This window comes from Clostridium sp. AM58-1XD, from assembly GCF_003464085.1.
Lineage (GTDB): Bacteria > Bacillota > Clostridia > Lachnospirales > Lachnospiraceae > Lachnoclostridium_A.
The window spans coordinates 1-57,671 of record NZ_QSDR01000007.1 but is presented as its reverse complement, the minus strand read 5'-3'; the positions used below and the strand labels follow the sequence as shown (position 1 = coordinate 57,671).

47 protein-coding genes, 4 pseudogenes and 1 riboswitch (1 of these 52 running past the window's edge) are annotated in these 57,671 nt (G+C 45.1%); of the genes and pseudogenes, 5 read left to right on the top strand and 46 right to left on the bottom strand.

What is annotated here, in order from left to right; genetic code table 11:
* From DXA13_RS05690 to DXA13_RS05605, 18 genes and pseudogenes are all read right to left on the bottom strand, one after another.
* A protein-coding gene (locus tag DXA13_RS05690) for an oligopeptide/dipeptide ABC transporter ATP-binding protein (RefSeq protein WP_118242347.1) crosses the window boundary here: on the bottom strand, window positions 1-878 show its 5' portion. The gene continues 94 nt to the left of window position 1, outside the view; only the first 878 of its 972 coding nucleotides appear in the window; it begins with the start codon at window positions 876-878; the stop codon falls past the left edge of the window.
* Window positions 875-1,867, bottom strand: a complete 993-nt coding sequence (locus DXA13_RS05685) for an ABC transporter ATP-binding protein (protein ID WP_118242345.1) — start codon at window positions 1,865-1,867, stop codon at window positions 875-877. The genes DXA13_RS05690 and DXA13_RS05685 overlap by 4 nt, the downstream gene beginning before the upstream one ends.
* A gap of 13 nt (window positions 1,868-1,880) precedes the next feature.
* Entirely contained in the window at window positions 1,881-2,786 is a 906-nt protein-coding gene (locus DXA13_RS05680; protein ID WP_243008994.1) for an ABC transporter permease, read from the bottom strand.
* 13 nt (window positions 2,787-2,799) lie between these two features.
* Window positions 2,800-3,750, bottom strand: coding sequence for an ABC transporter permease (locus tag DXA13_RS05675; RefSeq protein ID WP_118242343.1), 951 nt, complete (start codon window positions 3,748-3,750; stop codon window positions 2,800-2,802).
* A gap of 53 nt (window positions 3,751-3,803) precedes the next feature.
* Entirely contained in the window at window positions 3,804-5,312 is a 1,509-nt protein-coding gene (locus DXA13_RS05670) for an ABC transporter substrate-binding protein (protein WP_118242340.1), read from the bottom strand.
* 152 nt (window positions 5,313-5,464) lie between these two features.
* Window positions 5,465-6,226 carry a (S)-ureidoglycine aminohydrolase gene (allE, locus tag DXA13_RS05665; protein ID WP_118242338.1) on the bottom strand — a complete coding sequence of 254 codons (762 nt, stop codon included), beginning with the start codon at window positions 6,224-6,226 and terminating at the stop codon, window positions 5,465-5,467.
* 303 nt (window positions 6,227-6,529) lie between these two features.
* Window positions 6,530-7,668 (bottom strand): annotated as a pseudogene (gene nagA / locus DXA13_RS05660) (N-acetylglucosamine-6-phosphate deacetylase).
* 95 nt (window positions 7,669-7,763) lie between these two features.
* The gene (locus DXA13_RS05655) at window positions 7,764-9,491 is read right to left on the bottom strand and encodes a DEAD/DEAH box helicase (RefSeq protein ID WP_118242336.1); all 1,728 of its coding nucleotides are present in this window, start codon (window positions 9,489-9,491) and stop codon (window positions 7,764-7,766) included.
* Between the two features lie 190 nt (window positions 9,492-9,681).
* Entirely contained in the window at window positions 9,682-10,086 is a 405-nt protein-coding gene (locus DXA13_RS05650) for a zinc ribbon domain-containing protein (protein WP_118242333.1), read from the bottom strand.
* Window positions 10,087-10,425: 339 nt separating this feature from the next.
* Window positions 10,426-11,116 (bottom strand): annotated as a pseudogene (locus DXA13_RS05645) (response regulator transcription factor).
* Window positions 11,109-12,608 (bottom strand): HAMP domain-containing sensor histidine kinase, encoded by a 1,500-nt coding sequence (locus DXA13_RS05640; RefSeq protein WP_118242331.1) that lies wholly within the window; start codon window positions 12,606-12,608, stop codon window positions 11,109-11,111. Before DXA13_RS05640 ends, DXA13_RS05645 begins: the two are co-directional and overlap by 8 nt.
* 569 nt (window positions 12,609-13,177) lie before the next feature.
* Window positions 13,178-13,831, bottom strand: coding sequence for a fructose-6-phosphate aldolase (gene fsa / locus DXA13_RS05635; RefSeq protein ID WP_118242329.1), 654 nt, complete (start codon window positions 13,829-13,831; stop codon window positions 13,178-13,180).
* Window positions 13,832-13,973: 142 nt separating this feature from the next.
* On the bottom strand, window positions 13,974-15,167 hold the full coding sequence (metK, locus tag DXA13_RS05630; RefSeq protein WP_118242531.1) for a methionine adenosyltransferase: 1,194 nt from the start codon (window positions 15,165-15,167) through the stop codon (window positions 13,974-13,976).
* Window positions 15,168-15,425: 258 nt separating this feature from the next.
* Window positions 15,426-15,569, bottom strand: a riboswitch (SAM riboswitch).
* 158 nt (window positions 15,570-15,727) lie between these two features.
* A complete protein-coding gene (locus DXA13_RS05625; RefSeq protein ID WP_118242327.1) occupies window positions 15,728-17,020 on the bottom strand; it encodes a UDP-N-acetylglucosamine 1-carboxyvinyltransferase in 1,293 nt (430 codons plus the stop codon).
* A 122-nt stretch (window positions 17,021-17,142) separates the two neighbouring features.
* Window positions 17,143-19,617, bottom strand: coding sequence for a hypothetical protein (locus DXA13_RS05620; protein ID WP_118242325.1), 2,475 nt, complete (start codon window positions 19,615-19,617; stop codon window positions 17,143-17,145).
* Between the two features lie 228 nt (window positions 19,618-19,845).
* Window positions 19,846-21,474 (bottom strand): ATP-binding cassette domain-containing protein, encoded by a 1,629-nt coding sequence (locus tag DXA13_RS05615; RefSeq protein WP_118242323.1) that lies wholly within the window; start codon window positions 21,472-21,474, stop codon window positions 19,846-19,848.
* Between the two features lie 91 nt (window positions 21,475-21,565).
* The gene (locus DXA13_RS05610; RefSeq protein ID WP_278287030.1) at window positions 21,566-22,357 is read right to left on the bottom strand and encodes an NPCBM/NEW2 domain-containing protein; all 792 of its coding nucleotides are present in this window, start codon (window positions 22,355-22,357) and stop codon (window positions 21,566-21,568) included.
* Window positions 22,358-22,371: 14 nt separating this feature from the next.
* The gene (locus DXA13_RS05605) at window positions 22,372-22,803 is read right to left on the bottom strand and encodes a hypothetical protein (protein ID WP_118242318.1); all 432 of its coding nucleotides are present in this window, start codon (window positions 22,801-22,803) and stop codon (window positions 22,372-22,374) included.
* Window positions 22,804-22,956: 153 nt separating this feature from the next.
* Here DXA13_RS05605 and DXA13_RS05600 point away from each other — a divergent pair, with 153 nt between their 5' ends.
* Window positions 22,957-23,982, top strand: a complete 1,026-nt coding sequence (locus DXA13_RS05600) for a zinc-ribbon domain-containing protein (RefSeq protein ID WP_118242316.1) — start codon at window positions 22,957-22,959, stop codon at window positions 23,980-23,982.
* Between the two features lie 55 nt (window positions 23,983-24,037).
* Window positions 24,038-26,251 carry a YARHG domain-containing protein gene (locus DXA13_RS05595; protein ID WP_118242314.1) on the top strand — a complete coding sequence of 738 codons (2,214 nt, stop codon included), beginning with the start codon at window positions 24,038-24,040 and terminating at the stop codon, window positions 26,249-26,251.
* A gap of 118 nt (window positions 26,252-26,369) precedes the next feature.
* On the opposite strand, the gene DXA13_RS05590 is transcribed toward DXA13_RS05595, so the two are convergent.
* The 28 genes and pseudogenes from DXA13_RS05590 to DXA13_RS05455 form a co-directional block, all read right to left on the bottom strand.
* Window positions 26,370-26,747, bottom strand: a complete 378-nt coding sequence (locus DXA13_RS05590; protein WP_118242312.1) for a RidA family protein — start codon at window positions 26,745-26,747, stop codon at window positions 26,370-26,372.
* Window positions 26,747-28,351 (bottom strand): D-aminoacylase, encoded by a 1,605-nt coding sequence (locus DXA13_RS05585; RefSeq protein WP_118242310.1) that lies wholly within the window; start codon window positions 28,349-28,351, stop codon window positions 26,747-26,749. Before DXA13_RS05585 ends, DXA13_RS05590 begins: the two co-directional genes overlap by 1 nt.
* A 97-nt stretch (window positions 28,352-28,448) precedes the next feature.
* Window positions 28,449-29,930, bottom strand: a complete 1,482-nt coding sequence (locus DXA13_RS05580) for a sodium:solute symporter family protein (protein WP_118242308.1) — start codon at window positions 29,928-29,930, stop codon at window positions 28,449-28,451.
* A 29-nt stretch (window positions 29,931-29,959) separates the two neighbouring features.
* Window positions 29,960-31,144 (bottom strand): YgeY family selenium metabolism-linked hydrolase, encoded by a 1,185-nt coding sequence (locus DXA13_RS05575; RefSeq protein ID WP_118242529.1) that lies wholly within the window; start codon window positions 31,142-31,144, stop codon window positions 29,960-29,962.
* A gap of 41 nt (window positions 31,145-31,185) precedes the next feature.
* Window positions 31,186-32,388: a diaminopropionate ammonia-lyase gene (gene dpaL / locus DXA13_RS05570; protein ID WP_118242306.1), complete on the bottom strand. Its 1,203-nt coding sequence runs from the start codon at window positions 32,386-32,388 to the stop codon at window positions 31,186-31,188.
* A gap of 321 nt (window positions 32,389-32,709) precedes the next feature.
* Complete coding sequence (locus DXA13_RS05565; protein ID WP_243008993.1) at window positions 32,710-33,894, bottom strand: sigma 54-interacting transcriptional regulator; 1,185 nt, start codon at window positions 33,892-33,894, stop codon at window positions 32,710-32,712.
* A gap of 26 nt (window positions 33,895-33,920) precedes the next feature.
* On the bottom strand, window positions 33,921-34,493 hold the full coding sequence (locus DXA13_RS21555; protein ID WP_243008992.1) for a GAF domain-containing protein: 573 nt from the start codon (window positions 34,491-34,493) through the stop codon (window positions 33,921-33,923).
* A 328-nt stretch (window positions 34,494-34,821) separates the two neighbouring features.
* Window positions 34,822-35,181, bottom strand: coding sequence for a hypothetical protein (locus DXA13_RS05560; protein ID WP_118242303.1), 360 nt, complete (start codon window positions 35,179-35,181; stop codon window positions 34,822-34,824).
* 313 nt (window positions 35,182-35,494) lie between these two features.
* A complete protein-coding gene (locus DXA13_RS05550; protein ID WP_118242299.1) occupies window positions 35,495-36,274 on the bottom strand; it encodes an amino acid ABC transporter ATP-binding protein in 780 nt (259 codons plus the stop codon).
* 11 nt (window positions 36,275-36,285) lie between these two features.
* Window positions 36,286-36,921 carry an amino acid ABC transporter permease gene (locus DXA13_RS05545; RefSeq protein WP_118242527.1) on the bottom strand — a complete coding sequence of 212 codons (636 nt, stop codon included), beginning with the start codon at window positions 36,919-36,921 and terminating at the stop codon, window positions 36,286-36,288.
* A 66-nt stretch (window positions 36,922-36,987) separates the two neighbouring features.
* Window positions 36,988-37,890, bottom strand: coding sequence for an amino acid ABC transporter substrate-binding protein (locus DXA13_RS05540; protein ID WP_118242298.1), 903 nt, complete (start codon window positions 37,888-37,890; stop codon window positions 36,988-36,990).
* 94 nt (window positions 37,891-37,984) lie between these two features.
* Window positions 37,985-38,686, bottom strand: coding sequence for a YjjG family noncanonical pyrimidine nucleotidase (locus DXA13_RS05535; RefSeq protein ID WP_347559718.1), 702 nt, complete (start codon window positions 38,684-38,686; stop codon window positions 37,985-37,987).
* Window positions 38,687-38,721: 35 nt separating this feature from the next.
* Window positions 38,722-40,005, bottom strand: coding sequence for a dihydroorotase (locus tag DXA13_RS05530; protein WP_118242297.1), 1,284 nt, complete (start codon window positions 40,003-40,005; stop codon window positions 38,722-38,724).
* Entirely contained in the window at window positions 40,002-40,718 is a 717-nt protein-coding gene (locus DXA13_RS05525) for an MBL fold metallo-hydrolase (RefSeq protein ID WP_118242296.1), read from the bottom strand. Before DXA13_RS05525 ends, DXA13_RS05530 begins: the two co-directional genes overlap by 4 nt.
* Before the next feature lie 100 nt (window positions 40,719-40,818).
* Complete coding sequence (locus tag DXA13_RS05520; protein WP_118242295.1) at window positions 40,819-41,229, bottom strand: zinc ribbon domain-containing protein; 411 nt, start codon at window positions 41,227-41,229, stop codon at window positions 40,819-40,821.
* A gap of 33 nt (window positions 41,230-41,262) precedes the next feature.
* Window positions 41,263-42,819 (bottom strand): AAA family ATPase, encoded by a 1,557-nt coding sequence (locus DXA13_RS05515; protein ID WP_118242294.1) that lies wholly within the window; start codon window positions 42,817-42,819, stop codon window positions 41,263-41,265.
* 45 nt (window positions 42,820-42,864) lie between these two features.
* Window positions 42,865-44,253, bottom strand: coding sequence for a VWA-like domain-containing protein (locus tag DXA13_RS05510; RefSeq protein WP_118242293.1), 1,389 nt, complete (start codon window positions 44,251-44,253; stop codon window positions 42,865-42,867).
* Between the two features lie 31 nt (window positions 44,254-44,284).
* Window positions 44,285-44,887: a hypothetical protein gene (locus tag DXA13_RS05505; RefSeq protein ID WP_147347991.1), complete on the bottom strand. Its 603-nt coding sequence runs from the start codon at window positions 44,885-44,887 to the stop codon at window positions 44,285-44,287.
* Complete coding sequence (locus DXA13_RS05500; protein ID WP_118242291.1) at window positions 44,884-45,288, bottom strand: hypothetical protein; 405 nt, start codon at window positions 45,286-45,288, stop codon at window positions 44,884-44,886. The genes DXA13_RS05505 and DXA13_RS05500 overlap by 4 nt, the downstream gene beginning before the upstream one ends.
* A 220-nt stretch (window positions 45,289-45,508) precedes the next feature.
* On the bottom strand, window positions 45,509-46,096 hold the full coding sequence (locus DXA13_RS05495) for a thiamine phosphate synthase (protein WP_118242290.1): 588 nt from the start codon (window positions 46,094-46,096) through the stop codon (window positions 45,509-45,511).
* A 21-nt stretch (window positions 46,097-46,117) separates the two neighbouring features.
* Entirely contained in the window at window positions 46,118-46,882 is a 765-nt protein-coding gene (locus DXA13_RS05490) for a thiazole synthase (RefSeq protein WP_118242289.1), read from the bottom strand.
* A 173-nt stretch (window positions 46,883-47,055) separates the two neighbouring features.
* Window positions 47,056-47,700: a sulfur carrier protein ThiS adenylyltransferase ThiF gene (gene thiF / locus DXA13_RS05485; RefSeq protein WP_118242288.1), complete on the bottom strand. Its 645-nt coding sequence runs from the start codon at window positions 47,698-47,700 to the stop codon at window positions 47,056-47,058.
* Window positions 47,701-47,706: 6 nt separating this feature from the next.
* Window positions 47,707-47,904, bottom strand: coding sequence for a sulfur carrier protein ThiS (thiS, locus tag DXA13_RS05480; RefSeq protein WP_118242287.1), 198 nt, complete (start codon window positions 47,902-47,904; stop codon window positions 47,707-47,709).
* Between the two features lie 299 nt (window positions 47,905-48,203).
* Window positions 48,204-48,773, bottom strand: a complete 570-nt coding sequence (locus DXA13_RS05475; protein ID WP_118242286.1) for a nitroreductase family protein — start codon at window positions 48,771-48,773, stop codon at window positions 48,204-48,206.
* A 161-nt stretch (window positions 48,774-48,934) separates the two neighbouring features.
* Window positions 48,935-49,669 (bottom strand): Sir2 family NAD-dependent protein deacetylase, encoded by a 735-nt coding sequence (locus DXA13_RS05470; protein ID WP_118242285.1) that lies wholly within the window; start codon window positions 49,667-49,669, stop codon window positions 48,935-48,937.
* Between the two features lie 232 nt (window positions 49,670-49,901).
* Window positions 49,902-50,186 carry a septation regulator SpoVG gene (gene spoVG, locus DXA13_RS05465; RefSeq protein ID WP_118242284.1) on the bottom strand — a complete coding sequence of 95 codons (285 nt, stop codon included), beginning with the start codon at window positions 50,184-50,186 and terminating at the stop codon, window positions 49,902-49,904.
* Between the two features lie 81 nt (window positions 50,187-50,267).
* Window positions 50,268-51,389: a glucose-1-phosphate adenylyltransferase subunit GlgD gene (gene glgD, locus DXA13_RS05460; protein WP_118242283.1), complete on the bottom strand. Its 1,122-nt coding sequence runs from the start codon at window positions 51,387-51,389 to the stop codon at window positions 50,268-50,270.
* A pseudogene (locus tag DXA13_RS05455) lies at window positions 51,386-52,659 on the bottom strand (glucose-1-phosphate adenylyltransferase). The gene glgD and the pseudogene DXA13_RS05455 overlap by 4 nt, the downstream one beginning before the upstream one ends.
* A 332-nt stretch (window positions 52,660-52,991) precedes the next feature.
* On the opposite strand from DXA13_RS05455, the pseudogene asnS reads away from it, so the two are divergent.
* The 3 genes and pseudogenes from asnS to DXA13_RS05440 all read left to right on the top strand — a co-directional run bounded on the left by asnS (window position 52,992) and on the right by DXA13_RS05440 (window position 57,410).
* Window positions 52,992-54,382, top strand: a pseudogene (gene asnS, locus DXA13_RS05450) (asparagine--tRNA ligase).
* Window positions 54,383-54,470: 88 nt separating this feature from the next.
* Window positions 54,471-55,541 carry a DNA repair exonuclease gene (locus DXA13_RS05445; protein ID WP_118242282.1) on the top strand — a complete coding sequence of 357 codons (1,071 nt, stop codon included), beginning with the start codon at window positions 54,471-54,473 and terminating at the stop codon, window positions 55,539-55,541.
* Between the two features lie 3 nt (window positions 55,542-55,544).
* The gene (locus DXA13_RS05440; protein ID WP_118242281.1) at window positions 55,545-57,410 is read left to right on the top strand and encodes an AAA family ATPase; all 1,866 of its coding nucleotides are present in this window, start codon (window positions 55,545-55,547) and stop codon (window positions 57,408-57,410) included.
* Window positions 57,411-57,671: the final 261 nt, after the last annotated feature.

Sequence of the window (57,671 nt, the reverse complement as noted above, 5' to 3'; positions counted from 1 at the left end):
CTGGTATGAAATACACAGCCGGTTGGCGGATGAATTGGGGATGGGATTTCTCCCGATATTCCGGCGGCAACAGTTTTTCTGCTGCCGATCGACGGAACGGCTGACAAAAGCGCTTTGGTATACGGGTGCATTGGATTAGAGAACAGTTCGTCTGTATCAGCTTCTTCCATCAAATGGCCCAGATACATAACTCCTACCCGGTCTGAAATATAGCGCACTACGCTCATATTATGTGATATGAACAAATACGTCAAAGACGTTTGCTGCTGAAGATCATTTAAAAGATTGATAATCTGAGCCTGAATAGAAACATCCAGTGCAGAAACCGGTTCATCACATATAATCAGCGAAGGATTGACAAGAAGTGCCCGGGCAATACCGATCCGCTGCCTCTGCCCACCGGAAAATTCATGAGGATACCGATAATAGTGCCCGGGCATAAGACCTACTTTTTCTAATATCTTCAGACACAGTTCCATTCTGGCAGAACGGTCTTTCATACCGTGGATTTTAAGAACCTCTTCTAAAATATCTCCTATACTCTTCCTGGGATTCAGAGATGTATATGGATCCTGAAAAATCATCTGCATCTTTACTCTGTATGGTCTGAGTTCAATTTCCGATAAGCAGCTTATATCTTTTCCTTCCAGAAAAATCTCGCCTTCGGTGATTGGAAACAGGCGAAGAAGGCTGCGCCCCAGCGTGGACTTTCCGCATCCCGATTCTCCCACAAGTCCATATGTTTCCCCCTTTTTGAGGGCCAGTGATACATCATCAACTGCTTTTACAGCGCCGATCTGCTTCCCAAGGGCATCTCTGATAGGAAAGTATTTTTTAATATGTTTTGCCTCCAGGACTTTCATGTTTTTTTCGCTCATTTTAAACTCCCCTTTCCGGCAGGAAACCAGCATCTGACTTTCTGCATTTCACTGACAGCTTCCAGCTTCGGCATCTCCATCCGGCATTTTTCAGAAGTCCTGGGACATCTTGGAGCAAAACGGCAGCCGGCTGGAATCTGATTCAGCAGCGGAACTGTCCCTTTAATTGTATTCAGCCGTTTGTTTTTGTCGCCCTCCATTACAGGAACCGATTCCATCAGACTTACCGTATATGGATGGCAGGGGTTCTGAAACAGCGCCTCCGTCTCACCTTCTTCAACGATTTGGCCCAGATACATCACAAGGACCCTCTGGCACGTCTCAAAAACAACTGCCAAATCATGAGTGATTAGGAGGATTCCCATATCCATTTCTCTATTCAGACGTTTCATTAGCTCTAGAATCTGGGCCTGTATGGTCACGTCAAGAGCAGTCGTAGGTTCATCTGCAATCAAAACCTGCGGTCTGCAGGCAAGAGCTGCAGCAATCATAACCCGCTGGCGCATGCCTCCGGATAGCTCGTGGGGATACTGGTAAAACCGTTTTTCCGGCGTGGGAATACCAACCGCTTTCAGCAATTCCATTCCCTGATTCTTTGCCTCTCTTCTGCCTGTTTTTCTATGGATACGGATTGCTTCTGTAATCTGACTTCCTACTTTTATCAGTGGGTTCAGAGAACTGAGCGCGTCCTGAAAAACCATTGATATTTTTTCTCCTCTTATTTTCTTCATCTCTCTATATGGTACACGAAGCAGATTTTTTCCTTCCAACCAAACTTCTCCGCTGTAACATGCTGTTCGTTTCTCGTCATAAAGCCGCATAACCGATTGTACTGTTACACTCTTTCCGCACCCCGACTCTCCTACAATTCCCAGGATCTCTCCTCTGTGTAAATAAAAATCCACGCCGTCTACCGCCTTATACCTGCCTCGTTCGGTCTGAAATTCAGTGGAAAGATTCTTTACCTCCAATATGATGTCTTTCTGCATATCTTCTCTCCTGTCAGCTATTTTGCGGATCCAAGAAATCTCTCAGTCCATCGCCAAGTAAATTTAATCCAAGAACGGTTGCCGCTATAAACAGGCTGGGATATACGACAAGCCACCATGCCTGAAACATAACCGTTTTTCCTTCGTAAACAATATTTCCCCAGCTTGGTTCCGGAATCGGAACTCCTACTCCAAGAAAGCTAAGGGAAGCTTCTGTTACAATAGCTGTCGCAAATATAAACGATACTTGAATAATGACGGATGAAAGGATATTAGGCGCAATATTCAGCCATAAGATACGATTTGCTCCCGCTCCGGAAGCTTCTAATGCTTCGACATATGTCTGCTCTTTCGCCGTCAGAACTGCAGCCCTTGCAATTCGTGCAACATCAGGCGCATATACAATACTTACACTGATAATCACATTTCCTACTCCTGATCCCATAATAGCCAGAAGAGCAATCGCCAGTAGGATGGATGGAATCGCCTTGAGACTATCGCAAATTCTCATTACAATATGATCAATTGCCTTATAATAGCCTGCATATAATCCCATTACCATACCTGCCGCCATTGTAATAACAGCAACGGCCGCACCTACGCCTAACGATACTCTTGCGCCATATACCAGGCGGCACAGCAGATCGCGGCCAACAGAATCCGTTCCCAATCTATGGAACTCAGACGGTCCCTGCAGCCGGTCGGCCACTTCCATCACATGAGGTCCTTCCGGAAACAGAAATGGTGCAAAAACGGCCATAAAAATAATTGCAGCAGTCAATATGCCGCCAATTAGTATTCTTTGGTTCCTCACGAGCCTCCGCCGTCTTAAAGTTCTGTGCTCTCTAAACAGCTCAGCCTTTTGCTGCTTCATGCCGTTCATATCAGCCTTTCTTCTTTCCTGCTCTATTTTTTTCATTGCCGCATCCCCCTCATCTGCTGTCCAGCCGAATTCTGGGATCCACTGCTGCATATAGGATGTCCAGCCCCAGCATCAGAAACATGTTGATCAGCGCAATCACAAGTACAACCGCCTGAATAACCATATAGTCTCTTCGTTCTATAGAAGTAACAACCAGCTGCCCGATACCGGGAATGTTAAAAATAGCTTCGGATACTACGGCTCCTGCCAGCAGCGTCACCGCAGTCTGTCCAATCACTGTAATAATGGGCAGCAATGCATTTTTCAAAGCATGTCTTACCATAATTGCAGCCTCCCCAACCCCTTTCGCCCTGGCCATTTTTATATAATCACTATTGAGTACTTCCAGGACAGAAGACCGCGTCATTCTCATGATCAGACCCATATGTATAAATCCCAGGGCCAGAGCCGGCAGAGTCAGATATCTGATATGTATGCCAAGGCCTTCTTTCAAGGCTTTATACCCGGCGATTGGAAATAAATGCACATGGAACGCGAAAAGGAGTATTAGCAAAAGAGCTACAACAAAATTGGGGACGCTGATTCCGCAGAGGGAAACCATAGTGACGGCGTGATCCAGAATTCCGCCTCTGTACCTTGCTGCCAGGATTCCAAATGGAATGCCGATTCCTGCCGCGATCAAAAGAGCATAAATCGTGAGAGATATGGTAGGTTTCATATGATTAACAATAATTACAGTCATCGGCTGGTCAATATACACGGATTCTCCCAGATTTCCTTTGAAAATACCGGTTACCCATTCCAGGTACTGGATCGGCAGCGGTTTGTTTAATCCCATTTTTTCCTGCAAGGCAGTGACCTCTTCTTCTACCGCTCTGTCTCCGAGGATTACTCTGGCAGGATCCCCGGGCGTCAGATGAATGATAGAAAAAATAATTACCGAGGTAATAATAAAGACCGGTATCATTATGATCATTCGCTTTAATATATATTTTTTCATTTTTTCCCTCCTGATTCTCCATCCTCTGATGCCCGGTGCAGTCTGATCTTCCCTTATTTTTCAATTTTTGCATTTCCTAAATACGGCCCATTAAAATACACCATATCTTTTACTTTGGAAGTTGAAACACTGTAATTAAAAAATTCTCCGTATTTTATAACCGGCAGGGCCTCTGACCAGCAATACTCCTGCAGTTCGTCCCATACGCTCTTTGCTTCCTCTACAGAAAGGGAAGCATTAATCTGTCTGTTTAATTCCTGTACTTTCACTTCTGTCGTCCATCCCGGCCATGAAGGATTCAGATAAATCTGCATGCTGGGCACACATACCGGTATCGGTGTCGCCAAAAATGCGTCATAGATTGAAGAATCGTTCCTCTGATTCAAAAAGGTTGCCGCCTCTACGCTTTTCAGTTCCACATTCATGCCAATCTGTTCTAATTCTGATTTTATAACAACAGCCATTGCTGTAAAAAAGCTGTTGTCGCTGTTTACCAGGATTCGGAAAGTCTCACCATTATAGCCGGCTTCCTTCAGATATTCCTTTGCCTTCTCTTTATCCGCCGCATTATAATATCCGCTTCCTGCTTTACTGTACCAATTTGCCTGTTCTTGGCTCATGTAACTGGACTCCATACGGTAAAAGTCTTCAGAAGTCCATGCCGCCTGCATCACGTGGCCCGGTTCCACTGCATATAAGACTGCCTTTCGAATCAGCGGATTCGTGGACAAGCCCTCTTTTTTATTAAACACCGTCATCGCCGATCCGGCATTTTCCTTGTAAATTGTTATATCCTGATTTCCATCAAACATCGAATAGTTGTCGGATGGGAGCTGAAATCCAAAGTCATACTCACCTGTCAGGACTCCTGTCCCTCTTGTAATATTGTCCGGAACGAAATCGAAGTACACATCTTTTATATACGCATGCTTATATCCCCACCAGCCGCTCGCTTCCTCCGGGCTGCCATATGGCTGATATTCTTCATTTTTTGTCAGCTTGATATACTGGCCGTCTGCCCATTCCTCAAACCTGTATGGACCTGTTCCAATATATTCCGTGATGAATCCCGTCGTCCCATCGACTCCATCAATAACGGCCTCAGGCATAATTGCTGAACACTGGCTCTGTGCCGCAATCAATTCATTTAAAAATAAAGCCGGTCTTTCCAGGACGATCTTTACCGTATAATCATCAATCTTTTCAAATCTGGAATCCCCCACCATTTCTCTCACACTGCCATACGCAGAAATCCAGCGGTTCATGGAGGCCGTTACATCATCTGCTTTCATTTCCTTCCCATTGTGAAACATAACTCCCTTACGCAGATGATAGACATATTCTGTGCAGTCCTCATTCACCTCACAGCTTTCTGCCAGTTCCGGCTTGGGAATATAATCTTCCGTCATTGTCATTAGTGACTCCCATATCATGCCGTAACCAATAATTCTGGCCAGCTGGTCACTCTGATAATGCACATCCATCGAGCCCGGCACAGCCGCCATTGCCACATGAATGACATCTGCGTACTCTATGCCATCCTCTTCCTGAACGCCATCCACTGCCTCTGTTTTGCCGGCCCTTTCTCCTGTCCCTTCCGTTCCGGATTTTTTCCGAACCTTTGGAGCATCCCGTCATCAGCATCACGGTGCAAAGTCCCATCGCCAACAATCTGTTCCATCCCTTTTTCATAAAAATACTTCTCCTTCCTTTGTTATAAAATAACATCCCGATTACAGTCTTTTGAGAACAAATAAGAAAATTCTCCTGCGCCAATCCCATAAGCCGCCTGTGGAACGTATGGACCCATCCATATAAAATCTCCCTTTTCCACAGGGCTCCATACGGTATCCAGTAAGTACATTCCTTGTCCTTGAAGCACAAACGCTCCATGCTCCTGATCATGAGTTTCTACAAATCCATGGCATCCTCCTTTCTTAAATAGTAAAATGTGAAAGCTGATATCGAAGGCTTGATCGAAGGGAAGAAGTTCTCTGCTCAGAAGATGGTTCATTCCGTCACAGGACTTCCATTCTACTTTTTCTGTGTCCCCCCAAAATACCCACGGTTTCCTATCATGGAGTGGAATATACTTTTTCTTATACAGAAAAATTTCACTATGAATACACTGATTATCAAACTGCAGACCCTCTCCCGGCGGCACATATACATAAGCCCCCTTTCCCATGATTCGCCTTTTTCCGCTCACTTGCACAGATATGGTTCCTTCATTTACGTATAAAAAATATTCTATACTTTCATTTTCTCCTAAATTTCTAACCGTTCTTCCACATGGTCCTGCTTCAATAATATAAGAAGCAAAATCCGCTCCAAGTTTTGGTGAAGCTAATATTGTAGCCTTACAGCCCTCCAATGCAGGGAGAATGTTTTCAACGCGCCCCTCTTTTGGTATTACAGCATAATATCCACGGACTATTCTCGCTCTGGATGACAACAAGTTCGATCTATCTGCCATATGCACCTCCTATGTAATTGATTTTATTATTTAATTCATTTAATTATTAAAATCAATTATATATTATAATCATATAAATGTCAATGTATCAAGCAGTTTTGTAATTGATACCGGCAAGAAAAAGGTCTTTCCTGGAAAGTAAGAAAGAATCCTGCCCGGAGGGCTTTTTAGTTACATAGGATAGTTCGGAGAACCTTCCTATGTAATAAAAAAGTCCTTAAACCGACTTTCCAGTCAGCTTAAAGACTTTTATGATTTTTTTATATTCGATTTTACCTTTTTAGGCGCCAGTTCATGGATCTATTACAACATCGCCTTGCCACAGCAGTATGTTTGCAAGACTTGATAATCGTCGTCCAAAACTACGATATCCGCATCGTATCCCGCATTTAAACAGCCTTTTCTGTCTGATACGCCAAGACAGCGGGCCGGATTTATCGTGCAGGAATTCAAAGCTGCATCGAATGGAACGAGGGCGTCTTCTACAAGAATCTTCAATCCTCTGTTCATATACAGGGTGCTTCCGGCAATCGTTTCTGTTCCCTTCAGACGGGCCAGTCCGTCCTCACCAATCTCTATAGGGTGTCCGCCCAATTCATATTCCCCTCCTGGAGGACAATGTTTTGCTCTCAGGGAATCCGTTACCATTATGCTGTAATCTCTCCCCTTGGCCTGGAAAAAGTTATTCAGAGCAGCCAGATGGGAATGACAGCCGTCACAGATCACTTCTCCAAACATATCGCGGACACGGAATGCCGTTCCGACGAGTCCCGGTTTTCTGTGATGATACGGAGTCATTCCGTTGTATACATGAGTCATCGAAGTCGCACCGTTGGCGATTCCCATGAGCGCTTCCTCGTATGTTGCCGCCGAATGTCCCATGCTGACAACAACTCCTGTAGCCTTGCAATATCTCGTAAGCGCAAACTCCTCATCCCGCTCAGGTGCCAGCGTAATGTACTTAATCATGCCCTTTGCGGCTTCCTGATACATCTTAAACTGCTCGACCGTAGCCTTCGCAATTGCTTCCGGAGCTGCGCGCCCTTATAGTCCATATCAAGATATGGCCCTTCAAAGTGAATTCCAAGAATTTCTGCGCCTTCGTATCCTTCTTCTGCTACCGCAGCTACATTTGCAACTGCCTTAGAGAGCACGTCCGGCATCTGGGTAACGGTTGTAGGAAGAATTGATGTAACCCCTTCCTCCGGTATCCGTCTCATCCATTCCTTAAGTCCCTGTGGTTCACCGTCGTTTGTATCATATCCATAAGCGCCGTGGGTATGGACATCGATAAATCCCGGTACGATTCTCTTGTCTCCATAGTCCGCGTCCGCTTCTTTCTTACCGTACTCATAAACTCTCTGGATTTTTCCATCATTCACTTCCAGCTGGGCCGGTATGAACTGTCCTGCAATCCAGACTTTCCTGCTCTGTATAACCATAATGGGCCTCCTTCTGTTGGAATAGCCGTCTAAACGCTCAGGCTTTTCCTATACCTTAAGTATAACCAGTTGGAGACCCATTTACAAGACTTGTTTTACTTTGTGCCGTTTGCCATTTCCATACGGACGTTCTTTCCGCGGATTTTCGCGTGCTTCATTGCTCTTAAAACTTCATCCGCACAATCCTCAGGAACGTCGACAAACGTATAGTTGTCAAACATATCGATGCTGCCGATGAGACTTCCCGGCATTCCTGATTCCCCGGCAACCGCTCCCAGAATATCTCCAGGACGGATGTTCTGGCTCTTTCCAATATTTACAAACAGGCGGACCATTCCTTCTTCACGGCTGTCACGGCCCCCGCGTCCGCCCTTATTTCCTCGTCCTCTTAATCCGTCGCCCCAGTCGTCGCCGGAACGGCCTCCACGCCTGCCGTCGCGTCCCTTGCCGCCGTTCTTGCGGCCTCTTCCGAAGTCGTCAAGATCATCCAGGGAACGTGCCATAGTAACGTTATCGATAACATCTTCTTCTGCTTCGCCCATAGCCATTTTCAGGAGGGCGGCAGCCAGATCCATCGATGTATAGTCTTCTTCCAGCAGCTTCTTTTCAATGATATTAATCATTCCGCTTAAATCATTATCATTGATGACCTCAGTCACCTCGTCCATTACCTTCTCCACGCGGATGGCTGTAATATCATCCAGCGATGGGATCGGCTGCGGAACGATCTTGGTCTTGCAGTAGCGCTGAATATCACGGAGCTTATAGACCTCCTTGCCCACTACAAGGCTGAGGGCTTTGCCTTCTCTTCCGGCACGGCCCGTACGTCCAATACGGTGTACATAGTATTCGTCATCCTGAGGAATATCGTAATTAAAAACGGCCTCTACGTCATCGACGTCAATTCCTCTTGCTGCTACATCCGTTGCGACCAGGATTTCTGTCTTTCCATTACGAAAGCTGTTCATAACCCTGTCACGCTGCATCTGTTTTAAATCTCCGTGCAGTCCTTCTGCAAAATATCCTCTTCCCTGAAGAGCCTCTACCAGCTCATCTACCTGCTTCTTCGTATTGCAGAATACGACAGAGAGCTTCGGTGCGTACATATCGAGAAGACGGCACATGACTTCTACCTTGTTCTTTGGTTTTACTTCATAATAATACTGTGTCACCTTCGGCACAGTCAGTTCCTTTTTCACCACCCTGACAATCTGTGGTTCCTTCTGGAACTTTTTCGCGATTTCAGCAATTGCCTGGGGCATAGTAGCTGAAAACATAACTGTCTGCCTCTCTTCTGGAAGCTGGCTCAGTATCGTTTCCATATCCTCCAGGAAACCCATATTCAGCATTTCATCTGCCTCATCCAGAACAACCGTATGAACGTGATCCAGCTTAATTGTATGCCTTCTCATATGATCCATCACACGTCCTGGTGTACCAATGATCACCTGTGCGCCGTCCTTTAAAGACCTGATCTGCTTTCCGATTTCCTGTCCTCCATAAACCGGAAGAACTTTTATTCCATGCATATATTTTGCAAGCCGGCGAATCTCCTCTGCTACCTGTATTGCCAACTCTCTCGTAGGGCAAAGGGCGATTGCCTGCAGTTTTTTACTTTTGGGATCAACTTTCTGAAGAAGAGGAATTCCGAAGGCAGCTGTTTTTCCCGTTCCTGTCTGCGCCTGTCCGATGATATCTTTTCCTTCCATCTGAACTGGTATTGCCTTTGCCTGAATAGGGGAAGCTTCCTCAAAACCCATGTCTCCTACTGCTTTTAAAATCTTTTCATTTAAATCTAATTCATCAAATCTGATTGTTTCCATTTACTGTCCTTTCTTACTCTCTTAGGCGTCCGTATTCGGACGTTGCAAACCATAAAACTCTCTTTAAAACATGCTTTAAAACAAGAAAAAACGAGAGGATAACAGGCACGCTTCAGGCCTTTCATCCTCTCTTTTCGTACAGATTTTAACTATATCAGAACTTTTATATTATGTCAAGTACATTGCCCTGTCAACTTTTCTTTATAAAATCCGTGCCACACTTGGGGCAGTGGATACTGATGCGCCCTTTTCCTCTGGGAATGCGTATTTTCTGACCGCACTTCGGACATTTGTAAATGTGATAATGGGCCGCCTGTCCGCCCTTATACTTCCAGCTCTTCCACCATTCCTCTGCCCGAAACCGCAGCCCCATATAAACGTTGTTTTCCTTCTGCCTTTTTCCATAATTCCTGGAAAACATCCTGTAATAGCTGTACACGATCAATATCAGCTCCAAATACCATATAATCCTGGACCTGGCAAACATATTGATTATTATGAATACCAGTACCAATCCAATTGTAAAACGGCCCAGCTGATCCGTGCCATATCTGCCTATCATAAATCTCTGAAGTTTTTCCCGGAATCGATTCATCTCTGCTTTCCCTTCTATCTTCTCTTATCTCTCTTCTCTCTCTTCTCTTTTCTTTCCTCCTCGTATGCTCCAACCATATGACTTTTGGTAGTATTATGGGTGGTATGGGAGTTTTGTACTGCCATGAGGAGAAGTAAAGTTATCATCCTTCTCGTCCCATAGACATCCCCATCTGTATGGGATATAATGAAAATTCTGTCGACTCTTTCCAGCAGGAAGGAGGTGTCTGCATGGAACTCTTAACTACTTTCATATTTTCTGTCACGGCAAGTGTAGCTGGCTACTACATATGCAAATAGTTAGATAGAAAACATAAAGACAGCTAACCTAATGTCAACATCATACCTTAAACCGGTAACCCACTCCCCATATCGTTTCAATGTACTGCGGCTTTGCCGTATTAAATTCTATTTTTTCCCGGATTTTTTTTAATATGCACCGTTACCGTCGCAATATCTCCGATGGATTCCATATCCCATATCTTGCTGAAAAGCTCCTCTTTCGTAAATACGTGGTTCGGATTCTGCGCCAGGAAACAGAGCAGGTCAAACTCTTTCGTCGTAAAATTCTTCTCTTCTCCGTTAATCCATACCCTTCTTGCAGTCCTGTCAATCTTCAGCCCGCGGATTTCAATAATATCATTGACCGGCATACCGCTTCCGATCAGCCTTTCATATCGGGCCAAATGAGCCTTTACCCTGGCCACCATCTCGCTGGGACTGAACGGCTTCGTTATATAATCATCAGCGCCCAGTCCAAGGCCGCGGATTTTATCAATATCCTCCTTTTTAGCGGAAACCATGATAATCGGTGTGTTTTTTTCTTCACGCACTTTTCTGCATATCTCAAACCCATCTACTCCCGGAAGCATAAGGTCCAGGACGATCAGATTAAAATCTTCTCCCAAAGCACGGGTAAGCCCTTCTTCACCATCGTTGGCAATCTCGACCTCAAAGCCGCTGAGCTCCAAATAGTCCTTCTCCAGTTCGGCTATACTCTCTTCATCTTCCACAATCAAAATCTTATTCATCCTGAATTACCTCCTGATATTTTCTCAGAACAAAATGGATCTCTGTCCCGATTCCTTCCTTACTGGTTGCCCAAATACGGCCTCCGTGATCTTCAATAATCTTCTTTACTATAGAAAGTCCTATGCCGCTTCCCCCTTTAGAAGAATTTCTGGAGGAATCTGTCCTGAAAAATCTGTCAAAAATATTCGGCAGGTCCTTTGCCGCTATGCCTTTTCCGTTATCCTCAATCTCAATCTGTATAAAATCACCCACATCCAGAATCCTGATATTAATGATTCCCTTCTTTTTATCGATATATTTTACAGAATTGCTGATTATATTATTAATTACACGCTTTAACTGCTCCGCATCCGCTATAATCATTACATCTTCATCCACATAGTTGAAATATCCAAGCTCAATCCCTCTCGCCTCCATATCGAGACCTACTTCCTCCACGCAGTCATGAAAATAGCCGGATACATTTATTTTGGAATACGTATACGGGATTTTATTCGTATCGATCTTCGAATAAAAAGTCAGTTCATCAATCAGCCGGTCCATATCGTTTGCCTTGTTATATATCGTCCTGATGTATTTATCCAGTTTTTCCGGAGATGAGGCTACTCCGTCCAGGATTCCTTCCACATATCCTTTGATCGCAGTAATCGGCGTCTTTAAATCATGGGAAATATTGCTGATCAGCTCTTTATTATCTCTGTCATACTGGACCTTCTCCTCTGAAGATTCCTTCAGCCTGATTCTCATTTCTTCGAAATTCTGGCACAGCTGGCCGATTTCATCATCATCCTCTACTTCCATAGTAAAGTCCAGATTGCCGTCACGTATCTTCTTTGTCGCTTCCTGGAGCAGGCTCAGTGGCCTGAGAATCGAACTGTAAATCCAGATCATAAGGGCGCACCCTGTAAATATCAAAATCATAATTCCGGATATCAGCATTTCAAAAAGCATGGACTTCACTTCCGGTATCAGCTCATCTACCCTTGATATAATAAAAAGGCTGCCCTGAGAACCATCATCATACATAAAATCCATCTGTTTAATTAAATGCTGACTGTCGCCGTCAAGATAAATGCCGCCTTCTATATCGGCTCCGCCTGTACCATAGTCTGGAAGCTGTTCCGAGATATTATCATCTTTATCGATCGCCTGCTGATCAATAAAAATAATCTGCCTGCCCTTTCTCACGATCATATACGCATATTTTGCGATCAATTTTTCATTTAATGATGATAAATATGATAAATCTTCAAACTGATCCGGGTCCTTTATCATCTGCTCCCTGATTTCCCACTGGAGCTGTTTAGTCAGCCTGTTGAACATCTGCATGGAGTTCCCGGATAATATGTCAATCTGCTCTGTCAGGCCATAATTCTTTCGAATGGATCTGGTCTGATAATCGCTCAGACCCATAAATGCCATATAGATCAGAAGCATAGGAACTACCGTGACAGTTAAAAATGCTACTGCTAGACGTGTTCTCAATTTCATCCGGCTGCTCCTCCTGTCTTGTTTTATACGGTTTTTCGGTCACGGGCTTTCGCCCTCTAAGACTGGGAAGAGAAGCATTCCCTTACGTGCCAGCACGACGTGAATGCTTCTCTTCCCAGTCTTGCACGGCTCATTGCTTACGTGCACATTATACCATATTTCAGGCGGTTGATTTATAAAACTATTCTAAACTTTGTTTTTTCACAAAAAAAACAAACTTTTTTCACATTTTAACATTATACTGAATTTCGAAAGGGAAAACCTTTTCGTATATACACTTTTCATTTCCGGCCAGCAGGACTCCCCATCTTGCTGGCTCTCCTTTTGTCTTTATGGCGTTTCTTCATCTTCCCGACGGCCACGGCCGGTTCGATCACGCTTCGATTATTCCGGCAATTTTTTCGTTTCCATCATACTGCCTTATAGTCCCACCTGCGTTCACTTCCATAAAAGAAAGAGGGCATCCACTCTCGTGCAAGTGAAGCACGCCGCGGATACCCTCTTCTATTTTTCACTGCTGAACTCTTAACAAATCATAGCCGTCCCAGACGGTTACAACCCATATAAGATTACTCGCCGAATACTGCCTTATAGTCAGCCTGGAACTTAGCAATACCCTGATCTGTAAGCGGATGCTTTGTCATCTGAACCAGTACGCTGTAAGGTACCGTTGCGATATCTGCACCTGCCTTAGCACAGTCGATTACATGAATCGGATTTCTTACACTTGCAGAAATAATCTCTGTTTCGATACCGTGCATCATGAAGATTTCTGTAATGTCCTTGATTAAGTCAATACCTGGCATGGAGATATCGTCAAGACGGCCTAAGAATGGAGACACATAGGTTGCGCCTGCTCTTGCTGCCAGAAGTGCCTGTGGTGCACTGAAGATCAGCGTTACGTTTGTCTTAATTCCCTCTGCGCTTAATACCTTTACAGCCTTTAAGCCTTCTACGGTCATAGGAATCTTAACTACCATGTTTTTATGGATAGCTGCGATTTCACGGCCCTCTTTGATCATACCTTCTGCATCCGTTGTAGTAGCCTTTACTTCACCACTGATCGGTCCGTCTACGATAGAAGCGATCTCAGCGATAACCTGAGCAAAATCTCTTCCCTCTTTTGCAATCAGAGATGGATTTGTGGTTACGCCGCAGATAATTCCCATGTCGTTCGCTTTTCTGATGTCATCAACATTGGCTGTGTCAATAAAAAATTTCATGATAATCATTCCCCTTTTTTGAATTTTAGTCTGTGTTGAAACGCCATGAAACAATCCGGAAAATCTTGAAACGCTATGTAAGTTTTGCCAGATTTTTCTTCCGTTTCACCATGGTTTCTCGGAATAATTATACCACAGAAATTTAGTTTTGTGAATATTTCTTTAATAAATCTACCTTATCCGTGCGCTCCCACGGAAGGTCCAGATCATTTCTTCCGAAATGGCCATAAGCTGCTGTCTGCTTGTATATCGGCCTGCGAAGATCCAGCATTTTTATGATTCCAGCCGGTCTTAAATCAAAGTTTTCCCGTACGATTTCAACCAGCTTTTCATTGCTCAGCTTTCCTGTACCGAACGTGTCTACCATGATAGATGTCGGATGGGCTACGCCGATCGCATAAGAAAGCTGTATTTCACATTTATCAGCCAGACCCGCTGCTACGATATTTTTAGCCACATAGCGAGCTGCATATGCTGCGGAACGGTCTACCTTTGTACAGTCTTTTCCCGAAAATGCGCCGCCGCCGTGGCGTGCATATCCACCGTATGTATCTACGATGATTTTACGTCCCGTCAGACCGCTGTCCCCATGAGGGCCTCCGATTACGAAACGTCCTGTCGGGTTAATAAAGAACTTTGTCTCTCCATCCACCAGTTCTGCCGGAAGGACGGCATCAAATACGTATTTCTTAATATCTTCGTGAATCTGCTCCTGAGATACCGCCTCATCATGCTGTGTAGACAGAACGACTGCCTCCAGACGTTTCGGTTTACCATTCTCATCATACTCTACTGTTACCTGTGTTTTTCCATCAGGACGGAGATATGCAAGCGTTCCGTTCTTTCTAACTTCCGTCAATTTGCGTGACAGCTTATGCGCCAGTGCAATCGGGTATGGCATATACTCATCTGTCTCATTACTTGCAAATCCGAACATCATGCCCTGATCGCCAGCGCCGATTGCAGCGATCTCTTCCTCTGACACGGAGTGTTCCTTTGCTTCCAGGGCCTTGTCAACGCCAAGAGCGATATCAGCAGACTGTTCGTCAATCGCAACGACAACACCGCATGTATCACAGTCAAAACCATATTTTGCCCTGTCATATCCGATTTCTCTGACCGTTTCGCGAACTACCTTCTGAATATCCACATATGCATTTGTAGTAATTTCTCCCATTACGAGCACAAGCCCTGTCGTTACTGCCGTCTCACACGCAACGCGGCTCATCGGGTCCTGCTTCATCAATTCATCCAGAATTGCATCTGAAATTTGATCACACATTTTATCCGGATGTCCTTCCGTTACTGATTCTGATGTAAATAATAATTTTTCCATCGTTTTGCCTCCTTTAAATTCCTGTCTATAAACTGCGTGAAAACATGAAAGAATCCCTTTTCCGGATTCTTCGTCTTCGTCTGCGGCAGACTGCTTTCGCGGCATATTTTTACTGATGCCGCAATGCGTCTTCCGCGGAGCGTTTTTTCTTTCTAGGAAATCCTACGCTTTATCACTTTACAATAACAAGGTCTTTACTAGAAAGTAAAAAAAGAAAAAGTCCGTAGCAATACGGACTTGTCATACTATGATCAAATCCTCTTATTGCTCGATTACACGGACAAGTTGTCCGCATCCTCGCTCAGGCTGGCACCTTCCGTCCCTCACATGCTTTACAGCCTGTTTAAACGGGGTTGCCGTGACTTCACAGATCCTTTGTATCTCCATCACTCTGAATAAGGGATATTACGCACTTTTCAATTTTTTTGCCAATCAGGCTTTCTGCGCCTATGCTTCACTGCCTGATAACGAACAGTATACTACATCATTCAAAGAGAAATGTCAAGAATATATTTACGTTTCCTGTAATTTCCTCTTTTTTCTAATTAAGAATGGAATAATCAGCCGACTCTGAGCTGAAACTTCCATGCTGCTTTTTCATTGTCTACTTTCTCTATCATCGCGCCAAGCCCCTGAAGTTTTTCTTCAAAGCACTCGTAACCTCTCTGTATGTAACCGATCTCATCTACAACCGTATAGCCTTCCGCAGCCAGACCTGCAATTACAAGCGCCGCTCCGGCGCGCAGATCGGGCGCTTCTACCTGGGCGCCTGAAAGCCCCTTTACGCCATCGATTACCGCGACATTTCCTTCCACCTTGATATTGCTTCCCATCCGGGCCAGCTCGTCCACATATTTAAAGCGATTTTCAAAAATGCTCTCTGTTACGATACTGGTTCCGTTTGCCAATGCCAGGGTCACGGCCATCTGAGGCTGCATATCTGTTGGAAATCCAGGGTAAGGCAGGGTCTTAATATTGGTGGGATGCTGCTTCGGCTTCCCTACGACACGGACTGCGTCGTCAAATTCAATCACCTCACAGCCGACTTCCAGCAGTTTTGCGGAAATGGCCTCTAAATGCTTGGGAATTACGTTTCTAACCATAACATCTCCCCGGGTAACAGCGGCAGCACACATAAATGTACCCGCCTCTATCTGATCCGGAATAATCGAATACTCCGTTCCGTGAAGATGGCTGACGCCTTTAATTCGGATAATATCAGTTCCCGCGCCTTTGATGCTGGCGCCCATGCTGTTTAAGAAGTTCGCCACATCAACCACATGCGGCTCTTTTGCAACATTTTCCAGGATAGTGGTTCCCTCTGCCAGGGCAGCCGCCATCATAATATTGATCGTGGCTCCAACCGAAACCACATCGAGATAGATATGAGAGCCAACCAGATCAATGGCATGAGCCACTACTGCGCCTCCTACCACGTCAACCTTTGCTCCCAGCGCGCGGAATCCCTTCAGATGCTGGTCAATCGGTCTGCTGCCGATGTTGCAGCCTCCCGGAAGCGGAACCTCCGCACTCTTATATTTTCCAAGCAAAGCACCAATAAAATAATACGATGCTCTGATCTTTCTGATAAATTCATCATCTACAGATACTTCTTTAATCTGGCTTGCATTGATTCTTACAGTATGCGCGTCAATACGTTCTACATGCGCTCCGATTTCCTGTATGGCTTCCAGAAGCACATTGATGTCTCTGACATTCGGAAGGTTATCAATTAAAACATCTTCGTCTGTCATGATGGCAGCTGCCAAAATGCCGAGAGCAGCATTTTTTGCTCCACCGATTGTCACTTCGCCGACTAATGGATTGCCGCCTTTCATTATATACTGTTCCATCTCACACCTCAAAATATCTTTCTATAATTAAATCTTAATGACTCTTACGATTTTATGAATTCTTAACATTTGTACCTATGATTATAACATAAGTTTCTCATTTGTAAAGATTGTGAGATTATTTATTCCGTAAAGACGCCGCATATAAAGTCATTTTTCATCGTTTTAAAATATTCTTCCCCATCTTTCAGACCCATTTTTGTCGTTGTCTTGTCAGAAGGCCGGTAAATAGATACGTTATACTGATCATATCCGTAAAGCAGCACGTACTCTCCGTTTTCCATATAAGCTACAACCGGACAGCCGCGGCCGATGAAATAAAGCATCTGATGCATGGTACATTTTCTCGCATCCAGTACGATGATTCCATCGTCATACGCCTTATTCCCTTCCATTTCATCCAGACGCTTTGTCAGCCTCCTGGCCACTGCCTCCGGATTCTTGATATTGGCCGTATCCGGCCTGTTGATTCGGTTCCACAAAATCATGTGATTTTCATCCGTGACAAATCCCATCTTGTCATAAGCCATACCAACCATTTCTGACAGGCTGCCGGAAGACCCCAGCAGTTTTCCGCTTCCATACGCATAAAATTCCATACTGGTAATCCATGTCCCTGCCTTCAGATTCAGCACTCCGGCCTCATCGTAAATCATCTTTTTGGGCGTCGTCACCTTGATTTTATGATTTTTCTTAATTTGTTCATCTGATTGAACAAAATATACCTTTCTCCTGTCTTCCGAGGCATACCAGCCGATCCCGTCCAGCATTCCCGGACCGATGTCTGTCGTGCAGACAATAATGTCGTCTCCTGCCATAGCATATTCATGGTCGGAAATCTTAGACAGTTTGTTCAGATGGATTCTGCTGTCCTCTACTCTCACGTCGGAGATATAATATCCTGTTTTCTCATAGTGAGTTTCTACATTCAGGCCGTCATCAACAATTTCCATCATATACATCGGAAGGTCAACTGTCCGGCCGTGGTTGATCCAGGAATCCTCTGGACGCGCCTTCCCATACATAAAGTCGTTGCCTACAAATCCCAGGACGCGGAGAACTTCCCCCTCAGCCGCCTGGATATCCTGCTTCTGTCCCGTTTTCAGGTTCATCACATGAACGGTTTTCGCCACATACTTTTCATGGCCTTCCTGCCATGCGAGATGGCTGCCGTCCGCACTTATGGTAAAGCTTCCCTCTTCAAGGGCGTCTGCAACCACCATATATTCGTTGCTCTTTAAATCAATTCCATAAACCGCATGACTGATCATAATATAGAACATGTCATTGTCTCCCAGATATGACAGCTCCTCTATGTCCTGCTTCAGCCTCTCGTAAGAAGTATTTACAGGGAAGAAAAACTTTTCTTCTATCGTATCTGTCTCCTTATCATAGCGGTAGAATGCAGCGCCCATCATGCCTTCATGAGAACCGCGATTCATATATCCATACACGAGAAAGTCCACACTTCCGTCATCTCTGATGGAAACTGCACGGATTCCATGCTGGTTATAGCTGATTTCTTCTTCATTACTTTCACTGCGGAAGGAGAATATCTTTACCGCATGATTCTCCACCTGATCAAAGGACCAAAGATCACGATTTGTTACAAACGTGATGTAACGGCCGCCGTTTGCCTTCTTCACCTGAATTTTGTCATCATTTGTAATCCCCAGAAGGATCCTTTTTCCCGAAAACAAATCTCTGTTTCCATTAAAAATCTGATCCATATTCCGCTCATAATTCATCATGTAAATTCGCTGGCTGTTCCATTTCATGGTGAAATTCTCAGTGACTTCATAAAGCTCGCCGCCGGCTTCGGTTCCAGCGCGCCTGACCAGATAGTTAAGCTCCACATTCCCCATAATTCCATCCAGTTCTTTCAGCGATACCCATACCTCGCCCACAGGTTCCATTTCCAGTCCGCCCCATGTAAGCTGGGAAAAGCTGGATTCGATCGTCACATGCCCCAGAGAACTGTTGTCTGCCGTCTCGTTTGTTTCCAGGTACGTCACCAAATCTCTCGCCCTGTTATAATCAAAAGTCTTTTCCGAAAAATCCACCGCCAGGTTTACCATCTGAGCCGGCACCTGCTCGTCCGTAAGCATGATTCTCGTATAGTAGCGGATCTCTCCTTTTCCCTCTGTGCCCAGAATCAGGCACAGCGTATACTGTTTATTCTGTTCCAGAAGATTTTGTATCGGAAGAGACGCAGTAATCCTGTCCCCGCTGTCTTCCCACTGCTCCAGACTCGTCCGCTCTACAAGGCGGCTTCCATCCAGACTTCTGATTTCATACCGGATTCCATTGACCTTGTCGCCTCGTTCGCTTACATAGACGGTAAGCCGGCGGTCTGCCGGAAGAATCGTAAGGCTTTCAATGGCCGCAGTCTGCCCTACATCCTGCCGGTATCCGTGCATGGCATTCATCTCCCTGCCGAGAGATTCCGGATATACAACCGGCAGGCTCTCTGAGTCCATAGATGTGTATACCTCATTCGTACTCTCTTCTCCGCCCTGGTACCATATAAAATAAATGACAACTGCTATAATAAAAACGATCAGCAGCACGCCTGCTTTTTTCCATATTCCTCTCATAACACACTTTTTCCTCTATTCGATCTGTCGAGTTTGTAGACATCATATATACTTTTATATTGTAAATGGTATCCGCAAAAACTACAACTTAATCTTTTCGAAAAAATATAAACAAAAAGAGGCAGGGACCTCCATACCCCTCACCATGCAGCTTCTGCTGCTGAAGATATGAAATCCCTGCCGGTATTATTCTGTCTTACAACCGATTTTTCTATTATTCGTGATTCCTTAATCGTCTTTTTCCGTAACCTCAAATACCTGTCTCTTTCTTGCCATTTCATCGCTGGCAAGATATTCGTCATATGTGGTGATCTTGTCAATCAGCTTGCCATTGACGATTTCCATAATGCGGTTTGCCGTGGTCTCTACGATCTGATGATCACGGGATGAAAACAGAAGGACACCCTGGAACTTGACAAGTCCGTTGTTGAGAGCTGTAATCGCTTCCATATCCAAATGGTCCGTCGGCTCGTCCAGCATAAGCACGTTCGCACCTGAAATCATCAGTTTAGACAGCATACAGCGCACTTTCTCACCACCGGAAAGTACTTTTACCTTCTTAATACCGTCCTCCCCTGCAAACAGCATTCTTCCAAGAAAGCCACGCACATACGTCGCATCTTTTTCTTCTGAATACTGGGTCAGCCATTCGGCAATCGTATCCTCATTATCGAACTCTGCACTGTTGTCCTTCGGGAAATACGCCTGTGAGGTAGTAATTCCCCATTTATAATCTCCTTCATCAGGTTCCATCTCGCCTGCCAGAATCTTAAAGAGAATCGTCTTCGCATGTTCGTTAGGGCCTACGAGCGCTACCTTATCTTCCCTGTTCAAAATAAAAGAAATATTATCCAGTACCTTTACGCCATCTATCGTTTTAGAAAGATTTTCTACAGTCAGCACCTCGTTGCCGATCTCACGGTTTGGCCTGAAGTCTATATATGGATATTTCCTGCTGGACGGTCTGATATCATCCAGTTCGATTTTCTCAAGAGCGCGCTTTCTGGAAGTCGCCTGTTTGGATTTGGAAGCATTTGCAGAGAACCTCTGGATAAATTCCTGGAGTTCCTTAATTTTCTCCTCTTTCTTCCTGTTTGCTTCCTTCATCTGGCGCATCATAAGCTGGCTGGACTCATACCAGAAGTCATAGTTTCCGGCATACAGCTGAATTTTACCATAATCGATGTCCGCGATCTGCGTACATACCTTATTCAGGAAATAGCGGTCATGGGAAACGACGATCACTGTATTTTCAAAGTTAATCAGGAACTCTTCCAGCCACGCAATCGCGTCCAGATCCAGGTGGTTGGTCGGCTCGTCGAGAAGAAGAATATCCGGATTGCCGAAAAGGGCCTGGGCAAGAAGGACTTTTACCTTTTGCGCGCCAGTCAGTTCTTTTAAGAGGCAGTAATGGAATTCCGTCTCAATTCCAAGACCGTTCAGCATGTTTGCCGCGTCTGCTTCCGCCTCCCAGCCGTTCATGGAAGCGAATTCTCCTTCCAGTTCTGCTGCCTTGATGCCGTCTTCATCCGTAAAATCTTCCTTCATATAGATGGCATCTTTTTCCTTCATGATCTCATACAGTCTGGCATTACCCATAATAACTGTATCGAGTACCTGAAATTCATCATATTTAAAATGATCCTGCTGCAGGAAAGACAGACGCTGACCATGACCGATCACCACATCACCGCTTGTCGGCTCCAACTGTCCCGATAAGATCCTTAAAAACGTAGATTTTCCCGCTCCATTGGCGCCAATCACGCCGTAGCAGTTACCTTCTGTGAACTTGATGTTCACCTCTTCAAACAATGCCTTTTTTCCTACACGTAATGTAATATTATTTGCACTAATCATAATCTGTTACCTTTCCTCAGTTCATCACTCTTATTGTACAGATTTTCCCCGAATTTGCAAGGTTTTTCCAGAAATTTATTCCGTTTTCCCCTTATTGGTATATGGACGGCCAGTTTATGATGACAGAATCGTATTCTGAATCCCGGTCCGGTATGCATTTAATCCCCAGCACATGCTGACCGGTAATATCCACATCAATTCGTTCATCCTCAGAATCAGAGGTTATGTTTTCCACCTGATAAAGAACCTCGTCATAATCGCCGTATATCGCAATTGTAACGCTGCCCTCCGATGAAAATCCGCTCCGCGGGATAATTCTGCAGGAAAACCGTTTCTGTTCTCCATCCAGATCATACTCTATCAGAGATTTTCCGCTGATTAAAATGTTGTTCGTATATTCCTTTCCATCCGTACCCGTGCTGCGCGCGCTGGTCCAGACAGAATCCCACATATAGGACGGCGTAACCGGGTACAGCTCGCTCCGCTCAATCTTTTCGCTTTCCGGCACCTCGATCCAGGCCCCGTCCGAGCCGATGACGTGGTTGCGTATCACCGTATCAGATACCATTTTTCCGTCCAGATTCATATAGTACCATTTTCCATCCACCTGAATCCATCTGGTAGCCATGGCTCCGCCTTCCAGGAAATAATACCAGTCTCCGTCGATCTGCTCCCAGCCTGATGCCATTCTGCCGTCCGGATGAAAATAGTACCACTGGCTTTTGTCCTGTATCCACTCTCCCGCCGCCACAGTTTTGTCGTCTTTCTGATACCCCCACTGTCCTCCGTCTTTTGGAATCCAATTCCCTGCCTCTGCCTGAAACGACAAGGCCATTACAAAACATACTGCCGTGGCAATTCCTGTCCTTCCTTTACGCCCCATTACTCCCCTCCGTTTCATTTTGTCTGCTGTGCGTCTGTAATTTTAATTACCTTAACATCTGCTGCATTTCCGTCTTTTATTTCACCTGTATAAGTCAGTGTTACCTCAATGCCGATCAGAAGTCCGTCTTTCAGCTCCACCTTGGCATCTTCCTTTGAAAATGCCAGTTCCTCACCGTCATCCGTCTTTATAATAATAGAATTCATTGCTGCATCAATTACGGTCCCCGTAATCTTTTTTTCGTTCTTTTCATCTGCGTCCGCGCTTTCGGACTCACTCTCTTCTGTAGATACTGATGTCATTTCCGGCTCTTTTGTTTCTGTTTCTGCTGCTGCCTTCGTAGTTTCCACTGTAGTTTCTGTTTCTGTTACAGCCGTTTCTTTATTTTTCTGTCCGCAGGCAGTAATCATCAGAACTGCAATTACGGCTATCATCCATTTTTTCATAATTTTTTATACCTCGTTTCTTTTTTCTATTTGTACTGTACCATTTCTCTCTTTTTCTGTCCACAATATCACAGAAATTTCAATAATTCCTTATATTTACTCTATTACCCTAAAATGGTATACTTTACTTAATGAAAGAATGGGAGGATCATTATGTTTTGCAGCAACTGCGGGAAGCAGATTCCCGATCACGTCAGCTTCTGCCCCTTCTGCGGGGCGGAGAATAAACCGCCTTCCCGGCGGAATAACAGCACTCAAATACTTCTGCTCATTGTCGGGATCGCTTTGTTCCTTATTATATTGATCACGGCCGCCGTACTGATTCTGCCAAAGTTTGCAGGAACAGCAGCAACGCCTCCCACAGTGATACGGGAAACAGATTCGTTAATACAGGAAGAAGACACGGCAGCGCTGCCGGAACCGAGTACGGAAATACCGGAAGTTTCCGCCGGAGAGGCGATTATGGAAGAAACGGTTCAGCCGTCAGAAACCGTTCCTATCGGGGAAATACTGCCGTCGGATTTGATGAATGCATACAACGCCGTCATGCAGTATCCACAGTTTGCAGTAAAAAGAGCCGGAGACAATTACATGGCATGGCATATCTCTGCCAGTAATTACTATGACCCGCAGTGGGCGCCTAATCCGTCCGGCATCATAGACCACGGAAATTATTATGAAATAACCAACAGCTTCATAACTGTTCCGGTCATTTTTCCGGCCAGCTTTGTCAGCCAATTAGTACCCGGCTATTTGGTTACCGCCACAACGGTTGACACAAATAATACCGTTTCTACAGATACGTTTCGCGTGCTGGCTTTTAATGAAGAATATAACTATTACTCCCTTTCCAGCACAGATGACGAATATGAAGATTCCTGGCTACACCCACAGCCTGACGGAACGGCATACATTAATTTTGAAGATGGTATCCTCTATACAAACACCATTTACTATGGAAGCCTCTATTTCAGCAAAGACTGTAAAGTCTACAATACGGAAGGCTTTGATTCCCCTCATCCTCCGATTACCGTTCAGGAATACGTGACTAAGGAACAGGACTTTGGGATCAACAGTTACGAATACGGAAAGCACCGTGATACAATTTCATTTTTTGGATATCCGATTTTTGACTCTAGCGGTTTTATTGTTGAGTACGCCGAGCAGTTCACCTCTTGAGTTCAAATAAAAAATTTATATACGATTATAGGGAAACGATGAAAGGAATACGATTATGTTTTGTAAAGAATGCGGGAAGCAAATTCCAGATCAAGTAAAGTTCTGCCCTTACTGCGGTGCAGAAACGCAGCCGGCTGCTCCGAAAAATAAGCAGCCGCTTCCACCGTCAAATTCTCCTAAGTGTCAGAGAAAAAAGCCTGTTTTTCTAATCATAGGCCTAGCTGTATTCTTCCTGATTGCCGTCATAGCGGCTGCAGCGCTGATTCTGCCCAAGCTCCTGGGGAAAAAATCAGTATCCAGTCCAGAGTCTCCTGAGACGGTCGCAGAAGCACAGGTCAGTACCGCTGCCGATCCATCGTCTTCTGAAATAAGCGACACGGACGCAGCAGAGGATTCAAAAGCCGCAAATGTAATACCGCCAAATTCAGCCGAGGATGACGGCAATCTGTTCGGCAATTCGCATTGCTACGCCCGAGTAGTATCTGACGGCACCTATCTCTATTTCCGCAACGCGCTGGATAAGGAACGGACTTACTGGATCAAAAAGGGCGATACGACAGCATATCCTTTTTCCGATGTCTATATGAAAGATCTTCATTTTAAAGACGGGTGGATCTATTACAGCAGGACCACGGAAGGTGATATCGCTGCCGGAACGAGGGATAATAATATTTACCGCCTCAGAACGGACGCAAGCGGCAATACGAATCTGACTAACCTGGCTTTCGACAACCCGCAGAGCTGGCTCAGTTTTGAGACTATGGCAGGAGGCCGCTGTTTCTTCGTCTACACGGACGGAAACGGAAAGAGCGTAGATATTGGTTTCGTTCCTGAAAATGGAGGTTCCGTCACATTTCTGGCCCGTACGCCGGCCGCAAACGTGGTAGACAACCCGTGTATCAATGTAATTGGAAACAATGTTTATTACTTGGCGAAGGACGGCCTGCACTGCGTGGATATCAATACCATGGCTGATACTATAGTCATACCGGGATTTTCCTGTGAAGAATATATCATCTATGACGGCGTGATCTACTTCTGGACGGGCGAGCGGCAGGGGGAACCTCACGCAAAGCTGAGCAGCATAAAGCTGGACAATACGGACAGAAAAGACCTGTTTGTCCCTAATAACAGGCTTGGATTTTCTACAGAATCCATGCAGTTCAGTATCTACCAGGGAAATATTTACTTTATCCTTATTACCAGTTATGCAGAAGAAAAAACCTATGGCCGCCTTTATAAGATTAACTTGGACGGCAGTGACTGCCTGCAGCTTATGGACGATATCAGCTGGTTCAATATCATAGATGACACCTTATATTACCGCTACATTGATACAGTAAATTCCTCTGATGTTATTTATCAGTATGCGCCTTATTACTATGCACCGTTCCAGTCGGTGGAGAGCGGAAACGGCACTGATTCCAGCAACCAGCTTTTTAATACAGAACCTTTTAAGTCAGATTCATCCGAATCCTTTGTATCTGCACAATTTATCCTTCCTGACAGCGATAAACGCATATTAACAGAATATGATATATCTGGTTTAAGTGAAGATCAAATACGCCTTGCCAGAAATGAAATATATGCACGTCACGGAAGAAAATTTACCAGCCAGGACTTAAATGAATACTTCTCGGGCCAGCCCTGGTATCAAGGAACAATAGAGGCAGCAGCGTTTAATGACAACTCACTGAACGAATATGAAAGAGCTAATATTAATATTCTTCAAAGTCATGAATCATCACCAGACAAAAGCGTCATTGATCGGTACGGTTATAAGAATGGAGTTTCTGTCTTAAGTTTTTTCACTCACCCAGGTATTGAGGACTGCGGCACCTATTATAAGGTTCAGGCTGATTATTACGAGGGAGTCACCATACCTGCCGCCACCTTAAAGAAATTAAAACCCGGAGATACTCTACAGCTTCCTTCCAATAAGCTTACTGGTGAAATGTTTACTGTAACTTACTGCCAGTCCGGCGATACTGCGTGGCTTGATGGTGGAAACCAGTACTATCTTCCAAAACCCAGCACGTTTGCTTCACTGAACGGTGATATTACTCTGTATCAGGACAGCGAAGACCGAACCGAATGCCTTGTGCATAAGGGAGAATTATACGTTCTTAAAACTGCCATTGCAGGTGAATCGATTACAGATGATTATCGTCAAGTATCGGCCCGGGAATTTCAGTATGATCATTACTTTAATAACGTTACCTTTGATTCTCGGGGGTATGTAACCCGGCTGGTAACCGATGGTGATTAATTCGCTATCAAAATAATTATTTCCAATCGTTTTATTTAGAAAGGCAAAAAAATCCTTTCCCGCAATCTGGCCGCCGCCTGAAAGCAGGAAAGGATTTTTTTGCCTTTATCTGTGCTTTTTAAACTTCTGCAATGCACTCAATCTCAACAAGTCCGCCAAGAGGAAGCTTAGCCACCTGGAAGCAGGAACGTGCAGGGAAGTCTCCGCCGAAGTAGGATTCATAAATCTTGTTCACAGCTGCGAAATCATTCATGTCTGCCAGGAAAATTGTCGTCTTTACAATCTTCTTGTAGCCGCTTCCAGCCTCTTCCAGAATTGCCCCCAGATTCTTCATGGAGCAGTGCGCCTGAGCCTCTACGCCTTCAGGAAGCTTTCCGATGGATACATCAATTCCCAGCTGACCGGAACAGTATACCATTCCGTTTGATTTAATTGCCTGTACGTACGGACCGACTGCGCCTGGTGCCTTGTTTGTTGAAATCACTTCTCTTGCCATTATTTAACTACCTCTTTTCCTTTCTTTCTCAATACTACGCCGTTTCTTCTTCCGGTATGTTTTCCTTTTTCAACCGTAACATCACCGTTGATAATCACGTATTCGATTCCTTCCGGATACTGGATCGGGTCGGTAAACGTTCCCTTGTCGATAACCGTCTCAGGATTGAAGATACAGATATCTGCATAGTTACCTTCTGCCAGCTCTCCTCTGCCTGTCATGTTAAATGTCGTCGCCGGTTTCTTTGTCATCTTATAAACGGCTTCTTCCAGTGTCAGTGCCTTGTCTTCACGAACGTATTTGCCCAGGATTCTCGGGAACGCTCCAAATACCCTCGGATGTGGCTTTCCACCCAGAAGACCGTCGGTACAAGCATTCATTTCCGGACGTTTCATAAAGAGCTGTACGTGTTCTTCTGTACCGTAGAAGTCCACCATTCCTACTGCATTTTCTTCTTCCAGAAGCAGATCGAAAGTCGCTTCATAGGGATCTTTGCCGCGCAGCGCGCCTAACTGTGTCAGGCTTAATCCTACGGCGTCTGCGTTCTTTTCATGCTTCACGCTGGTTACGAAGATCTGGTCCAGACCTGCGAACTCTACGAAGTTATCCCAACCTGGAATTCCGTGTTCAATGTCATAAACCATTCTCTTTCTCAGCTCCGGATCAGCGAGTCGCTTCAATACATTGTCCGTTCCGCCGTCGTGAACCCATGGAGGAAGGATAACGCCAAGCATAGTACTTCCTGCGACGTATGGATACTGGTCAAAGGAAACCTTAATGCCTTCTGCCTGCGCTTTTTCCAGAAGCTCTACTACTTTATCAATTTTATCCCAGTTCTTCTTTCCGCATACCTTAAAGTGAGAATAATGGATCTTTACGCCTGATTCGCGTCCGATTTTAATAACCTCTTCCATGGAATCCAGGATCGTATCCGCCTCGCTTCTCTGATGGATGACGAAGCTGCCGTCGTACTCAGCTACAACCTTGCACATCTCGATAATTTCTTTCGATTCGGAATATGCACACGGCATATAGATCAATCCGGTAGAAAGTCCTACTGCGCCTGCTTCCATTTCTCTTCTCGTAATCTGGCGCATCTTTTCCAATTCTTCGTCGTTAGGTAGTCTGTTTTCCAGTCCCATTGCTTCCATACGGATATTTCCGTGAGGAACGAGGTAGCATTCATTCAGGCCAGGTTTTACTTCGTCGATCATTTTCAGATAGTTTTCTGTCGTTTCATAATTCCAGTCAATATCATCAGAATCGCCGTCAAGTCCTGCCAGGTTCTTTCTCCATGGGCTGATGTACTGCTTTGGAAGAGGAGCCATGGAAATACCGTCCTGACCGAGAATTTCTGTCGTAATTCCCTGCATGACCTTAGGCATAATTTCAGGATTTACCAGAATCTGAAGATCACTGTGGCTGTGTGTGTCGATGAAGCCAGGGGCCACTGCAAGGCCCTCTGCGTCAATCACTTCTGCTCCGTCTGCTGCTTCCACTTCACCGATTTTTACAATTTTATCATCTTCGATCAATAAATCTGCCTTAAACCCAGGTTTCCCGCTTCCATCTACAATAAAACCATTCTTAATTAATTTTTTCATATCCAATCACCTCATAATGATAGTTATTTGCTTAATTCCCCTCATAGTGACCTGCTTTTACCATGCAGTGATAATTTCCCGTGCTGTTTTTTACCAATTATACTTCTTCGTCGAACTGAATCTCCGGAGCTGCCGGTACACCCTTTGCTCGTTCCATTTTAGAAACTGCAAAGATAACGATAAATGCTGCAATTCCGCCAGGAACCATTGCGCTCAGTCCCCAAGGTGTGTTAAGGCCGTAAATCCAGATTGCCGCTACGATCGTGCCTGTAACGATGGAAGCAAATCCTGCTCTCTGAGTAACGTTCTTGTAGAAAATACCACAGATAAATGCCGCGAACGGGCCTGCGCTTCTCAGTGCGAAGGCGCCCATCATAACGCTGATAACGTTGGAAGCTACAAGTGCGATGAAAAGACCTACAACGCCTACGACTACCATCGTAACTCTGGAAATCCAAACTTCTTTTTTATCGTCTTTTTCGCCCTTATTGATGTAAGGAACGAAAACGTCATTTGTAAACATAGTTGCCGTACCGATCATATTACCAGAAGCACTGCTCATGGTTGCCGCAACGATTGCCGCAAGAACGAGACCTGCTACGATAGACGGTGCGAAACGGATTGTTGCTTCTGCAAGAGCGTTCTTCTGAGCGCCGCCGAGAACATAACCGTCAATACATGCATAAGCGATCAAACCGATGAATGCCGGAACGATTGCATAAGCTGCTGAAACAACACCCGCGATACAGGAACCTGTCATAGCTGCTTTTCCGTCTTTTGCGGAACAGTAGGTCTGAACGATTTCCTGTCCTGTCGGGAATGTCATGTAGTACATTGCGATGTAACCGAAAATTGTTGTAAAACCAACCTTCGTCATGCTGAGAAGGTTCAGGTCTTCACCCTGCGGTCCTGTAACTGTTCTGGCTTTGTCGAAAAGTCCTGCGAAGCCGCCCACCTGCGGGTTGCCAAGCATGATAAACAAGGCGATTGTCATACCTACCGTAATGAAGAATACGTGCATCAGGTTGGCTGCCGTAACGGATTTGAAACCGCCGACCATGGTATAGATGATAACAACGATCGTTGTAATGATTGCTGCGATTTTAAACTCAAATCCCGTAACTACGTTAATTACGGAAGCCGTTGCGATAATCTGCGCCCCTGTTGCCATGAACAGAGCTGCAATCGATGTAAATGCCGTAAAAATGTGAGAAGCCTTGCCGTAACGTTTGCTGATAATCTCAGGTACGGTATTGGCCTGTGCTTTTCTGAAATAAGGAGCGATAAAGGAAACCAAAACGAATCCGATACCGGCTGCAATTACGTACCATGCTGCGGATAAGCCGTATGTATAAACGTTAGTCGCGATACCTGTCGTACTGGCACCGCCTGTATTGGCCGCGAACAGCGTTCCTGCCAGAACAACCGGTCCTAGGGATTTGCTGGCCATCAGGAAGTCGTCGTTACTCTGTTTTGCTTCTTTTGATTTCTTTCTGCTGGATACAAAAAGTCCTAACGCAACAGTCGCCGCCATGTAAAGCAGAATAATAACTAAAGCCGTAATCTGTGTACTGTTCATATAATTCCCCTCCTATTTATCCTCTACCATTATTTTAATAAAGCTTTCATAACCCCATAATAACAGTCTGTAATTTTAGCCAGCTGGTCGATTTCAATATATTCGTTCACCGTATGCGCCAGATTCTCTCTGGATGGCCCGAGGCCGAATGTCTTGATTCCCGCCTCGCCTGCGTAATGACTGCCGTTGGTACAGAAATTGTACTGTGTGATTTCAGGAGCATAACCCATGTCTTTTAACTCTCCTAACACTGCCTGAACGAAATCAGAGTTCTCGTCATACAGCCAGCCTGGGAAGAACCGCTCTCCCTCGATCTCATTGCCTGTGTGGCATCTCTCTTTTCCTACTGCATAAGAAGCTTTTACCTTGAGCTGAGGATCTTCTGCCATCAGTTTGTCAAGCAGCTTCTGAATCGGCTCCAGTACGCTTTCTTTTGTTTCGCCTACCAGAAGACGTCTGTCATATGTAGCGCGGCAGTATTCCGGAACTACGGAAGCACCAGGATATGGAGAAGACTTGATATCGGTCAGCTCCAGAATTCCGTCTCCAAGCACAGGGTGATGTGTCGGAACAAGTGTACGGATCGCCTCAATTACTTTTGCCATCTTATAAACAGCATTTACTCCTTTTTCAGGATTGGCTGAATGGCACGGAACTCCAAATGTCTCCAGAACGATTTCTGCACGGCCCCTCTGACCGATCTTCAGATTCAGCTGGGAAGCCTCGCCGATAACAACATAATCCGGCTGAACGGCTTTGCTGATCGCCCTCGCTGCCACGCCTTCAAAGCACTCCTCGTGTACAACGCCTGCAACATAAATCTCACCTGCAAAATCTCTGTCTGTATCTTTTGCAAAGTTCGCTGCCGCGCAGGTCATTGCGGAAACAGCTCCTTTCATGTCGCTCGTTCCTCTTCCGTAAATCTTTCCGTCGTGGATCTCTGCAGCGAAAGGAGGATACTGCCATTCTTTTTCTTCCGTCACCGGAACGGTATCGATATGGCCGTCAAAAAGTACTTTTTTCCCTGGCTTTTTACCTTTGATACATCCGATAATATTTCCGTAGTGATCGATGGTAACCTCGTCGAACCCCATAGCTTCCATATTTTCCTTTAATACCTTTACAACCCCCTGCTCTTCTCCGGAATAACTTCTTTCCCTGATTGTTTTCTGGCACAGGCTTACTACCGCTTCTTCTCTCTCTTTATTCAACATCTCTTCCACGCCTCCTGAAATATTTATTAAAAGACTTCTCTTTATTTCCCGCTGGGATACTTTCCATCCCATACAACAGCTCTGTAGTTCTCTTTATCCGTATCTCCCTCTGTACTGAAGAACAGGACTTTTGCATTCTCATCCAGCTTTAACTTTTCTCTCAAGTCTGCCAGATCCGGATTTGTCATGATCTCGGCCACACATCCGACTCCTGCTGCTCCGCTTTCGCCGGAAACGACTTTTCCGTCTTCTCCTGCCGGATTTCCAAGGACTCTCATACCCTTAGCTGCAGTATAGTCCGGACAGGAAATAAAGTTGTCTGCATAGCTTCTCAAAACGTTCCATCCAATGCTGCACGGCTCTCCGCATGCCAGGCCAGCCATAATCGTATTCATATCACCTGTCACAAAATGGAGTTCTCCGTCATCCGCTTCTGCCGTACGGAACAGGCAGTCCGCCTTATTTGGTTCAACGATTGTAATAATCGGTTTTTCTTTGCCGTATACACTGGCGAAGAAGCCTGTAATCGCTCCTGCCATGGATCCGACGCCTGCCTGTAGGAAAATATGGGTTGGTTTCTCAGGAAGCTGCTCCTTTGCCTCAAATCCCATGGTTCCATATCCCTGCATAATCCATGTCGGGATATCTTCATATCCCTCCCAGGCCGTATCCTGTACCATGACCCAGCCGTTTTTTTCTGCCTGGCTGTTTGCCAGCCTTACTGCCTCGTCATAATTCAAATCGGTAATCGAAGCGTCCGCGCCTTCTGCCTTAATATTTTTAAGCCGCTCTTCTGCACTTCCCTTTGGCATATATACAACGGAATGCTGCTTCAGCTGATTGGCCGTCCATGCAACACCTCTTCCGTGATTTCCGTCTGTTGCCGTAACGAATGTAATCTCGCCCAGCTTTTCTCTTACCTCGTCGGAGATCATTTTCTCATATGGCAGTTCGCTGATCTCCATTCCCAGCTTCTTTGCCAGATAGCTGCCGATTGCGTAACTTCCGCCCAAAACCTTAAATGCGTTTAAACCAAAACGGTAAGATTCATCTTTTACATACATGGCCCCAAGTCCAAGTTCTTTCGCTGTCTCAGGAAGAGCAGCTAATGGTGTTTTTTTATAAATTGGGAAGCTGGCGTGAAACTGCTGTACCTTTTTTGCTTCTTCCATTCCCAGGAAATCAACATTATATTTATCTTCCCTGTCGTGTTTTAACTGGACAAGTTTGAATTCCTCTTTCATATTAGTCCCCTTTCTTTTTTTGTTGTCTGCATTATTAAAAAGCAATCACTGTGCCAGGTGCACTTATCTTTTTAAATTTTTCTTTTTGAGTTGTCACAAACAACGAATTTCCTGTATTTTTTATAGTTTTTTTATTTATTATTTTCTTTTATTCACTTATGTTTCATACCTGTTTTAATTATTTTCTTTCCTTCATTAATTCTCAATACGAGAATTTTTCTTATTTTGAGAATCTTTTTTCTCACAATGAGAAAAAGGCAGAGCGCCGTCTGCTCTGCCTTTTCCTATCTATTCGATACTGTCTGTCCGTTGCTGTCTGTTCTATGACTTCTGAACCTCTTCCAGTTTTCTGTAAAGAGTGGCCAATCCGATTCCAAGCGCTTTGGCCGCTTCCTTTTTCCCTTTTGTATCCTCACCAAACCGAAGCAGCGCCGATACCAGCGCCCGCTTCTCCAACTCCTTCAGGGGAAGGACTTCCTCCTGTGAAGGCGGTTCCGTCTTCTTTGCCCTTCCCGATTCCTGCACATCCGAAGAACCGGCTTCTTCATCCTGTTCAAAAAAGTCCCTCGGCAAAGTCGCCAGATCCAGTATTCCATCTTCTCCGATCATATTTACCATGAACTCAATTGTATTTTCCAGTTCCCTGACATTTCCAAGCCACCTGTGATTTTTCAGAGCCTCCATCGCGCTGTCCTCGATGCGGACCAGTCTTTTCCCGAAAAGTCCCACATACCTCTCTGCAAAAAAACAGGTCAGATCTTCAATATCCTCTTTTCTTTCCCTCAGAGGTGCGATTTTTAACGGAATTACATTCAGACGGTAATACAGATCCTCCCTGAATTTGTTATCATTAATCATGCCTCTCAGATCTTTATTTGTAGCCGCGATTACCCGGACATCAATGGGAATCACCTGATTCGAGCCGATTCTCGTAATTTTCCGCTCCTGAAGCACTCTCAGCAGCTTGGCCTGAAGATACAGGGGCATATCCCCGATTTCATCCAGAAAAATAATTCCGTGATTTGCCAGTTCAAATTTTCCGATTCTTCCGTTTGGATCCGCACCGGTAAACGCTCCCTTAACATAGCCGAACAATTCCGATTCCAGAAGCGGTTCCGGAATTGCTGCGCAGTTAATTGCAATAAAGCGCTTATCGCTTCTGTCACTGGCTCTCCATATAGAGGTTGCCACCATCTCTTTTCCGGTCCCGCTTTCTCCCGTGATCAGAACAGTCGACGTACTTTTTGCCACTTTACCGATCTCCTGCTTCAGTTCCTGGGTCTTTCTGCTGCTTCCGATCATCTCGGCCACATTCAGGGTAGCTGTCATCTCATAAACTTTATTGTGCAGATTTTTATTATCAGTGAAAATAAAAATTCGGGAGTAACGGTCCATTGCCTGCTCCAATTCATAGACCTGACCCATTACCTGATAATGTTTTTCTTCAATCTGAAGCTTATACTCTGTCTGATGGTTGATCCTGTCTCCTGTATCTTCAATCTGCACCCGCAGCCCTTCCGGCCTTTTCAGTTTCAGCTGCTTTTCTGCTGCGGCATTTGCATGGTGATCATATTTTTTTCTCCAAGAATCAGAATCCCCTGCTCCATCCGGTTAATCGTACATTCCAATGCCGACATCAGCGCTTCCCTTTTCTGGCTTTCCAGCACTTCCGCCGCCTTGGACGTAATAAAGTCCGTAATCTGCCCGATCAGTTCCAGATAAATTCTCTCATCGTTCAGAATCATCTGCTTTTGTTCCGGCGTACTGCCCACCAGTCCGATGATGCCGATAATTCTGTTTTCCAGCCGGATCGGCATGGATATTTCTATCTCTTCCCCGCACTTTCCTTTTCTGGGGCAGTTTTGGCAAAGCGCCGCCTCCCCCGGATGATAGATTACCTGAGGCCGCCCTGTCTCTAAAATATGGCGGTACACGTACGCTTCGTCTGACATATCTTCATTCACATGATTCTCAAAGGGGCCTGTCCCTGCTACACGGAACAGGTTCTCATCCACAACCTCTACATTGACCCCTGCCACCTTCGACATAATATCCGCATACTTCGCTACCGTCTCCTGAATTTCTACCAAAATACTCGTCTTCAACTTACCTGCTTCCCCCGTTCGCCTGTACCAGGCGTTATGATAATTTCAGGGTCAAAAGGCCGGAAATCAGGGGCAAGCCAGCTTGCACGAGGATTTTTGACCTAGGAACCCTACCACAATTTTGATTGTAGTATATCAATCCGCAACTTCCTTGTCAAACGCCAAAGTGAAGAACCAGGCGGGTGTTCCACTTCATGAGCAGTGTGACGGCGATGGGGCCAACTCATGCCGGGCCATCCCGGAAATTTCTTTTTAGAATAGAAAAAAGCCGCTAACTTCTTGCTCGATCGTTAGCAGCTCAAAAAAACCATTGTTAATAAAATTGTTATTAATTAATCGTCACCTTAAACCGGCAGTCTTCAGCTCCACCTAATACTGTATGTATTGTTTCAACTTGTATGTCTTTGTCCGGCAGCAAATCCTTTAAAATATATAAAATACTGTTCCTTGAGCATTCACAATGAGACACTTCTGTTACCTCGCCAGATAAAACCTCATCGCAAACACATTCAGGATATCCTATTTCATAGATATGTCCCGGCTCAATTATTCTCGCAATGAGCATTTCTGTGTTGCCGTATTTTTTATACTGCTCATCTAAGTCGCATCCACATTCTTCAAACTGCGCACGCTGAATGGGTAAAACCGTGTCCTTCACACAATCAATTGCTTTTTTCTTATAGTCCAATCGTAATTCCTCCTTTGCAAATACTGATTTGCTTAAATAGAATATACGAAAAGTCACCAACTATCAATAGCAATGAATTAAAATCCAATAATTTCCATTTTCCCTTCTTTGGTAAGATGTTTGCATCCGGTAATTCTACCTTCTTTTTAACTGCCCGCCGCGTGGAAAACAATAACCTGTATATTCCGCCCACATGTCACCGTCTTCAATAAAAATGCTCCCTCCTAAGCGACAAGTTCTTACTATTTTACTTATCTGCCCGAAAGGGAGTATATCTCTTTTACAACCGTCTAATTTTTCAACTTATTCTTAATCAGTGGTTCAGCATTTCCCCGTATCTTCCAAGGAAGGCCTGCGTTCTTTCATTGTTCGAAGCAAACACCGTTTCAGGGGTTCCCTCTTCCACGATCACCCCGTCGGCCATAAAAATGACCCTGTCGGAAATATCCCTGGCGAATGCCATCTCGTGTGTAACGATAACCATTGTTATATGAAGGTCCGCCAGCGAACGGATCACCTTCAGAACTTCACCTGTCAGTTCGGGATCGAGGGCTGACGTCGGCTCGTCAAAAAACAGGATTTTCGGATTCAGGGCGAGCGCCCGGGCAATCGCCACACGCTGGCACTGGCCGCCGGAAAGCTGGCACGGATATGCGTCGGCCTTATCCTCCAGTCCCATCTTTCTAAGAAGCTCTAATGCATCCGCTCTGGCTTCCTCCCTGCCTTTTTTCTGTACGTGGATCGGAGCATCCATGATATTTTTCAGAACAGAGTAATGAGGGAACAGGTGAAAGCTTTGAAAAACCAGGCCATAACTTTTCTGTATTTCCTTGAGCTTATCCTTTTTCGCGTAAACAGCCCTGTCCCTTCCTGCAGTACCGTCTGTCCAGGCTGCTTTCTCACCCAGATAGATAATTTCGCCGCTGTCGATCGTCTCCAGCATGGTGGCGCAGCGCAGCAGCGTGGATTTTCCCGACCCGGAGGGTCCGATAATTGATACGATCTCTCCTTCTTCCACTCTAAGGGAGATGTCCTTGATTACATCCAGCTTGTCAAAGGACTTCTGAATATGATTCATTTCCAGCAAATACATAGTAATCCCCCCTATTGATAGTAAGAAAGCTTCTTCTCCGCCTGCTCCATGGCAACGGCAACAAGAAGGTTGAAAATATAGTAAAAAAGGCCTGCCGCTATGAAAGGAGTCATACTTGCCTGAGAACTCGCCAGCTGTTTGGCAATTGTAAACATTTCCAGCACGCTAATCGTAAACGCCAGAGATGTATCCTTTACCAGTGTTATTACCTCGTTCGTAACGGACGGAAGGATCCGCTTAATAACCTGAGGCAGAATAATTTTAAAAAAGGTCTGTCCTCTGCTGTAGCCCAGCAGTTTTGCCGCTTCGTACTGGCCTACCGGCATGGACTGGATTCCGCTCCTGTATATCTCTGCAAAATATGCCGCATAGTTTATGACAAAGCCAATAAATGTAGCCCATAGGCGATAACTGTTCGTCACTTTGATGTGAAAGATATAGTACGGACCAAAATACACGACCATAAGCTGAAGCATTAAAGGAGTTCCGCGCATAATGGAAATATATGCTTTCGTAATAAAGCTGAGGACCGGATTCTTTGACATCCTTCCAAAGGATATCACTAAGCCCAAAGGCAGGGAAAACAGCAGCGTTACGACGAAAATCTGTATGCTCACTCCCATGCCTGCCATCAGCTGCGGCATCATAGCCGCTGTTTTTGATACGAATTCAGATATAATTTCCATTATGCATTCTCCTATGAAACAAACGGTTTATTTTCCGATTGTTGTAATATCCGTACTGAACCATTTTTCAGAGATTGTTTTCATTGTTCCGTCAGCCGCCATTTCTTCCAGCGTCTTCTGAACCTTGTCTCTGAGTTCCGTATTGCCTAACTTAAATCCAACTGCATATGTTTCAGAAGAAAGTACGTCGTCAAGCACAACTGCATCCGACTCTCTTAAAGTCAGCTGATAATTGGCAACAATACTGTCCATTGCGATCGCTTCAACCGTTCCCATCTCCAAATCCATAAAAGCCTGGTTATAATTCGGAGTAGTCTGCAGCGTACCAAATGTTTCTGTCAGTTCCGGTTTTTCTTTAAGTGCTGCCTCTGCGGAAGAATCTACCTGCACTTCAACAATTTTTCCTGCCAGATCATCGATACCGGCAATTCCTGAATCCTTAGATACGACAAATACCTGATCATTCTTCATGTAAGGTTCGGTCCAAGTATATTTGTCTTCACGTCCTGTCATGGTAAAACCGTTCCAGATACAGTCGATCGTGCCGGATTCCAGTTCCATGTCCTTAGCGTCCCATGCGATTGGCTGAGCTACGAAGGTCATGCCAAGCCTGTCCGCAACTTCTGCTGCAAGGTCCAGGTCAAAGCCTACATATGTACCGTCGTCTGCCTTAAATCCCATCGGCGGAAAATCTGCATCGAATCCAACTGTAAAGGTTCCGCCTTCAGAATTTCCTTCTGCCGCCTCTGTCTCCTCAGCCGCCTTTTCTCCTTTTGCCTTATCCTCCGCTGATTCATCTGCCTTCTCTGTTTCTGCAGCTGTTTCAGCCTTCGTCTCTGCCGCCGTTGTCTCTTTCGCCGGCTTTGAGCAGCCTGCCACTGCAGCTGCTACTGTCATTGCCAGTAATACACCTAAAACTTTCTTTTTCATAATAAATATCCTCCTCATTTTTGCATGTTACCATAGTAGCATAGTAAAGTTTTTTTGTAAAGAGAAAGATGCTTTACTGCAAAAAGTGCCGAAATCAAAGGATATTTTTCAAGTCCATCAGATCTTTCACCTCGTAGTCCACACGTACGCCTTCCGGTAAATCAGACTTCTCTCCGCCTTCCGGATGATACCAGCATGTGTCCGTCCCTGCGGCACATCCTCCCTTGATATCCGATGTCAGAGAATCGCCGATAATTATCATATCCCCCGGCATATAACCAGGCATTCTGGAAAAGCAGTATTCAAAAAATTCTTTCTGAGGTTTCTGGCTGCCTGCATCCTCCGACACAAAAATATCCTTAAAATACGGTTTCAATCCCGACAGTCCAAGGCGTTTATGCTGTGTTGCAGACACCCCGTTTGTCACCACGTAAAGCGGATATTTTTCCGAAAGATACTGACAGATTTCCAGGGCGCCAGGAAGAAGAAATGCGCCCTGATCCAGCTGATCCCGATACAGTTTCTCAGCAGGGATTCCATCCGCCTGAACTCCAAGCTCTCCAAAAAACAGGGAAAACCTGGTATCCATGATCTGCTGTTTCGGAATCTCTCCCCTTTCAAAGCTCTTCCAGAGACTTTGATTAATTCTATGGTATACTTCTTCTTTTTCCGCTGAAGGCTCGACACCGTAAGCCTTCATAACTTCTCTTACCCCCAGAACTTCTGCCTTGTTAAAGTCCAGAAGAGTTCCGTCTATATCCATCAGCACTGCCTGATATTTTTTTCTCTCCATCATACCTTCTCCTGTAAAATCAGCTGCCTCGCTCATCCTTAGTCTTGATATACAATTTTACCGCCGCATATGGTGTATTTTACCTTACCGGAAAGCTCCCATCCGGTAAACGGGCTGTTTTCGGCTTTCGACCTGTAATCTCCTGCTGTCCAGCACTCTTCCGGATCAAAAATAACCAGATCGGCATCTGCTCCCTCTGCCAGATATCCTTTATCAAGGCGATAGAGCTTAGCCGGGTTCAGGCTCATCTTCTCAACCAGCTGGAGGACGGACAAATGGCCCTTTTTCACCAGTTCAGTTATACCAAGAGACAGCGCTGTCTCCAATCCTGTAATACCGCTGGGAGCCTCTGTCAGCTGTTTGGACTTCTCTTCTTTACTGTGAGGCGCATGGTCCGTAGCAATTATGTCAATAGTACCGTCTTTTAATCCTTCTATCAGTATTTCCCTGTCTTTTTTTGTCCTGAGAGGCGGATTCATTTTAGCCAGCGCGCCATACTTCAGAACCGCTTCTTCATCCAAAGTAAAATGGTGGGGAGTGACCTCTGCCGTTACATCAGCTCCTAAAGATTTTGCAAGAGCAACCATTTTTACGGAATTTCCCGAACTGATATGCTGAATATTAACAGATGCACCGGTATGAAGCGCAATCATGCAGTCCCTGGCAACCAGAGAATCCTCAGCCAGAGAAGGAGAACCATAAATTCCCAGCTGATCCGATACCGTCCCATGGTTGATGCCGTTATTCTTAATAAATGCAGGATCTTCTTCGTGAAAGCTCAGCGGAACGTCCAGCCTGACTGCTTCTTCCATAGCCTGTTTTACCAGAGATACGTCCATAAGGGGAATGCCGTCGTCCGTAAAGCCTGCTGCTCCCCGCGCCTTCAGTTCTTCCATATCCGTCAGTTCCTGCCCTTTGAGCCCCTTGGATATCGCTGCTGCCGCAAGAACATTGATCCCGGTCTCTTTTCCTCTGGCAATTACATATTCCAGGGTTTTTACATTGTCAACGGCCGGCCTGGTGTTGGCCATACATACAACTGTCGTATAGCCGCCTCTGGCTGCCGCCTCTGCGCCAGTGATGATATCCTCTTTATATGTGAGACCCGGATCACGGAAATGTACATGAACATCGATCAGTCCCGGCGCCACGACCATCCCTTCTGCATCGATTACCTGGTGAAAAGCGCTCTCTTCTGTTCCGTCCGGCAACACTCCAGGTTCACATACCGCCTTGATTTTTCCTCCATCCAGGATAATATTCATCCTGCAGTTCATCCCACTCTTCGGATCTGCCACATGTCCGTTCTTAATTAAAATCATACCAGTTTTCCTCCCTGTATTTCGAAGCTGTCACCATCTTCTTTGATATCCGCTATTCTGCTGCGGTACCGCTCTGAACACGGCATTTCCTTCAGCCTTTGAATAACGGAAAAATCACCCCAGCAGTGCATGGGGAAAATCACCTCTGCATCTGCATATTTCATAAATTCGTCAATTCCCAGATAAAAGTAATCCTCCTGCCTGCCGTCCAGAGGAATAAATGCCACATCGATCTTTTCTTTTGCAATACGCCCGATTTCGTTGCGGTAAATACGTTCCATCTTTTCATTCCAGCTGTCCGGTTCTCCCTCCCAGTGCCAGTTATTCAGGTCTCCCGCATGATAAATCGCGAGTCCGTCACACCGGATCAGAAATGCTATACCTTCATCCGTAGATTTTAAGGTTTTTACCATCACGCCGGGCGATACCTCCTCTTCCACGTGAGATTTCAGAAATACCGTCCGTTCCATCAGGTGTTCCGGTACCCGTTTCTTCCAGATATCGCTGGAAAGTACGAAAACGGTCTGTGGATGCTTATCTGCCAGTTCAAATATCACCGGAGAAAAATGATCGCCATGACGGTGACTTGCAAATACAAAAAGAGGCTTATCCGGGCTTAATTCCGGTATCTTTCCCTCATAATAATCAAACAAAAGGTATCTCCCTTTTGTTTCAGCCAAAAAAGAACTGTGATGAATATACGTAACTCTCATAAAGACCTCCTATTTCAACGCCCGCTCTCCAGTTGGATTTTATTTGCAATATTTTGCGACTTGCCACCGCATCGGAACAAACTATTGCAAATAAAATCTTTCATAACCGCTTTCCGCATTTCGGACAGTATTCAAATTCATCATTCTGAAACTGATATCCACAGTGAGGGCAGACTGCGGCGGCGTTATCCACAGAAACTTGGGAATGATCGTATGGATTTCCCCTTCCCTGCCGTACCAGGTTCAAATCTTCTTTTCTGATTTCCACATCCATACCGCGTGCGATCGCAGCGCCTGTCTCCGGATTCAGCTCATATACCGCATCACAGCAGGACATCTGCACGAAGTATTTCTTTCCCCATTTAAATAATGGGATGAAGAAAAAACTGAAATACATATATGTCATAAACACCTGATATCTTCCATAAGCGCCGCAGCTGTCACAGATCACAACAGCACCGTGAAAATTGAGCACTTTTCTACCCTGGCTGATTCCACCAATAAATATCATAGCCTGATTCCTCCGATGTCTCCCAGCTGCTCTTTACTGAAGCGCGGAATCGATACGTTTTTTCAACTCGCCTTCCCTGTCTTCAAAAAGCAGCTTCTTATTGTACTGATAATACCGTTCGCATTCATACTCCTGAAGGAAGCGTACGCTGTAGTAATTCGTATTCAAATTCGTAATAAAGATAACCATTTCCTGACTGTCTCCGAATGCAGCCTCCATAAAATCAAATCCATGTTCCAGCGCATCACCGCAACCGTCAATCATGTCGTTATAACGGCCGCTCTCTTCTGCAAAAAGGGCTTTCAGGCGCTCCCACGCCTCGTCCATATCCTCCAGGTGATCCCCTTTCAGTATCTGAAGATAACCTTCCAGCTTCTTAATTACCCTTCGATAGCGATAATCTTCCTTTCTTCCAAGCAGCTCAGCTTCTTTTTTCCTTCTTCTTTCAACTGTCAGCGCCGTGAGGACGTCGCCAAGGCGTGACGTTGCATGGAGTGTTTTTCCAGCAGATCGGCTTCCCAGTGCGGCAGCGGCCTTTTCATCTACACTTTCCAGCCCTTCCCTAAATATCTTCAGCTGTGTCATCAGCATGGAGACAAACGCCTCCTGCTCCAGAGCATCCTTGAACATGCTGCCAAGCTTTGAGAGCACGAGACCGATCACGCTGAGTTTTTCATCAAAGGGCGCGCGGGCCAGCTTTTCACACACGTCTTCCTTGATGATTCCCTTCAAGATTTCGCTCACCTGATATTCGTTTTCATACTTGTAGTAAAGTTCCAGATAGTTCGCAAAATCCTTGGAAATTGCCGGATGCTGGATGTACTGGAAAATCACATCACGATCCACGGTTTTTCCTATTTTCTCATAAACCTCAATTAATCGGGACAGGTCTTCCCATCCACGCGGCGTAGCAAAAAGCTTTCCGTCTACTGTCGTCTCAATCTGGCAGAAATTCTGGTTTTTTACATCCAGATAAGAAATAATTGCAGGGTGAATGGATTCCTGGTACGCATATTCCTTCCATACGTTAAAGTCCGCCTCAACCTGAATCAGTTTGATTCTATCCAGTGTTACCACATCGAATTCACGCACCGATTTATTGAATTCGGGAGGGTTGCCTGCTGCCGCGATAATCCATCCTTCCGGTATCTTGTGGTTTCCAAATGTTTTGCACTGTAAAAACTGAAGCATAGTCGGCGCCAGTGTCTCAGAAACACAGTTGATCTCGTCAATGAAAAGAATACCCTCTTTCAACCCTGTATTTTCAATTTTATTGTAAATAGAAGCTACGATTTCACTCATCGTATACTCTGTGACGGAATATTCCTTTCCACCGTAGGACTTTTTGGAAATAAACGGCAGTCCCACAGCGCTCTGCCTCGTATGGTGAGTAATCGTATAGGATATGAGGCCCACCTGGCATTCTCTGGCAATCTGCTCCATAATCTGAGTCTTTCCCACTCCTGGCGGTCCGATCAGAAGAACTGGTCTCTGTCGGATGGACGGAATTGCGTAAGACCCGAATTCATCCTTCAGAAGATATGCTTCAATTGTATTTTTAACTTCCTGTTTTGCACGTTTAATATTCATAACTTTTCTCCCTGTTAATCATTTAGTTACGGAAATATTTCACTGTCACATTTCCCGCTCTCCGCCTTCTGTAAGGATAACCTGTCCGCCCCAGTCGTCTGTCAGCTCTTCCTCCTCCTGTCTGGCCAGATCACCTGGCTCCAGGATCAGTTTAATGGCCCATGGCGGCACAGACAAATCCGTATAATTATCTTTAATAAACACAAAAGCTGTTTCATAAACAGGCTTCTTTACCGGAAATATCCCTTCTCCGTCTGTAAAATAAATCAGGCCGCGCAGCTTATGAAACCGCTGCTGCAGCACCAGGCTGTTCACGTATTCAAAGGCCGGCCTGAAATCAGTTCCTCCATGGCCCATGATTGTAAAATTTTCCATGTATTCATCCATATCCTCCTGGCTTGTAATGATATGATCATCCTGAACTTTATCATCACACTGAATGATATGAATATTTATTTTTCTGAAATAACTCTCCGATTCCGCAAGAACGGAATATGTTTCTTCCAGGAAGCGCCTGACCAGATCACCGGAACAGGACATGGACGTATCGATCACGATGACAAAGTCTTCCACCCGGTACATTTCTCTAGTCTCCTGCGGCTCAATCAGAGGCATATTTCCGTATAGCTCCAGGCCGTAGGTATAGAATACATAGTCAAAAGAGTCCGGATCTACCTGTACTTCTTCTTTCAGAACGGCGAATTTGCGTAAAAACTTCTTATAGTCATATCGTTCTCTGTTTTCAATACGCACCTGCTCGATCAGGTCTCCGCTGTCATCGGAAGCCTTGTTCGCAAATGTCTCCATTTCCGTCTGCATCTTCTCCCGGTTATTGTCCCATTTATTCTTTCTGGGCTGGGACTTCTGTCCGGAGTCCTTCTGATACCAGTATTTATGGTCATCGATGCAGAACTCAGCCGCCATACGATTAAACCTGGGCTCTTCCATCTCCCACTTCTGCAGGACCTTATAAACACCTTCCGCCGTAAGCACCTTCAGTTCCTTCCTCAGCCTGAGATAGATGTCACGCCGGTATGGATTGGGAGCGATGTAAATGCATTTCTGATACATACTGTCTATTATGGATTCCATGGCGATATCGCATGCCAGATTCCAGTATTCCGGAGCCCGTTTCCCCCTCGTATCCAGGTGGCAGAACAGGCAGTGAAGCACGAGATGAAGGTAGGACCTGTTTACCAGAATCCTGCTCTTTTTATATAAGTCACAAAGGTACTCCGGATGATAATAAATCACAAATCCGTCCGTCCCCATTCCGCGGCAGCCTGTATCCGCTGTGAACTGCAGGCTGCTTAAAGATATGTCCAGAAACCTCATATTCATATATAGCTCATTTCTGGAATTATACAGGATTTCCGTACAGACATTTACCAGGTTCAGCTCCTGCAGCTGCCTGTGCCTCGTCGGATCTATCATATCATTTTCCTTCCTTTTCCATAGCTCAAATCTATAGCTCAAAGGTCTTGCGCCTTGGCTTAAAATGTTCATGGCGGTAGTCCATCAGAAAGCTTAAACCTTCTGTATTTCCACACCTGTCTGCCGCCTCGACCGACCGTTCCAGATCTTCACGGCTGAAATCAGCGCAGCTTAACACCCATTTCAAAAGCTCCATATCGTGTGCTTTAAGTGCCAGACCGGCCGCCGTCACATTATGTTCGTTTATATATTCCTGATATTGTTCCTGATGTTCCCTGGAAAGACCATATGGATAGCGCATACGGTTTAATGCCATTTCCGCGCACAGCGTCTCCCTGTCCAGCAGCACCATATTATGAAACTGCGAATCATAATCCCGAAACTTAATTTCCTTCCCGTCAAAACTGTACCTGTAGAAATGGCCGCTTCCATGTGTCCTGCTGGAAATGATCCTGGCCGGCGTATTTTCCACCGCTTCTTCATAAAACTGGGGGAAAATCAGTTTTGCCGCCAGATAGCTTTCCCCGTTTACCTGCAGCCTGTAATCCACTCTAAGTTCCTGCCGAAGTTCGGAAAGGATATCCTTCAGCCCGGATTTCACCCCAGGCTCCATCGTCAAGTCTATAAAATTCACCTTCTTACAGCCGGTAAATGCTCCGGCACCGAAGTCCCTGAGACTCCCATAGAGGAAAACTTCTCCCATTTTTCACAGTTATAAAATGCATAGGGACCTATTTTTTTCATACTGGACGGCAGATGCAGTTCTTTCAGCCTGAGCCCTTCCAAAAGCGGCGGCAACTCTTTTTCATCTCCTCTGTACATTTCCCCGTTAACCGTCCATGTTCCCTCCGGCTCTGTTCTGCGTTCCGCAGAAAAAGCATAGGGAGCCAGCTCTGTTACCGGATAACCTTCAATTGTTTCCGGAATCCATGCCGCACTGTCAAAGCTGCGGCATGCGGTAATCACCACATTGTCATCTACAATTTTATATAAACATTCTGTACTCTGAAATCCGTCCATATATACTCTTTCCATTTCTGCTCTGACCACAGTCTACATTCAGACTTGATGTTGAGGTCAAAAGGTATTTTGACTCTGGTATCTCAGAATTTAGTGTATCATTGATTGACAGCTGTTTCAAGGCAAAAAAAGGACGCTGCAGAGAAAAAAACATCTCTCTGCGCATCCTTTCGTAGCATTTTATCTAAAAGCATGTTCCCATCAGTTCACTGTGTAATCTGTTATCAGCCGTATTTTACAGTTTCATAAATTCCGACATCATACACACACCGGCCGCCCCCGCACGTATTGGCGCTTCCTGGTTATATGGATGAATGCCTCCGATCGCATAAACAGGTATATTCACGCCTTCACAAACTTCTTTCAAAAAATCAAGTCCCCTTGGTTCCAGGCCTTTTTTACAGTCAGTCACAAATATATGGCCGGCCGTAATATAAGAAGCGCCCAGTTCTTCGGCCAGCACCGCGTCTTTCAGACTATGGGTGGATACTCCTATAGCCTCAAATCCGTACTCATTTGCAAACTGCAGATTCTCCGACTTCTTTTGCTCGAAAAGCCACAGCGGCAGATGAATCTTTCTGCATCCAAGGCGCCTGGCGGCATCCATATACGTGTGGAGAATGCAGTCTACGCCCTGGTTTTTACATATTTCCATCACTTTTTCTGCCAGTTCTTCATATTCCCCTTCCGTCAGGTCCTTTTCCCTCAGGATCATGGCATGTGGTTTCTGTTCTGCCGCTCTCTTTATCTGCTCCAGAAACGGCCTGGTACATAGTTTTCTGTTTGTTACTGCAATAACCTGAGTACACTTCTCTGCTGTCATATACGCTCCTTGTCCGGTTACTTATTTGGATATACCGGTGACAGGAGAAGAAGCGGCTCCGCCTCTGTCCAGCACTCTTCCGAGTCCGGCTAAGTAAGCCTTTCTTCCCGCATTAATTGCATCCTTAAATGCTTCCGCCATGGCGGGAATATCACCAGCCGTTGCGATACCCGTATTTGCCATAACTGCGGCGGCGCCCATTTCCATGACTTCGCAGGCCTGGGACGGACGGCCGATTCCGGCATCCACAATAATCGGAAGATCAATTTCATCAATCAGAATCTGTATAAATTCTTTCGTGCAGAGCCCTTTATTGGATCCGATCGGCGCCGCAAGAGGCATGATTGCAGCGGCGCCAGCGTTTGCAAGGTCATGGGCCGCATTTAGGTCCGGGTACATGTAAGGCATGACGATAAAGCCCTCTTTTGCGAGAATTTCTGTCGCCTTTATCGTCTCCTGATTGTCCGGAAGGAGATATTTCCTGTCGCGAATGACTTCCAGTTTAACAAAATCACCACAGCCTACTTCTCTCGCCAGCCTTGCGGTGCGGATTGCCTCCTCTGCTGTCGCAGAACCTGATGTGTTCGGAAGCAGCGTAACATCCTTTGGTATGTAATCCAGAATATTCTGTCCGCCATCCGCGCGGCGCAGGGCCAGGGTAATGATCTGAGCTCCTGCATGGTTGATCGCAGCTTCAATCAGGCTGAAATTGTATTTACCGGAACCTAAAATAAATCTTGATGTAAATTCATGTCCCCCAATAATTAATTTGTCTTCTCTGTTCATAGCATTTCCTCTCTGTCTTATTTTTAATATCATTGTTTCATTTGTTCTTTCAATTTCGTTCTCTCTTTATTTATATCTGGCTGTTTTTCGTCTTACTACGGCAAATCTTTCCCCGCAGTTTCCGTATTCTGCAGTTTTTGTATTCTGCAGTTTCCGCACTCTGCGTTCTCCATCTATGGCTCTTCAATACCCTGAAGAAGGCGTATCACCATATTGGCCTCGTGGCCTGCGCAGATACTGACCCGGGCCGCCATAAGGCCTGTGCCGTCGGCAATATCTGTTTTTTCATCGCCGCACATATACCAGTTCTTCATTACTTTTCTTGTCTTTATGGTATTTCCGCTTTCAAATCCAGCCATTCCCGACCCTGTCACCAGCTTTTTGTCCGGACATCCTGAAAGAACTGCTTCCACAAGCATCGCTTTATTCTCCGGTTGATCGAAAGCTTCGCAGATAATATCATCCCCTCTAAAAATTGCTGCCGCATTCTCTTCGGTTATTTTCACACAATCACATGTGATTTCAAGATAAGGATTGATCTCCAGCAGCTGTTCTTTCAGGGCTTCTGTTTTCGGCCTTCCCAGGTGTGCCACCCTGTACTCCTGGCGGTTTAAATTGCTCAGATCCACCGTATCAAAATCCACGAGGTGAAGATAGCCAATACCGCTTCTTGCAAGCATCACCGCAATATGGGAGCCCAGGCCTCCAAGTCCGGCAATTCCCACCCGGCCGGCTTTCATTTTCTCATAAACTTCACTGGAAAACCGGCTGTCCATGATCCTTGCAAATTCTTCTCTGGATGGAATTCCTCCGTTCATGATCGATCAGCCTCCCCCTACGAAATTAACAATTTCCAGTTTATCTCCATCCTTTAGAATGGTTTTATCATAAACTGCCTTAGGAATGATCTCACCGTTGCGCTCAACAGCAACGCGTGCAATAATAAATCCCCGGTCCGTCAGAAATTCTTTTAATGTAATCTCCGTCCGGCATTCCAGATTTTCTCCATTTACACAAATCATCACCGCACCTCCTGTCCTCAGATTCTGCTGCCATATTTTCATATCTTTCTATTTTACAGTACGTACGAACGCTTTTCCTGGGAGCTCTTTCCAACGAAAGAAGAACAAGGGCTCTCCCGGAAAGTTTTTTACTTTACAGGAAATTAGATACTTTAACACTTTATAATAACAAGGTTTTTCCTGGAAAGTAAAAAAGACCGCACGAAGAGAAGTTACACCCGTGGTGGTGTACCCCTTCGTGCGGTCTGTCGCACTCTGTGTTCTATTATAAAAAAATCTCGCCATTTGTCAATTCATTTTTACATTAAAATATCTTCCAGCTTTCTCTTCGGAACATAATGTACCTGTTCTTGATCCCGGTAATACTTCATACTTCCGTCTTCTCCAACCGGGACAATGACCACATGCTCTTTTGGTTTTCCAAGAGCCAGAAGCAGGTCCGGAGAGAATTGATTCCTGTCAATTCCAAGAGCCTCTGCTGTTTCTGCTCTCTTAAAGTTAGCAATCATGCAGCCTCCAAACCCATTTTCAACTGCTCCAAGCATGATTGTCTGAGCCACAATCCCATCATCGGTCATTTTATTTTTCCCTTTTTCCAGATCACAGCAGATCAGTATGTACGCAGCCGGCCGCTCTCCTTTTTCCGGTCCATCCCACTCCGGAAGCGCTCCTGCCCAGCCGATCAGCGGAAAGATTTTTTCTTTTTCGTCTTCCGAATCAATAATTCTGAATTTCAGCGCCTGTGCATTTGCCGCAGAGGCTGTAAACCTCGTTAAATCGATAAGGCCTCTCAAAACTTCATTTGGAATTTTCACGTCTTCATAAAACCGTCTGTATGATCTGCACTGCATTACAAGTTCTTTTAGCATCTCGTTTTTCCTCCATATGCAATTTTTTATTTCTGTCCGTATCCTTTTTTCTGAACGATCATAAAGAATGGGCAGGAACTTCCTTTATCCCGGAAAATCCCCACCCGTTACTCACCTCTTGGCCATTCAATCACGACCGCTTCTTTGTCTGAAAACTGATCTCAATATCCCAGCTGCGGCAGTATCTCCCTCGGCGTGCCATAAATAATAATATCCGCCTTTCGATCCGAATAATGAGGCTCTTTATGGATGATCGCAAGCGTTTTGCCGTTAAAATAGCGGATATAATTTTTAAATACCCGTGATTCCATGCTCGTTCCCAAAAGCAGAAGCACTTCTGCCTTTTCGATTTCTTCCGTCGTCTTCGTCATGACCTGACTGTCAACCATTTCACCAAAAAGGGAAACCATAGGACGGATAACGGAGTTGCATTTATCGCAGTGTGGTACTCTTTTTGCCGCTCTCATATACTCCAGAGGATACTCTTTCCTGCAGTGCGGGCATACATTATGATATACACTGCCGTGGAGATTAATCACGTTTTTAACTCCTCCACGCTGAGGAAGCTCAAAAATATTGCTGGTGATCATACATTGGAGCTTTCCTGCCGCCTCCATGGCAGCCAGCGCCTTATCTGACTCATTTGGTTCTAAATCTACATTAATCATTTCATTCTTATAGAATTCAAAAAACTGATCTGTCCTTGTATTAAAATAGGCGCTGGAATAGATATACTCCGGTGAAACACCATACTTTCGTTCGATATCATATGCCTTATCCGGATTTTTAAGCACCAGGTAACCGCTCTCTTCCAAGAGACCGGAACCGCCAAGCACTACCGTATATTTACTTTCATCCAGTGCTTTTCTCAATATTCTTAATTCTTCCTGAGCCATATATGTCCCCCTTTCACTGCCTTATTCTTTATTTTGCAGCTTTTATGCATTTTTATTACGCTCTTTCACACTTTTCCTGCGCGTAACTGTTATTCACTCTGCTGCCAGGCATTTTTCCTTTTAGGGACCAGCCTGCGGGCAATAAAGAATTTGTACAACATCTCTAAGAAATTATAAAAAGTGGTCATTTTCTGAGCAGTTAGAAAATGACCACTTTGCCATTCCGAAAGTATTAAGCGAAAACCTGCTCTTCTGGAGCTTCCAGTGCGGTCGTTTCATACTTAGCCAATATTACACTTTGAATCATATCTCTGGTATTGGAATTAATCGGATGTGCGATATCACGGTATTCCCCATCTGCCGCTTTGCGGCTTGGCATTGCGATAAATAATCCCTTTTCTCCCTCGATTACCTTAATGTCATGGATTACAAACTCGTTATCCAGTGTTATGGATACAATGGCCTTCATTTTTCCTTCTTTTTCAATCTTTCTCACTCTTACATCTGTTATCTGCATATGTAAACACCCCTTTTTGTCATAATGATGTATGCACTGCTGTCACAATAGAATGTCTTTATCTCCTGTCATACCGCCGGACTATAATGTATATCTCTCATTCTTTTCAATGACGATCTTTATATTGTCCGGTGTGCCAATATGGGTTGTATTTGCCCGAATCGTGTCGCGGCTCTCTACGATGCAGTTTTCAATGACAGTGTTGTCACCGATGTAAACGTCATTAAGTATAATTGAATTTTTGATTACACAGTTATTTCCGATATAAGCTTTCTTAAACAGAATTGAATTCTCTACTATACCGTTCAGGATACATCCGCTGGAAATAAGGCTGTTTTTCACAGATGCGCCAGGATTGTACTTTGCTGGCGGAAGGTCATCAATTTTTGTATAGATATCCGGGTACTGCTTGAAGAAATAATTTCTGACTTCAGGCTTAAGGAAATCCATATTCGTCTTATAGTAAGCTTCTACAGAAGCGATATTGCTCCAGTATCCATCCAGCTTGTAAGCATAGATTCTCTTCAGGTTTCTGTAGCGAATCAGAATATCCTGCACGAAGTCATATCTGTCTTCTGCTGCACAGCGCTCAATCAGTTCGATCAGCTGGCGTCTGCGGATAACATAAATGCCACAGGATATGGTATTGGAACTGGCCACCATCGGCTTCTCTTCAAATTCTACGATACGTCCGTCGTCATTTGTCTTGACAAGTCCGAAGCGTGTCACATCTTCTCCTTCAGGCATGTCCTTGCATACGACAGTAATATCTGCTTTCTTCTCAATATGATACTCCAGAACCTTATTGTAATCCAGCTTGTAGATACCATCGCCTGCTGCAATTACAACATATGGCTCATGGCTGTTCTTCAGGAATGTCAGGTTCTGATACAGGGCATCAGCAGTACCGCGGTACCAGTCGCTGCTTTCGGCAGTAATAGTAGGGGTAAATACATATAATCCGCCCTGCTTTCTTCCGAAATCCCACCACTTGGATGAGCTTAAATGCTCATTCAGCGAACGTGAATTGTACTGCGTAAACACTGCCACATTCTGGATATGGGAATTAGTCATGTTGCTCAATGCAAAGTCGATGCTGCGGTAGCTGCCTGCTACAGGCATAGCCGTAATCGCTCTTTTATTGGACAGTTCCCTCATTCTCTTGCTGTTGCCACCTGCTAAAACAATACCGATTGCTCTCATCGTATCCCACCTGCCTTTATAATGTAATCTCCACTTGCCAGTAAGCCATCCGGGTAATCTTCTGGAACGGTGACTCCGGAAATAGCTGTGTTCTTGCCAATCTGCACATTTTCCGGAATAACGGTATGTTCTCCTATCGTCACCAGATCGAACTGGTATACCTTAGGATCATATTTGCTAGGTGCATATTCACCCACGCCGATGTGGCTCCCGCGCCGATCTTCACTTCTTCGGCCACAACTGCCTTTTCAACAATCGCTCCTGCGCCGATCTCACTTCCCTGCATAATTATGGAATCCTTCACTACAGCGCCTTCATGTATAATGACACCGGCACCTATGACGGAATTAACAACCTGTCCGCTGATCTCAGAGCCTTCACCTATAATGCTCTTCTCGATGCTGGATTCTGACGAGATATACTGTGGAGGTATAATATCGCTCTTGGTATAAATTCTCCAATATTCTTCGTATAAATTAAACTCCGGAATAATGTCGATCAGCTCCATATTTGCTTCCCAATAGGAACCGAGCGTACCTACATCTTTCCAGTATCCGTTGTATTCGTACGCGAAAATACGATCGCCCTTTTCATGACAATAAGGGATAATATGTTTCCCGAAATCACATCCCGGCTCCTCTGACATCTTGATCAGAGCCTCTTTCAATACAGGCCAGCTGAATATGTAAATACCCATGGAAGCCAGATTACTCCTCGGCTGAGCAGGCTTTTCTTCAAACTCCGTGATCCTGTTGTTGTCATCTGTAATCAAGATACCAAACCTGCTGGCTTCCTCAATCGGAACCGGCATAGCAGCAATTGTAACATCGGCATTATTCGCCTTGTGATACTCCAGCATTACTTCATAATCCATCTTATAGATATGGTCGCCGGACAATATCAGCACATAATCGGGATTATAGTTTTCTATGTACTCAAGATTCTGGTAAATTGCATTCGCAGTGCCTGTATACCAGTCGCTGCCCTTGCTCTTTTCATATGGCGGCAAAACTGTTACGCCACCCACATTACGATCCAAATCCCACGGAATACCAATACCAATATGGGTATTTAAACGCAATGGCTGATACTGAGTCAGAACGCCAACTGTATCCACCCCTGAGTTGATACAGTTGCTGAGAGGAAAGTCAATGATTCTGTATTTTCCTCCAAATGATACCGCTGGCTTCGCTACTTTCTGAGTCAGCACGCCGAGACGGCTCCCTTGTCCTCCCGCCAATAACATGGCGATCATCTCTTTCTTAATCACGCTATCACCTCTTGCTGTTGTATTTGTTATGGTTTATATTATAACATACTTTTTATAAATAGTGAACAAATTTAGTTCATTTTCTTCAAACTTTTTTGTATATATTCTGACATAATTCGCACATTATTCCCCACGTACGGATATTCCTTTAAAATCAGAGGATTTCATGCAAAATGAACTCCGCTCCTTTTCTTCCGTGTCGAATTATGCTGTTGAAAATTTATCGATCATGCGGGAAAATTCAGGAGAAAGCCTTGAATAGCTTAGTAAAATACAGTATAATCTTGATAAGTATGCGTTCTAATCAATGCAAGAGAAAAAGGAGAATCGTTATGAATCTGGTCACGATTAAAGAATTATATAAAAACCGCGAAAATTATCTGGACAAAGAGGTCCAGGTCGGCGGGTGGATAAGAAGCCTTCGTGATTCCAAGGCTTTTGGCTTTATCGTATTAAATGACGGGTCTTATTTTGAAACCCTTCAGGTTGTTTATCATGACACGATGGACAATTTCAGTGAGATCAGCAAGCTTAATATCGGCGCCGCCCTTATCGTTAAGGGAATTCTCGTGGCCACTCCCCAGGCAAAGCAGCCTTTTGAAATCCAGGCTACAGAGATCGCCGTTGAAGGACCGTCCGCTGCCGACTATCCGCTTCAGAAAAAGCGCCACACCTTCGAGTATTTAAGAACTATTTCTCATTTAAGAGCCAGAACGAATACGTTCCAGGCAGTTTTCCGCATTCGTTCCATGGCCGCTTATGCGATTCATCAGTATTTTCAGGAAAATGGCTTCGTCTATGTCCATACGCCACTCATCACAGGAAGTGACTGCGAAGCGCCGGAGAGATGTTCCAGGTAACTACATTGGACATGAACAATGTTCCTAAAACGGAAGATGGAAAAATCGATTACAGCAAAGATTTCTTCAATAAGCTGACCAGCCTGACTGTAAGCGGGCAGCTGAATGCCGAAACATACGCCATGGCCTTCCGCAATGTATATACATTCGGTCCTACCTTCCGGGCTGAGAATTCCAATACCACGCGCCATGCCGCAGAATTCTGGATGATCGAGCCGGAGATGGCTTTTGCCGATCTGGAGGATGATATGGCTCTGGCTGAGGGAATGCTCAAGTATGTCATCCGTTACGTCCTTGAGAATGCTCCTGAAGAGATGGCCTTCTTTAATCAGTTTGTGGATAAGGGCCTGCTGGATCGTTTAAACGGCGTTTTAAATTCCGATTTCGGCCATGTCACATATACAGAGGCTGTTGAAATTCTGGAAAAGAATAATGACAAATTTGACTTCAAGGTATTCTGGGGATGTGATCTTCAGACAGAACACGAGCGTTACCTGACAGAAGAGGTCTTCAAGAGACCTCTGTTTGTAACAGACTATCCAAAAGAAATCAAAGCCTTCTATATGAAGATGAATCCTGATGGAAAAACAGTCGCTGCTATGGACTGTCTCGTTCCGGGCATTGGAGAAATCATCGGAGGAAGTCAGAGGGAAGACGATTATGGGAAACTGGCCGCTCGTATGGAAGAACTTGGAATGAACGTTGACGACTACAAGTTCTATCTCGATTTAAGGAAATACGGTTCCGCGCGCCATGCCGGCTTTGGTCTTGGATTCGAGCGCTGCGTGATGTATCTGACCGGCATGTCCAACATCCGCGACGTCATTCCGTTCCCAAGAACTGTAAATAACTGCGAACTTTAATTTTTAAAGGCTGCCGCACCAAAAGGCAAATTTTGTTGCCGTAGGCCACGGCAGCCTTTCTCTTTCGCAAATACACGGAGGTTTACCTATGAAATTTATTCATATAGCCGACATCCACTGGGGCATGAATCCTGACAGCGATAAATCCTGGAGCTGGGAACGGGCGCAGGCCATCAAAGATACCTTTGCCAATGTCATAAAAGAAGCCAGAACCCGTGATGTAGACTGCCTTTTTATTTCCGGCGATCTGTTCCACCGCCAGCCCCTGGCCAGGGATCTGAAAGAACTCAACTACCTCTTTTCAACGATTCCATCCGTTCATGTCTGTATCATTGCCGGCAATCACGACAGAATCCGGAGGAGCTCCGCCTTGCTCAGCTTTACATGGGCCCCGAATGTAACATTTTTCATGGATGAAGAGATCCGTTCCGTCTACTTCGAAGATATCAACACTGAGGTGTTTGGTTTCAGCTACCATACTCCGGAAATTACGGATAACCGCCTCCTGGATCTGAAGGCTCCGTCCAATACTCATACAAATATTCTAATGGTGCATGGGGGAGACGGAAAGCATCTTCCATTTGACAAAACGAATCTGGCTGCCAGCGGCTTTTCCTATATTGCCCTTGGACATATTCATAAGCCGGAAATTATAAAGGGCACCCAGATGGCTTACCCCGGTTCTCTGGAACCCCTGGATAAAACGGAGGGTGGCCCTCACGGCATGCTGGCCGGTGAGATCAATTATCTGACTAAGCAGCTCACTTCCCTGACCTTCGTACCAATGTCCCAGGCCCAGTATATTTCGCTGGTAATCGATGTTACGCCCCAGACGACAAATATGGAGCTGTCACAGCGCATCAGTGAAGAAATACAGCGACGGGGCAATGAACATATTTACCGCTTCCGAATCCGCGGCATGCGCGACCCTGAAGTATCCTTTGATCTGCAGTCACTGGAAACGCGGCTGAAAATTGTTGAGATCATTGATGAGACGGAACCACAGTATGATTTCAGCGCCCTGTTCGCCGAACACCCCAGCGATATGATCGGCCTTTATATTCAGGCACTTCAAAAGGACGATATGAGTCCTGTGGAAAAGAAGGCCATGTATTACGGCATCAACGCTCTTCTTCATACAATGGACGAAAGGAGCTAGTTCATGAGATTACTTGATTTATACATAAATGGATTTGGGAAATTCCACAAACGCTCGATCCCCTTTCAAAAAGGCCTTAATGTTATCTATGGAAAAAATGAAGCCGGAAAGTCAACGCTTCATACATTTATCCGGGGCATGCTGTTTGGAATCGAACGCAGCCGCGGCCGCGCCTCCAAAAGTGATCTTTATACAAAATATGAGCCATGGGACGGAGGCAGCGCTTATGAGGGAAGAATGCGTGTGGAAAGCAACGGCTTTATTTACCGCATAGAACGGAATTTTAATAAAAATTCCAAATCACTCCATGTAATTAACGAAACTCTGGGGCGGGAAGAGATTCCCGATAAATTATTTTTTGACCAGCTTCTGAACGGGCTTACGGAGACTTCTTATATTAATACGGTCAGTATTGGGCAGCTGAAAAGCGCCACCGACAGCAATATGGCTTCGGAATTGAAAAATTATATTGCCAACCTCAACACATCCGGCAATATGGCACTTAACATCACCAGAGCTTCCGCCTTTTTGAAAAGCCAGAAAAAGGGACTGGAGAGCCAGATTATCCCAGAGGCCGCCAGAAACTTTACCGCTCTTCTCGGTGAAATCAAGAGTATTGAGCACGAGATCGCAACGCCCGAATTTGAAAATCAGCTTTCCTCCTATCAGACCATGCGGGCTCAGGTAAAAGAGGAGCTGGAGAAAAAGCAGGCTGACAAAGAGGAACTACTTCAGAAGATAGCAAGGGGAAATCAGATTCTGTCCAATAACCAGTTCACTGATGTGGCTTCTATTGAATCTTATATGAACAATGCCCGGAAAGTATATAATGAATATTCTGAAGTAAAGAGTGCCTGCGAGAAAAAGTCCAGAACATTTTTTACATTTCTTTTCTTCTTCCTTACAGCACTTTCTGCAGCAGGCTGCGTTTTCTGCAATACGGCGGGATTCCAGCTTATAGAAGGAAATCTGCCTCCCATGCTGACCGCACCTGTGCTTTCCGCCGTCACGCTCGGCTGTGCCTTCTTCTTCGGCATTGCAGGTATTTTCCTGGTTATGAAGACAAAGCGGTATCAGAAAGAACTGGAGCTTTCTACCGGACTTATGAAAGAGATATTCTCCCGCCACCTGGGAGACAGCTCAATCTCTTCCGAAGCTTTAAAGGCCCTGGAAAGCAGAATGGACGAGTTTTCAAGGCTCAGCACTGCGCTCAGAAAATCCGAAGAAAATCTGGCTGAACAGATGGAAGAGATTACGGAGCTGCAAAAGAAACAGGAGTCCTGCAGTGAAGTGATTGAGAAGCAGCAGCGTGCCCAATGGGAACTGGAGAAAAAGCTGGAACGCCTTTCCGTCTGCAAGGATCAGGCGGCTGCCCTTCAGAATATACTGACCGAAAATGACAGGCTGCGCGATGAGATCGCCGCGGTTGATCTGGCACTTGAAACGATGATGGAAGTTTCCACCTCCATACGCTCCTCATTCGGTCTGTTGCTCAATAAAACAGCCTCTGATCTGATCTCAGGGATTACAGGCGGTATCTATAACAGTATGAGTATCGATGAAAATCTGAATGTTTTCATGAATACGCCAACAAAGCTGGCTCCCATAGAACAGGTTTCCAGCGGTACAATGGATCAGGTTTATTTAGCGCTCCGTCTTGCCGTTGCAAAGCTTATGCAGGGCGGCGGCGAACCGCTTCCCCTGATCTTTGACGACAGCTTTGTTCAGTACGACGACGCCCGTCTTAAAACAGCTTTAAAGTGGATTTCGAAGTCCTATAAAGGACAGATTATTATTTTCACATGCCACAGACGGGAACTTCAGATTCTCGAAGAATTGAAGATTCCTTATAATAGAATTGATATGTAATGCTGCAGACGTTCTGCAATTATAAAACAGTCAATGAAAACCCGGCGTATGGGGGTACGCCGGGTTTTCTATATTTCATAAGAGGTTTGAAATGTATGTTATAGGATTATTAGGTTATAACGTGTCGTTAATCTGTTAATTAATTTTCTGTGGCCAGTTTCAGCATGGTGTGGTAAAGCACCTCTGCTCCTGCCGCACAGTCTTCCGGCGAGCTGTATTCGTCCTTATTGTGGCTCAGTCCGTTCTTGGATCTTACAAAGA

What these genes read in the sequence shown, in the direction of transcription:
- DXA13_RS05685 (WP_118242345.1), bottom strand. Translation starts at nt 1,867, where the DNA reads ATGCAGAAAGACATCATATTGGAGGTAAAGAATCTTTCCACTGAATTT.
- DXA13_RS05680 (WP_243008994.1), bottom strand. Translation starts at nt 2,786, where the DNA reads ATGAAAAAAATAGAGCAGGAAAGAAGAAAGGCTGATATGAACGGCATG.
- DXA13_RS05675 (WP_118242343.1), bottom strand. Translation starts at nt 3,750, where the DNA reads ATGAAAAAATATATATTAAAGCGAATGATCATAATGATACCGGTCTTT.
- allE (WP_118242338.1), bottom strand. Translation starts at nt 6,226, where the DNA reads ATGGCAGATAGATCGAACTTGTTGTCATCCAGAGCGAGAATAGTCCGT.
- DXA13_RS05655 (WP_118242336.1), bottom strand. Translation starts at nt 9,491, where the DNA reads ATGGAAACAATCAGATTTGATGAATTAGATTTAAATGAAAAGATTTTA.
- DXA13_RS05650 (WP_118242333.1), bottom strand. Translation starts at nt 10,086, where the DNA reads ATGAATCGATTCCGGGAAAAACTTCAGAGATTTATGATAGGCAGATAT.
- DXA13_RS05640 (WP_118242331.1), bottom strand. Translation starts at nt 12,608, where the DNA reads ATGAAATTGAGAACACGTCTAGCAGTAGCATTTTTAACTGTCACGGTA.
- fsa (WP_118242329.1), bottom strand. Translation starts at nt 13,831, where the DNA reads ATGAAATTTTTTATTGACACAGCCAATGTTGATGACATCAGAAAAGCG.
- metK (WP_118242531.1), bottom strand. Translation starts at nt 15,167, where the DNA reads ATGGAAAAATTATTATTTACATCAGAATCAGTAACGGAAGGACATCCG.
- DXA13_RS05625 (WP_118242327.1), bottom strand. Translation starts at nt 17,020, where the DNA reads ATGGAACAGTATATAATGAAAGGCGGCAATCCATTAGTCGGCGAAGTG.
- DXA13_RS05620 (WP_118242325.1), bottom strand. Translation starts at nt 19,617, where the DNA reads ATGAGAGGAATATGGAAAAAAGCAGGCGTGCTGCTGATCGTTTTTATT.
- DXA13_RS05615 (WP_118242323.1), bottom strand. Translation starts at nt 21,474, where the DNA reads ATGATTAGTGCAAATAATATTACATTACGTGTAGGAAAAAAGGCATTG.
- DXA13_RS05610 (WP_278287030.1), bottom strand. Translation starts at nt 22,357, where the DNA reads ATGGGGCGTAAAGGAAGGACAGGAATTGCCACGGCAGTATGTTTTGTA.
- DXA13_RS05605 (WP_118242318.1), bottom strand. Translation starts at nt 22,803, where the DNA reads ATGAAAAAATGGATGATAGCCGTAATTGCAGTTCTGATGATTACTGCC.
- DXA13_RS05600 (WP_118242316.1), top strand. Translation starts at nt 22,957, where the DNA reads ATGTTTTGCAGCAACTGCGGGAAGCAGATTCCCGATCACGTCAGCTTC.
- DXA13_RS05595 (WP_118242314.1), top strand. Translation starts at nt 24,038, where the DNA reads ATGTTTTGTAAAGAATGCGGGAAGCAAATTCCAGATCAAGTAAAGTTC.
- DXA13_RS05590 (WP_118242312.1), bottom strand. Translation starts at nt 26,747, where the DNA reads ATGGCAAGAGAAGTGATTTCAACAAACAAGGCACCAGGCGCAGTCGGT.
- DXA13_RS05585 (WP_118242310.1), bottom strand. Translation starts at nt 28,351, where the DNA reads ATGAAAAAATTAATTAAGAATGGTTTTATTGTAGATGGAAGCGGGAAA.
- DXA13_RS05580 (WP_118242308.1), bottom strand. Translation starts at nt 29,930, where the DNA reads ATGAACAGTACACAGATTACGGCTTTAGTTATTATTCTGCTTTACATG.
- DXA13_RS05575 (WP_118242529.1), bottom strand. Translation starts at nt 31,144, where the DNA reads ATGTTGAATAAAGAGAGAGAAGAAGCGGTAGTAAGCCTGTGCCAGAAA.
- dpaL (WP_118242306.1), bottom strand. Translation starts at nt 32,388, where the DNA reads ATGAAAGAGGAATTCAAACTTGTCCAGTTAAAACACGACAGGGAAGAT.
- DXA13_RS05550 (WP_118242299.1), bottom strand. Translation starts at nt 36,274, where the DNA reads ATGTATTTGCTGGAAATGAATCATATTCAGAAGTCCTTTGACAAGCTG.
- DXA13_RS05545 (WP_118242527.1), bottom strand. Translation starts at nt 36,921, where the DNA reads ATGATGCCGCAGCTGATGGCAGGCATGGGAGTGAGCATACAGATTTTC.
- DXA13_RS05540 (WP_118242298.1), bottom strand. Translation starts at nt 37,890, where the DNA reads ATGAAAAAGAAAGTTTTAGGTGTATTACTGGCAATGACAGTAGCAGCT.
- DXA13_RS05535 (WP_347559718.1), bottom strand. Translation starts at nt 38,686, where the DNA reads ATGATGGAGAGAAAAAAATATCAGGCAGTGCTGATGGATATAGACGGA.
- DXA13_RS05530 (WP_118242297.1), bottom strand. Translation starts at nt 40,005, where the DNA reads ATGATTTTAATTAAGAACGGACATGTGGCAGATCCGAAGAGTGGGATG.
- DXA13_RS05525 (WP_118242296.1), bottom strand. Translation starts at nt 40,718, where the DNA reads ATGAGAGTTACGTATATTCATCACAGTTCTTTTTTGGCTGAAACAAAA.
- DXA13_RS05520 (WP_118242295.1), bottom strand. Translation starts at nt 41,229, where the DNA reads ATGATATTTATTGGTGGAATCAGCCAGGGTAGAAAAGTGCTCAATTTT.
- DXA13_RS05515 (WP_118242294.1), bottom strand. Translation starts at nt 42,819, where the DNA reads ATGAATATTAAACGTGCAAAACAGGAAGTTAAAAATACAATTGAAGCA.
- DXA13_RS05510 (WP_118242293.1), bottom strand. Translation starts at nt 44,253, where the DNA reads ATGATAGATCCGACGAGGCACAGGCAGCTGCAGGAGCTGAACCTGGTA.
- DXA13_RS05500 (WP_118242291.1), bottom strand. Translation starts at nt 45,288, where the DNA reads ATGGAAAGAGTATATATGGACGGATTTCAGAGTACAGAATGTTTATAT.
- DXA13_RS05495 (WP_118242290.1), bottom strand. Translation starts at nt 46,096, where the DNA reads ATGACAGCAGAGAAGTGTACTCAGGTTATTGCAGTAACAAACAGAAAA.
- DXA13_RS05490 (WP_118242289.1), bottom strand. Translation starts at nt 46,882, where the DNA reads ATGAACAGAGAAGACAAATTAATTATTGGGGGACATGAATTTACATCA.
- thiF (WP_118242288.1), bottom strand. Translation starts at nt 47,700, where the DNA reads ATGAACGGAGGAATTCCATCCAGAGAAGAATTTGCAAGGATCATGGAC.
- thiS (WP_118242287.1), bottom strand. Translation starts at nt 47,904, where the DNA reads ATGATTTGTGTAAATGGAGAAAATCTGGAATGCCGGACGGAGATTACA.
- DXA13_RS05475 (WP_118242286.1), bottom strand. Translation starts at nt 48,773, where the DNA reads ATGCTAAAAGAACTTGTAATGCAGTGCAGATCATACAGACGGTTTTAT.
- DXA13_RS05470 (WP_118242285.1), bottom strand. Translation starts at nt 49,669, where the DNA reads ATGGCTCAGGAAGAATTAAGAATATTGAGAAAAGCACTGGATGAAAGT.
- spoVG (WP_118242284.1), bottom strand. Translation starts at nt 50,186, where the DNA reads ATGCAGATAACAGATGTAAGAGTGAGAAAGATTGAAAAAGAAGGAAAA.
- glgD (WP_118242283.1), bottom strand. Translation starts at nt 51,389, where the DNA reads ATGAGAGCAATCGGTATTGTTTTAGCAGGTGGCAACAGCAAGAGAATG.
- DXA13_RS05445 (WP_118242282.1), top strand. Translation starts at nt 54,471, where the DNA reads ATGAAATTTATTCATATAGCCGACATCCACTGGGGCATGAATCCTGAC.
- DXA13_RS05440 (WP_118242281.1), top strand. Translation starts at nt 55,545, where the DNA reads ATGAGATTACTTGATTTATACATAAATGGATTTGGGAAATTCCACAAA.